General features: G+C 71.5%; 55 protein-coding genes and 2 pseudogenes (1 of these 57 only partly in view). 37 read left to right on the top strand and 20 right to left on the bottom strand.

Annotation, left to right across the window (positions count from 1 at the left end):
- A protein-coding gene (gene mca / locus ABZX30_RS00285) for a mycothiol conjugate amidase Mca (RefSeq protein WP_355926841.1) crosses the window boundary here: on the top strand, positions 1 to 12 show its end. Its footprint begins 870 nt before the window's first position; 12 of the gene's 882 nt are visible here — the last part of the coding sequence; its start codon lies beyond the left edge, outside the window; the stop codon is at positions 10 to 12.
- 1 nt (position 13) lies between these two features.
- Positions 14 to 247 (top strand): hypothetical protein, encoded by a 234-nt coding sequence (locus ABZX30_RS00280; RefSeq protein WP_355926839.1) that lies wholly within the window; start codon positions 14 to 16, stop codon positions 245 to 247.
- 7 nt (positions 248 to 254) lie between these two features.
- On the opposite strand, the gene ABZX30_RS00275 is transcribed toward ABZX30_RS00280, so the two are convergent.
- Positions 255 to 3,452, bottom strand: coding sequence for a tetratricopeptide repeat protein (locus tag ABZX30_RS00275; protein ID WP_355926836.1), 3,198 nt, complete (start codon positions 3,450 to 3,452; stop codon positions 255 to 257).
- Between the two features lie 32 nt (positions 3,453 to 3,484).
- On the bottom strand, positions 3,485 to 3,883 hold the full coding sequence (locus ABZX30_RS00270; RefSeq protein WP_355926834.1) for a hypothetical protein: 399 nt from the start codon (positions 3,881 to 3,883) through the stop codon (positions 3,485 to 3,487).
- A gap of 90 nt (positions 3,884 to 3,973) precedes the next feature.
- Here ABZX30_RS00270 and ABZX30_RS00265 point away from each other — a divergent pair, with 90 nt between their 5' ends.
- On the top strand, positions 3,974 to 4,576 hold the full coding sequence (locus ABZX30_RS00265) for a helix-turn-helix domain-containing protein (protein ID WP_355926832.1): 603 nt from the start codon (positions 3,974 to 3,976) through the stop codon (positions 4,574 to 4,576).
- Entirely contained in the window at positions 4,557 to 6,608 is a 2,052-nt protein-coding gene (locus ABZX30_RS00260; protein ID WP_355926830.1) for a thioredoxin domain-containing protein, read from the top strand. Before ABZX30_RS00265 ends, ABZX30_RS00260 begins: the two co-directional genes overlap by 20 nt.
- A 180-nt stretch (positions 6,609 to 6,788) precedes the next feature.
- Here the strand turns inward: ABZX30_RS00260 and ABZX30_RS00255 are convergent, their stop codons facing one another.
- From ABZX30_RS00255 to ABZX30_RS00240, 4 genes and pseudogenes are all read right to left on the bottom strand, one after another.
- Positions 6,789 to 7,529: a Mut7-C RNAse domain-containing protein gene (locus ABZX30_RS00255; protein WP_355926829.1), complete on the bottom strand. Its 741-nt coding sequence runs from the start codon at positions 7,527 to 7,529 to the stop codon at positions 6,789 to 6,791.
- Between the two features lie 33 nt (positions 7,530 to 7,562).
- Entirely contained in the window at positions 7,563 to 8,198 is a 636-nt protein-coding gene (locus ABZX30_RS00250; protein WP_355926826.1) for a TetR family transcriptional regulator, read from the bottom strand.
- A 269-nt stretch (positions 8,199 to 8,467) separates the two neighbouring features.
- Positions 8,468 to 8,740: pseudogene (locus tag ABZX30_RS00245) on the bottom strand (MFS transporter); the annotation flags it as partial.
- 295 nt (positions 8,741 to 9,035) lie between these two features.
- A complete protein-coding gene (locus tag ABZX30_RS00240; protein ID WP_355926823.1) occupies positions 9,036 to 9,749 on the bottom strand; it encodes a hemolysin III family protein in 714 nt (237 codons plus the stop codon).
- A 336-nt stretch (positions 9,750 to 10,085) separates the two neighbouring features.
- Here ABZX30_RS00240 and ABZX30_RS00235 point away from each other — a divergent pair, with 336 nt between their 5' ends.
- The 3 genes from ABZX30_RS00235 (at position 10,086) to ABZX30_RS00225 (ending at position 13,931) form a co-directional block, all read left to right on the top strand.
- Complete coding sequence (locus ABZX30_RS00235) at positions 10,086 to 11,909, top strand: phosphoenolpyruvate carboxykinase (GTP) (protein ID WP_355926821.1); 1,824 nt, start codon at positions 10,086 to 10,088, stop codon at positions 11,907 to 11,909.
- Positions 11,910 to 12,070: 161 nt separating this feature from the next.
- Entirely contained in the window at positions 12,071 to 13,003 is a 933-nt protein-coding gene (gene rfbA, locus ABZX30_RS00230) for a glucose-1-phosphate thymidylyltransferase RfbA (RefSeq protein ID WP_355926818.1), read from the top strand.
- A gap of 157 nt (positions 13,004 to 13,160) precedes the next feature.
- Positions 13,161 to 13,931 (top strand): hypothetical protein, encoded by a 771-nt coding sequence (locus ABZX30_RS00225; RefSeq protein ID WP_355926815.1) that lies wholly within the window; start codon positions 13,161 to 13,163, stop codon positions 13,929 to 13,931.
- Between the two features lie 83 nt (positions 13,932 to 14,014).
- Here ABZX30_RS00225 and ABZX30_RS00220 read toward each other — a convergent pair whose 3' ends face one another.
- From ABZX30_RS00220 to ABZX30_RS00210, 3 genes are all read right to left on the bottom strand, one after another.
- On the bottom strand, positions 14,015 to 15,289 hold the full coding sequence (locus ABZX30_RS00220; RefSeq protein WP_355926812.1) for a glycosyltransferase: 1,275 nt from the start codon (positions 15,287 to 15,289) through the stop codon (positions 14,015 to 14,017).
- A 311-nt stretch (positions 15,290 to 15,600) separates the two neighbouring features.
- A complete protein-coding gene (locus tag ABZX30_RS00215; protein ID WP_355926810.1) occupies positions 15,601 to 16,023 on the bottom strand; it encodes a hypothetical protein in 423 nt (140 codons plus the stop codon).
- 52 nt (positions 16,024 to 16,075) lie between these two features.
- Positions 16,076 to 17,287: a pyridoxal phosphate-dependent aminotransferase gene (locus ABZX30_RS00210; protein ID WP_355926807.1), complete on the bottom strand. Its 1,212-nt coding sequence runs from the start codon at positions 17,285 to 17,287 to the stop codon at positions 16,076 to 16,078.
- Positions 17,288 to 17,413: 126 nt separating this feature from the next.
- Here ABZX30_RS00210 and ABZX30_RS00205 point away from each other — a divergent pair, with 126 nt between their 5' ends.
- The gene (locus tag ABZX30_RS00205; protein ID WP_355926804.1) at positions 17,414 to 18,088 is read left to right on the top strand and encodes a hypothetical protein; all 675 of its coding nucleotides are present in this window, start codon (positions 17,414 to 17,416) and stop codon (positions 18,086 to 18,088) included.
- Positions 18,089 to 18,242: 154 nt separating this feature from the next.
- On the top strand, positions 18,243 to 19,100 hold the full coding sequence (locus ABZX30_RS00200; RefSeq protein ID WP_355926802.1) for a serine protease: 858 nt from the start codon (positions 18,243 to 18,245) through the stop codon (positions 19,098 to 19,100).
- Between the two features lie 50 nt (positions 19,101 to 19,150).
- On the opposite strand, the gene ABZX30_RS00195 is transcribed toward ABZX30_RS00200, so the two are convergent.
- A complete protein-coding gene (locus ABZX30_RS00195) occupies positions 19,151 to 20,761 on the bottom strand; it encodes a D-aminoacylase (protein WP_355926799.1) in 1,611 nt (536 codons plus the stop codon).
- A gap of 10 nt (positions 20,762 to 20,771) precedes the next feature.
- Positions 20,772 to 22,043: an amino acid deaminase gene (locus ABZX30_RS00190; protein WP_355926798.1), complete on the bottom strand. Its 1,272-nt coding sequence runs from the start codon at positions 22,041 to 22,043 to the stop codon at positions 20,772 to 20,774.
- Positions 22,044 to 22,189: 146 nt separating this feature from the next.
- Between ABZX30_RS00190 and ABZX30_RS00185 the strand changes: the two genes are divergently transcribed.
- The 17 genes from ABZX30_RS00185 (at position 22,190) to ABZX30_RS00105 (ending at position 36,290) form a co-directional block, all read left to right on the top strand.
- Positions 22,190 to 23,314, top strand: a complete 1,125-nt coding sequence (locus ABZX30_RS00185) for a sugar kinase (protein WP_355926795.1) — start codon at positions 22,190 to 22,192, stop codon at positions 23,312 to 23,314.
- A complete protein-coding gene (locus ABZX30_RS00180) occupies positions 23,311 to 24,072 on the top strand; it encodes an IclR family transcriptional regulator (RefSeq protein WP_355926793.1) in 762 nt (253 codons plus the stop codon). The genes ABZX30_RS00185 and ABZX30_RS00180 overlap by 4 nt, the downstream gene beginning before the upstream one ends.
- Positions 24,073 to 24,210: 138 nt before the next feature.
- On the top strand, positions 24,211 to 24,708 hold the full coding sequence (locus tag ABZX30_RS00175; protein ID WP_355926790.1) for a hypothetical protein: 498 nt from the start codon (positions 24,211 to 24,213) through the stop codon (positions 24,706 to 24,708).
- A 435-nt stretch (positions 24,709 to 25,143) separates the two neighbouring features.
- A complete protein-coding gene (locus ABZX30_RS00170) occupies positions 25,144 to 25,974 on the top strand; it encodes a hypothetical protein (protein WP_355927358.1) in 831 nt (276 codons plus the stop codon).
- A gap of 74 nt (positions 25,975 to 26,048) precedes the next feature.
- Positions 26,049 to 26,750 carry a Flp pilus assembly protein CpaB gene (gene cpaB / locus ABZX30_RS00165; protein ID WP_355926787.1) on the top strand — a complete coding sequence of 234 codons (702 nt, stop codon included), beginning with the start codon at positions 26,049 to 26,051 and terminating at the stop codon, positions 26,748 to 26,750.
- 12 nt (positions 26,751 to 26,762) lie between these two features.
- Positions 26,763 to 28,013, top strand: coding sequence for a P-loop NTPase (locus ABZX30_RS00160; protein WP_355926785.1), 1,251 nt, complete (start codon positions 26,763 to 26,765; stop codon positions 28,011 to 28,013).
- Positions 28,010 to 28,390: a TadE family protein gene (locus ABZX30_RS00155; RefSeq protein ID WP_355926782.1), complete on the top strand. Its 381-nt coding sequence runs from the start codon at positions 28,010 to 28,012 to the stop codon at positions 28,388 to 28,390. The genes ABZX30_RS00160 and ABZX30_RS00155 overlap by 4 nt, the downstream gene beginning before the upstream one ends.
- Before the next feature lies 1 nt (position 28,391).
- Positions 28,392 to 28,754 (top strand): TadE/TadG family type IV pilus assembly protein, encoded by a 363-nt coding sequence (locus ABZX30_RS00150; RefSeq protein WP_355926780.1) that lies wholly within the window; start codon positions 28,392 to 28,394, stop codon positions 28,752 to 28,754.
- A gap of 18 nt (positions 28,755 to 28,772) precedes the next feature.
- Positions 28,773 to 30,110, top strand: coding sequence for a CpaF family protein (locus ABZX30_RS00145; RefSeq protein WP_355926777.1), 1,338 nt, complete (start codon positions 28,773 to 28,775; stop codon positions 30,108 to 30,110).
- A gap of 8 nt (positions 30,111 to 30,118) precedes the next feature.
- A complete protein-coding gene (locus tag ABZX30_RS00140) occupies positions 30,119 to 31,063 on the top strand; it encodes a type II secretion system F family protein (RefSeq protein WP_355926774.1) in 945 nt (314 codons plus the stop codon).
- Positions 31,064 to 31,079: 16 nt separating this feature from the next.
- The gene (locus ABZX30_RS00135; RefSeq protein WP_355926772.1) at positions 31,080 to 31,967 is read left to right on the top strand and encodes a DUF5936 domain-containing protein; all 888 of its coding nucleotides are present in this window, start codon (positions 31,080 to 31,082) and stop codon (positions 31,965 to 31,967) included.
- 47 nt (positions 31,968 to 32,014) lie between these two features.
- A complete protein-coding gene (locus ABZX30_RS00130; RefSeq protein WP_355927356.1) occupies positions 32,015 to 33,385 on the top strand; it encodes a histidine kinase in 1,371 nt (456 codons plus the stop codon).
- Positions 33,386 to 33,398: 13 nt separating this feature from the next.
- A complete protein-coding gene (locus tag ABZX30_RS00125; protein ID WP_355926770.1) occupies positions 33,399 to 34,130 on the top strand; it encodes a response regulator transcription factor in 732 nt (243 codons plus the stop codon).
- Positions 34,131 to 34,222: 92 nt separating this feature from the next.
- Complete coding sequence (locus tag ABZX30_RS00120; RefSeq protein WP_355927354.1) at positions 34,223 to 34,453, top strand: hypothetical protein; 231 nt, start codon at positions 34,223 to 34,225, stop codon at positions 34,451 to 34,453.
- Positions 34,450 to 35,046, top strand: coding sequence for a pilus assembly protein TadG-related protein (locus ABZX30_RS00115; RefSeq protein ID WP_355927352.1), 597 nt, complete (start codon positions 34,450 to 34,452; stop codon positions 35,044 to 35,046). The genes ABZX30_RS00120 and ABZX30_RS00115 overlap by 4 nt, the downstream gene beginning before the upstream one ends.
- Before the next feature lie 34 nt (positions 35,047 to 35,080).
- On the top strand, positions 35,081 to 35,662 hold the full coding sequence (locus tag ABZX30_RS00110) for a hypothetical protein (protein WP_355926768.1): 582 nt from the start codon (positions 35,081 to 35,083) through the stop codon (positions 35,660 to 35,662).
- A 7-nt stretch (positions 35,663 to 35,669) separates the two neighbouring features.
- Complete coding sequence (locus ABZX30_RS00105; RefSeq protein ID WP_355926765.1) at positions 35,670 to 36,290, top strand: OmpA family protein; 621 nt, start codon at positions 35,670 to 35,672, stop codon at positions 36,288 to 36,290.
- 13 nt (positions 36,291 to 36,303) lie between these two features.
- Here the strand turns inward: ABZX30_RS00105 and ABZX30_RS00100 are convergent, their stop codons facing one another.
- Entirely contained in the window at positions 36,304 to 36,495 is a 192-nt protein-coding gene (locus ABZX30_RS00100) for a hypothetical protein (RefSeq protein WP_355926762.1), read from the bottom strand.
- Positions 36,496 to 36,505: 10 nt separating this feature from the next.
- On the opposite strand from ABZX30_RS00100, the pseudogene ABZX30_RS00095 reads away from it, so the two are divergent.
- Positions 36,506 to 36,709: pseudogene (locus ABZX30_RS00095) on the top strand (OmpA family protein); the annotation flags it as partial.
- Positions 36,710 to 36,722: 13 nt separating this feature from the next.
- On the opposite strand, the gene ABZX30_RS00090 reads toward ABZX30_RS00095, so the two are convergent.
- Both ABZX30_RS00090 and ABZX30_RS00085 read right to left on the bottom strand, forming a co-directional pair.
- Positions 36,723 to 36,914 (bottom strand): hypothetical protein, encoded by a 192-nt coding sequence (locus ABZX30_RS00090; protein ID WP_355926762.1) that lies wholly within the window; start codon positions 36,912 to 36,914, stop codon positions 36,723 to 36,725.
- Between the two features lie 11 nt (positions 36,915 to 36,925).
- On the bottom strand, positions 36,926 to 37,777 hold the full coding sequence (locus ABZX30_RS00085; RefSeq protein ID WP_355926759.1) for a helix-turn-helix transcriptional regulator: 852 nt from the start codon (positions 37,775 to 37,777) through the stop codon (positions 36,926 to 36,928).
- A gap of 268 nt (positions 37,778 to 38,045) precedes the next feature.
- Here ABZX30_RS00085 and ABZX30_RS00080 point away from each other — a divergent pair, with 268 nt between their 5' ends.
- Complete coding sequence (locus ABZX30_RS00080; RefSeq protein ID WP_355926756.1) at positions 38,046 to 38,540, top strand: ATP-binding protein; 495 nt, start codon at positions 38,046 to 38,048, stop codon at positions 38,538 to 38,540.
- 102 nt (positions 38,541 to 38,642) lie between these two features.
- On the opposite strand, the gene ABZX30_RS00075 is transcribed toward ABZX30_RS00080, so the two are convergent.
- Positions 38,643 to 39,038, bottom strand: coding sequence for a DUF192 domain-containing protein (locus tag ABZX30_RS00075; RefSeq protein ID WP_355926754.1), 396 nt, complete (start codon positions 39,036 to 39,038; stop codon positions 38,643 to 38,645).
- Positions 39,039 to 39,098: 60 nt separating this feature from the next.
- Here ABZX30_RS00075 and ABZX30_RS00070 point away from each other — a divergent pair, with 60 nt between their 5' ends.
- From ABZX30_RS00070 to ABZX30_RS00040, 7 genes are all read left to right on the top strand, one after another.
- Positions 39,099 to 39,971, top strand: a complete 873-nt coding sequence (locus ABZX30_RS00070; protein ID WP_355926751.1) for an LLM class flavin-dependent oxidoreductase — start codon at positions 39,099 to 39,101, stop codon at positions 39,969 to 39,971.
- A 57-nt stretch (positions 39,972 to 40,028) separates the two neighbouring features.
- Positions 40,029 to 40,538, top strand: a complete 510-nt coding sequence (locus ABZX30_RS00065) for a GNAT family protein (protein ID WP_355926749.1) — start codon at positions 40,029 to 40,031, stop codon at positions 40,536 to 40,538.
- Positions 40,539 to 40,561: 23 nt separating this feature from the next.
- Positions 40,562 to 41,392: a class I SAM-dependent methyltransferase gene (locus tag ABZX30_RS00060; RefSeq protein WP_355926747.1), complete on the top strand. Its 831-nt coding sequence runs from the start codon at positions 40,562 to 40,564 to the stop codon at positions 41,390 to 41,392.
- A 641-nt stretch (positions 41,393 to 42,033) separates the two neighbouring features.
- Complete coding sequence (locus ABZX30_RS00055) at positions 42,034 to 42,807, top strand: isoprenyl transferase (RefSeq protein WP_355926744.1); 774 nt, start codon at positions 42,034 to 42,036, stop codon at positions 42,805 to 42,807.
- Positions 42,808 to 43,182: 375 nt separating this feature from the next.
- Entirely contained in the window at positions 43,183 to 44,508 is a 1,326-nt protein-coding gene (locus ABZX30_RS00050) for a PhoH family protein (RefSeq protein ID WP_355926742.1), read from the top strand.
- Between the two features lie 418 nt (positions 44,509 to 44,926).
- The gene (locus ABZX30_RS00045) at positions 44,927 to 45,631 is read left to right on the top strand and encodes a transglycosylase SLT domain-containing protein (protein WP_355926741.1); all 705 of its coding nucleotides are present in this window, start codon (positions 44,927 to 44,929) and stop codon (positions 45,629 to 45,631) included.
- A gap of 149 nt (positions 45,632 to 45,780) precedes the next feature.
- Positions 45,781 to 47,082: an AI-2E family transporter gene (locus ABZX30_RS00040; protein ID WP_355926738.1), complete on the top strand. Its 1,302-nt coding sequence runs from the start codon at positions 45,781 to 45,783 to the stop codon at positions 47,080 to 47,082.
- Positions 47,083 to 47,225: 143 nt separating this feature from the next.
- Here ABZX30_RS00040 and ABZX30_RS00035 read toward each other — a convergent pair whose 3' ends face one another.
- Positions 47,226 to 47,759 carry an alkyl hydroperoxide reductase gene (locus ABZX30_RS00035; protein ID WP_355926736.1) on the bottom strand — a complete coding sequence of 178 codons (534 nt, stop codon included), beginning with the start codon at positions 47,757 to 47,759 and terminating at the stop codon, positions 47,226 to 47,228.
- A gap of 6 nt (positions 47,760 to 47,765) precedes the next feature.
- On the bottom strand, positions 47,766 to 48,320 hold the full coding sequence (locus ABZX30_RS00030; protein ID WP_355926734.1) for a peroxiredoxin: 555 nt from the start codon (positions 48,318 to 48,320) through the stop codon (positions 47,766 to 47,768).
- A 139-nt stretch (positions 48,321 to 48,459) separates the two neighbouring features.
- Between ABZX30_RS00030 and ABZX30_RS00025 the strand changes: the two genes are divergently transcribed.
- Both ABZX30_RS00025 and ABZX30_RS00020 read left to right on the top strand, forming a co-directional pair.
- Positions 48,460 to 49,404, top strand: a complete 945-nt coding sequence (locus ABZX30_RS00025; RefSeq protein WP_355926732.1) for a LysR substrate-binding domain-containing protein — start codon at positions 48,460 to 48,462, stop codon at positions 49,402 to 49,404.
- Positions 49,405 to 49,725: 321 nt separating this feature from the next.
- Positions 49,726 to 52,026 carry an IPT/TIG domain-containing protein gene (locus ABZX30_RS00020; protein ID WP_355926731.1) on the top strand — a complete coding sequence of 767 codons (2,301 nt, stop codon included), beginning with the start codon at positions 49,726 to 49,728 and terminating at the stop codon, positions 52,024 to 52,026.
- 136 nt (positions 52,027 to 52,162) lie between these two features.
- Here ABZX30_RS00020 and ABZX30_RS00015 read toward each other — a convergent pair whose 3' ends face one another.
- From ABZX30_RS00015 to ABZX30_RS00005, 3 genes are read right to left on the bottom strand one after another with little or no spacing between them, the layout of a single operon-like run.
- Positions 52,163 to 54,493, bottom strand: coding sequence for an FtsX-like permease family protein (locus ABZX30_RS00015; protein WP_355926728.1), 2,331 nt, complete (start codon positions 54,491 to 54,493; stop codon positions 52,163 to 52,165).
- Positions 54,490 to 55,179: an ABC transporter ATP-binding protein gene (locus ABZX30_RS00010; RefSeq protein ID WP_355926726.1), complete on the bottom strand. Its 690-nt coding sequence runs from the start codon at positions 55,177 to 55,179 to the stop codon at positions 54,490 to 54,492. Before ABZX30_RS00010 ends, ABZX30_RS00015 begins: the two co-directional genes overlap by 4 nt.
- Positions 55,176 to 55,700: a PadR family transcriptional regulator gene (locus tag ABZX30_RS00005; RefSeq protein WP_355926724.1), complete on the bottom strand. Its 525-nt coding sequence runs from the start codon at positions 55,698 to 55,700 to the stop codon at positions 55,176 to 55,178. The genes ABZX30_RS00010 and ABZX30_RS00005 overlap by 4 nt, the downstream gene beginning before the upstream one ends.
- Positions 55,701 to 56,151: the final 451 nt, after the last annotated feature.

Below are 56,151 nucleotides of genomic sequence, written 5' to 3'. Positions count from 1 at the left end.
GACAATGCCTGACATGAGCGCGAGCCTGGCACTGACGCACCTCGTCCCCCTCGCCAAGGAGGTCGACGAGAACAAGGTCACCCCCGGCGTCCTCGGCTTCATCGTCTTCGCGGTGATGGCCGTGGCCGTCTGGGGCCTGATGAAGTCCATGAACAAGCACATGCAGAAGGTCGACTTCAAGGAGGCCCCGGACACGAAGGCGGAGGCCGGGGCCGCCCCGGCCGACGACAAGCCCCGGCAGGGCTGACCGGGGTTCACCGCCCGGCCGGCACCGGGACGCCCATCACCTCCCGGGCATGCCGGTCCGGCACCATCCCCAGCCGCCACGCCTGCCAGCCCGCTTCCAGGTCGACACCCCGTTCCAGGAGCAGTTGGCAGGCGCCGACGTAGTCGTCCAGCTTCTCGTCCCGGGCCGGGTGGCCGGCCCGGGCGAGCTGGGCCAGTTCCTCTTGGGCGACCGCCGTGCCGACCTCCACCCCGCCGGGGGACGCGTACGGCAGCAGGGTGCAGCGCAGGAAGCGGGCCCAGTCCTCGCCCCGGCGGTCGCCGTACCCGGTGAAGAGCTCGAGGGCCTCTTCGCACAGGCTGAGGGCCTGCTGGACTCGGGCGTTTCCCGCGTCGACGACCGCCAGCTCCAGGCAGGTCCAGGCCTCGCCGTGGCCGACGCCGATGCGCTGGAAGTCGGCGCGCGCGTCGACCAGGAGCTGGCGGGCGAAGCCGGAGTTGCGCAGCGAGCCCGTCTGGGCGGCGCGCTGGTCGCGGGTGACGCGGGCCGAGTGGTGGCGGGCGCAGGCCAGGCCGTAGACGTCCCGCATCCGCGAGAACATCGTGCGGGAGCGCTCCAGCTCACGGACCGCCTGGTCCAGGCCGCCGGTCTCCTCCAGCGCCAGGCCCAGGTGGAAGCCCGTCCAGGCCTCGCCGCGCGCGTCCTCGTTGTCCCGGTGCCGGACGGCGGCCTGGCGCAGGCCCTCCACCGCCGCGGACGCGTCGCCGTCGACCAGACGGGCCCGGGCCAGCTGCGTCAGGGCCCAGGCCTCGCCGCGGGCGTCGCGGGTGCGGCCGTAGCGGTCGAGGGCGGCGCGCAGCTCCGTCTCCGCCCGCGGTACGTCGCCGAGGCGCAGGGCGAGCTGGCCGAGCTGGAAGTGGGCCCAGGCCTCGCCGTGCACCGAGCCGCCCTCGCGGTGCAGGACGAGGGAGCGGGTCAGCAGGTCCAGGGCTTCCGGCAGCCGGGCGCGGTCGCGCTGCACGGCGGCCAGCGCGTGCATCGTCCAGGCCCGGTCCGTGGCCAGCTCGGGCGCCGCCTGGAGGGCCAGGGCCTCCTGGAGCTTGGCCGCCGCCTCCGTGAGGTTGCCCTGGTGGTGGAGCGTGATGCCGAGCGAGCACAGGGCGCGGGCGGCGCCCGCGTCGTGGTGGGCCTCCAGATAGAGGTCGACCACGGACGTCAGGGTGGCGCGCGCCTTGTCCAGCTCACCGAGCTGGCGGGCGGCGATGCCGGTGCGCCACTGCACGGAACGCACCAGCAGGCCCTGGTCGACGGAGTGGGCGAGCTCGCTGATCTCGCCGAGCCGGTAGAGGTCGCCGCGCAGCAGGCAGTAGTCGCACAGGGCGCCGAGCAGGTTGAGCACCGCCGACTGGTTCACGCCCTCCGCGTGGCGCAGCGCGGCGGTGATGAAGCTCGACTCGTCGTCCAGCCAGCGCAGCGCCTCGTCGAGCGAGGTGAAGCCGTGCGGGCCGAAGCGGTCCGAGCGGGTCGACATGTTGCCGTCGACCAGGCGGAGCACGGAGTCGGCGAGTTCCGCGTAGTTCACGATCAGGCGTTCCTGCGCGGCCGTCCGCTCGGCCGGGTCCTCCTCGTCCAGCAGACGGGCGTGGGCGAAGGCGCGCACCAGGTCGTGCAGCCGGTAGCGGTGGCCGCGGACGTGGTCGATCAGGCCGGCCCGGGCGAGGGTGACGAGATGACGGGTGGCTTCGGCCTCGTCGGTGGCGAGCAGCGCGGCCGCGGCGGCGGCGCCGAGGGAGGCCCGGCCGGCCAGCGCCAGCCGCCTGAGCAGCCGCCGGGCCGGCTCCGGCTGGTCGGTGTAGCGCAGCCACAGCACACGCTCGACCGGCTCGACCGGGCCGTATGCCGCCAGGTCCGTGGCCAGTCGGCGGGCCGACCGGGGGCCCAGGCTGGAACCCGCGATGCGCAGTGCCAGCGGCAGGCCCCCGCACAGCTCCTGGATCCGCTCGCCGGCCTCGGCGTCATAGGGGTCCGAGGTGTCCTGCGCGGCCGCGGCCAGCAGCTCCTCCGCGCCCGCCGCCTCCAGGGGCTCGACCGGGAGCTGGTGCACCCAGGCCGGCAGGTCCGCCGGCAGGTCGAGGGGTTCGCGCGCGGTGACCAGGACCAGGCTGTCGGAGCGGTCGGGAACGAGGGCGCGGACCTGCTCGGCGTCCGAGGCGTCGTCCAGCACGATCGTCACCGGCAGACCTGTCAGATGCCGGTGGTAGAGCTCGCTCAGCCGCTTGACCTGCTGGTCGGGGGAGGACCGCTCGCGGAACAGCAGCTGTTCGCGGGGCGCGCCGAGCCGGTTGAGCAGGTGCAGCAGCGCGTCCCGGGTGGACAGCGGCGGCTCCTGGCTGTCGCCGCGCAGGTCGACGACGACCGCGCCGCGGAAGTGGTCCTTCAGGTCGTGCGTGGCGCGGACAGCGAGGGTCGTCCGGCCCGAGCCGGGCGCCCCGTGCAGGACGACCACCGTCGGCCGGGTCTCGGTCGTCGCCCGGGCCGCCCGCACCCACTGCCGGATCCGGGCCATCTCCCCCCGCCGCCCCGCGAACGGCCCGGCGGGGGCCGGAAGCTGGGCGAAGGAATGTTCGAGCACCGTGCGCCTGCGGGCCGCCGCGCTCTTGTCCGTACCGCGCAGCGGGGGCCCGTTCTTCCTCGGTCCCGTGGAAGCGCTGAGCACCCGCTGCTGGTCGAAGAACGGACGGACGCCCCGTACTTCCAGCGCGGTCAGCCACTGCAGGCGCAGCTGTTCCGGCCCGCCCGGCTGGCCGGCCGCACCGGCCCGGTGGTGGGCCGCGGGCAGGTGGGAGCCGGCGACCTTCATGACGGTGGCCGCCGCGCCCACGACCCCGACGGCGACACCCGCACCGAACGCGGTCCCCGTGCCGGTGCCGAGGGACAGGTCGGCCATGATGGCCGCGACCGCCGCGACCCCCGCCACCAGCAGGGGGGTTCCGGCGCCCTCGCGCGCGTACCGCTGGCCGAAGGTGAGCCGTCCCGCCTCCGCCTCGTCGAGGGCGCGCGTGTACGCCTCGTACTCCTCGGCGGCCGTTCTGGCCATCGAGTCCAGTGCGCCACGCGCCCGTGACAGCAGCACCTGCCCGTCGACCCGTCCGCCCGAGCGCCGCACCTCCTCCTCCACGGCCCGCACCACCAGCCGCTCGGCCTCCGCCCGATGGCCGTCCCGCATGTCCCGTCCCCCTCCGGCGGCAACTCCTTTGCCTACGAGTGTCCTTCGGGAGAGGCGGGAGCGCGAGAGGGCCGACGATCACGGAGCGCCAGAAGCAGGCAGGCGGTGGCCAGCGCGGCCTCCGCCACCGCACAGGCGGCCGCCTGGAACAGAGCGGCGCCCGAGGGCGCGGTGGTGAGGTCGAACCAGGCGTCGAGAACGGCGACGGCGGCGGTGGCGGAGGCGGTGAGACGGGCCCGGGCGTCACCGCGCAGGCCCAGGAACGCGGTGGCGGCGCAGCCCGTGGCCATGAAGACGTCGAGGCCTATCCAGGCGAGCGACCAGTGCCGGACCTCCGTGCTCGCGGGGAGGGTGAGGCCGAGCACCACCATCCACGGCACCAGCAAGGCCGCGGCCGCGCCAAGCAGGAGCAGGATCCGTTTCGTTCGCATGTCTCCACCCTAGACCACAGAGAAAATTCTGCAAAGAAAATTCTGCGGACATCGCCCGGGAGAGCGATGGCCCAGGGCTACCGTGTTCCCATGTCCGTCCCCGACCCCACCACCGGGCCCGAACTCACCGGCCTCGAACGCACCGCTCTGTACAAGTCCCTCGGCAACCCGCTGCGCCGCCGGATCCTCGACTACCTCGGCCGGCACACCGAGGCGAACTCCACCGTGCTCGCCCGCGAACTCGGCGAAAGCTCCGGCACCACCAGCTACCACCTGCGCAAACTCGCCGAGCAGCGGCTCATCGAGGAGATCCCGGAGAAGTCCGGCGGCCGCGAACGCTGGTGGCGGGCCCTGCCCTTCAGCCACACCACGCCCGACCCGGCCACGATGTCCCCGGAGGAGTACGCGGCCGCCGAACACCTCGCCCTGCTGAAGATCGAGGTCGACACCCGGCTCTTCCGCCGCGCCCACGAGGAGTACCGGGGGCCGCAGGGCTGGGCCCAGGTGCAGCGCACCGGCGCCTGGATGACCAAGGAGGACCTGCACGCGTTCGTGCGCGCCTATCAGGGACTGCTGGACCGCTACGGCCACACCCGCGAGGACGCCCCCGAAGGGGCGCGCCACGTGAACCTGCGCTTCTACGCCGCGCCGGAACCCGTGGGAGAGTGGAACCGTGAACCGACTGGCCCATGAGACCTCCCCGTACCTGCTCCAGCACGCCGACAACCCCGTTGACTGGTGGCCCTGGTCGGATGCGGCGTTCGAGGAGGCCCGCAAGCTCGACAGACCGGTGCTGCTCAGCGTCGGTTACAGCAGCTGCCACTGGTGCCACGTCATGGCGCACGAGTCCTTCGAGGACCAGGCCACCGCGGCCTACCTGAACGACCACTTCGTCAGCGTCAAGGTCGACCGCGAGGAGCGCCCCGACGTCGACGCCGTCTACATGGAGGCCGTCCAGGCGGCCACCGGCCAGGGCGGCTGGCCCATGACGGTCTTCCTCACCCCGGACGCCGAGCCGTTCTACTTCGGCACCTACTTCCCGCCCGCCCCCCGGCACGGGATGCCCTCCTTCCGGCAGGTGCTGGAAGGCGTCCGGCACGCCTGGAGCGAACGCAACGACGAGGTGACCGAGGTCGCCGGGAAGATCGTGCGGGACCTCTCGCAGCGGGAGATCGGCTACCGGACGGAGCAGGTCCCCGGCGAGGAGGACCTCGCCCAGGCCCTCCTCGGTCTCACCCGCGAGTACGACCCGCAGCGCGGCGGCTTCGGCGGCGCGCCCAAGTTCCCGCCGTCCATGGTCCTCGAGTTCCTGCTGCGCCACCACGCCCGCACCGGCGCCGAGGGCGCCCTGGAGATGGCGCGGGACACCTGCGAGCGCATGGCGCGCGGCGGGATCTACGACCAGCTCGGCGGGGGCTTCGCGCGGTACTCCGTCGACCGCGACTGGACCGTGCCGCACTTCGAGAAGATGCTGTACGACAACGCCTTGCTCTGCCGGGTCTACGCGCACCTGTGGCGGGCCACCGCCCGCGGAGCCGCCGAGGGAGGCAGCGACCTCGCCCGGCGGGTCGCCCTGGAGACCGCCGACTTCATGGTCCGCGAACTGCGCACGGCGGAGGGCGGGTTCGCCTCCGCGCTGGACGCCGACAGCGACGACGGCACCGGGCGGCACGTCGAGGGCGCCTACTACGTGTGGACGCCGCGGCAGCTGACGGACGCCCTCGGCCCCGAGGACGCCGAACTCGGCGCCCGGTACTTCGGCGTGACCGAGGAGGGCACCTTCGAGGACGGCAAGTCCGTGCTGCAACTCCCCCAGCAGAACGGCGTGTTCGACGCGGACAGGATCGCGTCCGTCCGTGAGCGCCTCCTGCGCGTGCGGAGCGGGCGCCCCGCCCCCGGCCGCGACGACAAGGTGGTCGCCGCCTGGAACGGCCTCGCCATCGCGGCCCTCGCCGAGACCGGCGCCTACTTCGACCGTCCCGACCTGGTCGAGGCCGCGGTCGACGCCGCCGATCTCCTCGTACGGCTGCACCTGGACGAGCACGGCCGCCTGACCCGCACCAGCCGCGACGGCCGGGCCGGCGCCAACGCCGGTGTGCTGGAGGACTACGCCGATGTCGCCGAGGGCTTCCTGGCGCTGGCGTCCGTGACCGGCGAGGGGGCGTGGCTGGAACTCGCCGGGCTGCTCCTCGACCAGGTGATCACCCGTTTCACCGACCCGGCCGGCGGCGCCCTGTACGACACCGCCGCCGACGCCGAGCGGCTGATCCGCCGGCCGCAGGACCCCACCGACAACGCCACCCCCTCCGGCTGGACCGCCGCCGCGGGAGCCCTGCTGGCCCATGCCGCCCACACGGGTTCCGAAGCCCACCGGGCCGCCGCCGAGAAGGCGTTGGGCGTGGTGAAGGCGCTCGGCCCGCGCGTCCCGCGGTTCATCGGGTGGGGTCTGGCCGCCGCGGAGGCCCTCCTCGACGGGCCGCGCGAGGTCGCCGTCGTCGGTCCCTCCCTCGACGATCCGGCCACGAGGACCCTGCACCGCACGGCGCTTCTCGGCACCGCCCCGGGTGCGGTGGTCGCCGTCGGCACCCCGGACGGTGACGAGTTCCCGCTGCTCGCCGACCGCCCCCTGGTGGCCGGTGAACCGGCCGGGTACGTCTGCCGCAACTTCACGTGCGACGCGCCGACCACCGACCCGGAGCGGCTGCGCGCCGCCCTGAACGGCTGAACAGCGCGCGGAACACGTGGTACGCGGTGGCGGAACCGGGCAGCCCGGGCGTGGCTCGTTCCGGCGCTGTCGGCCCCGGGCGCGACCCGCGCGTCCGGGTGTCGTCGTCGACACCCGCGGTGCGCCTCCAGGGCCCGGCCGCGCTCACACCACGGCGGCCCGCGGAAGGGATTCGACCGGTTAGCCCGGCTGGCCCCGGTCCGTGAACTCGGCGAGGGCGCGCTCCACGATGGCCTCCAGCTGGTCGTGGTGCGCGCCCTTCCAGTAGGCGCGACCGCACTGCGCGCACTGGGCGAAGGCGTCGTACGACCGCCGGGTGCCGTGCTCGAGCCGGTCGGCGACCTCCGCCTTCGTGGCGTCCCGCAGCTCGCCGTTGCACGTGGTGCAGCGGGTCCAGGGCCGCAGGGCGGGCTGGAAGCGGTCGAGGACGTCGCGGAGCTGCTCCTCGGGGCGGGTGCTGTAGACGTACGCGCCCGCCCACAGTTCGCGGCGGCGCAGCAGGCCCCGGTCACGGCTGAGCATGACCCGCCGCTCGGCCGCCGAGCGGGCGGCCAGCGCCGGGTCGCCGATGTCCGTCGACTCGTACGCCGTGTCCACGCCGAGCAGGCGCAGCCGGCGGGCCAGCGTGCCGAGATGGACGTCGAGGAGGAAACGCAGGGGCGCGCCGGGCACCCGCTGGGGGCGCTCGACCGCCCGTACGTCCACCCGCTCGCCGGCCGCGGGGACGTGCGAGGCGGGCACCTCACGCCCGTTCACCACGAGCGCGCCGACCTCGGTGAGCGGGACGCCGAGGGACTCCACGACGTGCCCGAGGGACGAGACGCCGTCGGTGGGGAGCGCGGTGGCGCCCAGGCGCCGGGCGTGCGGCACGAACAGCCGCAGCTCGGGGGCGACTTCGACGTGGATCTCGGGACCGTTCACCTGGTCAGGATCGCACGGCAGGGAGGCGAGGCCTCAGCGGTTTCCGGTGGGCAGACCGCGTTCCATGACGTCCAGGGCGCGGTCCATGAGGTCACGGAGGTCGCCCTGGTAGCCGTTCTCCGCCCAGTACATGGAGACCTCCATCAGCCCGCCGACGAGGGACATCGCCCGGACCCGGACCTCCAGGGAGTCGGATGCCAGGCCGGTGCGGTCCGCTATCGCCGCGCAGAGCAGCCGGCCGGTGGCCGACATGCTCTCCATCATCCGGGAGCGGATCGCCGGCACCTCGACCCCGAGGCGGGCCCGCAGCCGGGCCACCTCCGGGTCGTCCTGCATCCCGGCGGCGACGGCCTTGCGCATCACGTGCCGCAGGGATTCGGCCCACGGTTCGTCCGTGGGCCGGGCGCGCAGTTCCTCGAGGAGGACCTGGTCGTACTCGTCCGTGAGGACGATGTCCTCCTTGGTCGGGAAGTACCGGAAGACGGTCGACGGCGAGACCTCGGCCCGGTCGGCGATCTGCTCGATCGTGGTGGCGTCGTACCCCTGCTCCTCGATCAGGGCGTACGTCGCCGTGCGGATCGCCTCACGGGTCTTGATCTTCTTCCGCTCGCGCAGGCCCAGCTGCGGGCGGTCGGCCGGGGAGGAGGTGCGTGCCGTCATGGGGGTCATTGTCAGGCATCCGGTTCGGGCACGACCACGCCCGGGACGCCCCCCTCCGGCACGGGAGCCCGGCCGGCCGGGGCGGGGGCGGGGAGGTCGCCGGGCCGGGGCGGTGCGGGGAGCGTGCCGTTCGTGGCCGGTTCGGGGGCGTGGAGTTCTGGGCCGGTGGCCGGGGCGGAGGGCTTGGCGGCCGTGGTGGGGGTGGACGGCGTGCCGGTCCTGGCCGGGGCGGTGGCCTGGTCGGCCGGGGCGGCGGGGAGCGTGCCGTTCGTGGCCGGTGCGGTGGGCAGGAACGCTGCGGCCGGCAATGCTGCGGCCAGGGAGGCGATGCCGCACACCAGCAGGACCAGACCCATGCCGTGCACGTAGGCGTCGTTCGCGGAGGCCGCCAGGCGCGCCGCGGGTCCGGGGCCCGCCTTCTCGGCGACGATGTGCGCGGCGACCACCGAGTCCCCGGCGGTGCGCGCGGCCCCGGCGGGCAGCCCGCTGACGTCCAGCCGGTCGCGGAAGGCGCCCGCCAGCAGGCTGCCCAGCAGGGCGATACCGATCGACGTACGCGTCAGCCGTCCACTGCTGCTCGCCGGTGGTGGCGCCGAGCTGTTCCGCCATGGTCGGCAGGGCCACGTTCAGGATCGTCATGTCGAAGCCGAGCACCAGCATGCTCGCGACCAGGGCTCCGAGGGCCCACCAGCGGCGTGGGTCGCGCCGGGTCTCCTCGATGTTCGTGACAGTAGGCATGAAATGACAGCAACTATCAAATCCTTGTCACCGTCAATATCCAGCGAGTGTCATGGCATGAAAAATGGCCACGGCTCGAGAGCCGTGGCCACGGGGCGGAGGAGGGGCTCAGCTGTGCTGGTACGCCACCAGGGAGATGCCCACGTAGTGGACGACGAAGGCGGCCAGGGTGAGGGAGTGGAACACCTCGTGGAAGCCGAACCAGCGCGGTGACGGGTTGGGCCGCTTGATCCCGTAGATCACGCCGCCCGCACTGTAGAGCAGGCCGCCGACGACGACCAGGACCAGCACGGCGATGCCCCCGGTGCGCAGGAAGTCGGGCAGGAAGAAGACGGCCGCCCAGCCCATCGCGATGTAGCAGGGGGTGTAGAGCCAGCGCGGGGCGCCGACCCAGAAGACGCGGAAGACGATGCCCGCGGCCGCCGCCGCCCAGATGCCCCAGAGCAGCCACTGTCCCTTGGCGCCCGGCAGGAGCAGCATCGTCAGCGGGGTGTAGGTGCCCGCGATGATCAGGAAGATGTTGGCATGGTCGAGTCTGCGCAGGACGCCGTCCATGCGCGGGCTCCAGTCGCCCCGGTGGTACAGCGCGCTGACGCCGAACAGCAGGCAGGCGGTCAGTGCGTAGATCCCGCAGGCGATCCGGCCGCGGGTCGAGTCGGCGAGGGCGGTGAGGATCAGGCCGGCGACGAGCGCGGCCGGAAACATACCCAGATGAAGCCAGCCGCGGAGCTTGGGCTTGACCGGGTGCGGCAGGGAGAGCTCGACGGGACCGTGGCCGGCGGCCGGCCTGTCCGCAGGCGAGTCGGGGACGGACGCAGTCATGACCGTCATCGTACCTACGGAGCCGTAAGTCGCGGGCGAGTCCCGGTCGATGGCCGCCGGAGAGTGGCCATCCTCTCACGGGCCGCGCGGAGCCGCAGCGCAAAAAGTCTCCCAGGCGAACCCAACGTGCACGCAAAGGATCCCGGAGTTATCCCGGAAGGGTGCGGCTAACCGTGGCGTTCCTCACGTCGCTCACTTGTGAGGCGGTCTGGACAGATGCGCAGTACCATCGGATGATCAAATGAGTGCGGTCGGCACCGGATGAGCGGCTACGAAGCGTCCGGGCCGCAGCCCCCACGGGGCCAAAAGGAAAAAATCCCTCATTTAGGAGCAATCGTGGCGCGCGACATCGCGGCTCCCCCCGTCATCCCCACCCACCACCAGGAACTGATCTCGTGGGTGAACGAGATCGCCGAACTGACGCAGCCGGACAACGTGGTCTGGTGTGACGGATCCGAGGCCGAGTACGAGCGACTGTGCGAGGAGCTCGTCACCAAGGGGACCTTCAAGAAGCTCGACCCCGTCAAGCGCCCCCACTCCTACTACGCCGCCTCCGACCCGACCGACGTCGCCCGGGTCGAGGACCGGACCTTCATCTGCTCCGAGAAGGAGGAGGACGCGGGGCCGACCAACCACTGGAAGGCGCCCGCGGAGATGCGGGACGTCTTCCAGGGCGAGAACGGCCTGTTCCGCGGCTCGATGCGGGGCCGCACGATGTACGTCGTGCCCTTCTGCATGGGACCGCTCGGCTCACCCCTGTCCGCGCTCGGTGTGGAGATCACGGACTCGGCGTACGTCGCCGTGTCGATGCGCACGATGACCCGCATGGGACAGCCGGTCCTGGACGAACTCGGCGACGACGGCTTCTTCGTCAAGGCCGTGCACACCCTGGGCGCTCCGCTGGAGCCCGGCCAGGAGGACGTGCCCTGGCCCTGCAACTCGACCAAGTACATCTCGCACTTCCCCGAGAGCCGCGAGATCTGGTCCTACGGCTCCGGGTACGGCGGCAACGCCCTGCTCGGCAAGAAGTGCTACGCCCTGCGCATCGCCTCCGTCATGGCGCGCGACGAGGGCTGGCTGGCCGAGCACATGCTGATCCTCAAGCTCACGCCGCCGCAGGGGGAGTCGAAGTACGTGGCCGCGGCCTTCCCCTCCGCCTGCGGCAAGACCAACCTCGCCATGCTGGAGCCGACGATCTCCGGCTGGACGGTGGAGACGATCGGCGACGACATCGCCTGGATGCGGTTCGGCGAGGACGGCCGCCTCTACGCGATCAACCCCGAGGCCGGCTTCTTCGGCGTCGCGCCCGGCACCGGTGAGCACACCAACGCCAACGCGATGAAGACGCTGTGGGGCAACGCGGTCTTCACCAACGTCGCGCTCACCGACGACGGCGACGTCTGGTGGGAGGGCATGACGGAGGAACCGCCCGCCCACCTGACCGACTGGAAGGGCAACGACTGGACCCCGGAGTCGGCCACCCCCGCCGCCCACCCCAACGCCCGTTTCACCGTCCCGGCCGCGCAGTGCCCGATCATCGCGCCCGAGTGGGAGGACCCCAAGGGCGTGCCGATCTCGGCGATCCTCTTCGGCGGCCGCCGCGCCAGCGCCGTACCGCTGGTGACGGAGTCCTTCGACTGGAACCACGGCGTCTTCCTCGGCGCCAACGTGGCCTCCGAGAAGACGGCCGCGGCCGAGGGCAGGGTCGGCGAACTGCGCCGCGACCCCTTCGCGATGCTGCCCTTCTGCGGCTACAACATGGGCGACTACATGGCCCACTGGGTCGACGTGGCCAAGGACAAGGACCAGGCCGGGCTGCCGAAGATCTACTACGTCAACTGGTTCCGCAAGAACGACGAGGGCAGGTTCGTCTGGCCCGGCTTCGGCGAGAACAGCCGCGTCCTGAAGTGGATCGTGGAGCGCCTGGACGGCAAGGCGGAGGGCGTCGAGACCCCGATCGGCGTGCTGCCGACGCGTGCGGCCCTCGACACGAACGGGCTCGACCTCGCCGACTCGGACCTCGACTTCCTGCTCACGGTCGACAAGGAGGTCTGGCGCGAGGAGGCGTCCCTGATCCCCGACCACCTCAACACCTTCGGCGACCACACCCCGAAGGAACTGTGGGACCAGTACCACGCCCTGGTGTCCCGCCTGGGCTGACCCGACGCTCCGCCGGGGGCCGGACGCGCGACGGCTTCGTCGCGCGTCCGGCCCGTTCCGCGGTCTGTCCGAGTTGTTCCCGAAATACCGGGCGCCATGAATTCCGAATGCCATGGGTGGCGATAGGGCTGCATTCTCGCGGTGTCGCCTAAGGTGCTGCCATGCGCGGAATTCTCCTGGCCGGAGGCACCGGTTCGCGATTGTGGCCGCTGACCCGCTCGGTGTCCAAACAGCTGTTGCCGGTCTTCGACAAACCGATGGTCTATTACCCGCTCTCCACCCTGGTGATGGCCGGTGTCCGCGAGATCCTGATCGTCACCACCCCCGAAGACCAGTGCCAGTTCCGCCGCTTGCTCGGCGACGGAAGTCAACTGGGGCTGCGACTCGAATACGTGGCGCAGGAACGCCCGCAAGGAATTGCGCACGCCCTGGTGCTGGGGGCTGATTTCGTCGGTGACCGCTCCGTCGCCCTGATTCTGGGCGACAACATCTTCCACGGGAGCGGCCTCGGCACCCGGCTGGCTCGCGGCGGTGACGTGACCGGCGGCAGGGTGTTCGCGTACCAGGTGGCGCATCCCTCGGCGTACGGCGTGGTGGAGTTCGACGAGCAGGGCCGTGCGGTGTCCATCGAGGAGAAACCGGCGCGTCCCCGGTCCCGGTACGCGGTGCCCGGACTGTACTTCTACGACAACCGCGCGGTGGACATCGCGCGCGGCCTGCGCCCCAGCGCCCGGGGCGAGTTGGAGATCACCGATCTCAACCGCGCCTATCTGCGGGCCGGAGCCCTCCACGTCACCGTGCTCGACCGGGGCACCGCGTGGCTCGACACCGGAACGTTCACCTCCATGGTCCAGGCCGCCGAATTCGTCCGGGTGGTCGAGGAGCGACAGGGCTGCAAGATCGGCTGCGTCGAGGAGACGGTCTGGCGCGCCGGCCTGATCGACGACGACCGGCTCAGGGAACTGGCCCGCCCCCTGCTCAAGAGCGGATACGGCCGCTATCTGCTGGAGTTGCTGGAGGGCTCCCGGCCCGTCGTCATGCCCCAAAGGGGCCCGGAGCACCTGTGCGAGGCAGACGTTCTGCCGATCGAGTGATTCTCGGGCACGGACAGGAGTCGACTATTAGTAATTCTTTAATAGGAGCCAATAATGGCGTCGTCTCTTGTCAAGGGGATGAGGCGGGCGATTGATTCGAACGTAGGAACTGTGTGTCCGCTGCCTTGTCCCCTCCCAGTCTGTGAGGAGGGTTGTCTTGAGTCGCAGAACAAGTCGAACGGCGCGGCTGAAATCCGCCACCATGGTATCGGTCGGCGCCGCCGCGGTGGCGCTCAGCGTCGCCCCGAGCACCGTGGCGATCGCCGGTGCGATGCACGAACCCGCAATCGTTCTGAAGCAGGTGGGCACGCACGACGTGCCCAAGGCGGCCGTCGCCGACGCGATCCGCAGGGCGGGCGCACATGGCGAGGCGTCGGTGCGCAGCGACAGCCCCGGCCCCCAGGGCGCGCGTGGCCCGCAGGGCCATCAGGGTCCGCAGGGCCATCAGGGTCCCCAGGGTCCCCAGGGTCCCCAGGGTGCGCAGGGCGCTCAGGGTGCGCAGGGCGCTCAGGGTGCGCAAGGTGCTCAGGGCGCGCAGGGTGCGCAAGGTGCGCAAGGTGCGCAGGGCGCTCAGGGCGCGCAGGGCGCTCAGGGTGCTCAGGGCGCGCAGGGTGCGCAGGGCGCGCAGGGCGCTCAGGGTGCGCAGGGCGCGCAGGGTGCGCAGGGCGCGCAAGGTGCTCAGGGTGCGCAGGGCGCCCAGGGTTCCGTGAGCGCCACCTACGTCAGGACCAACACCGCCGCCGGCACGGCAACCGCCACGTGCGACACCGGTGACTTCGCCACCGGCGGTGGGTATCTCGTCGCCAGCAGTGGGGCCGCGTCCGAGAACTTCCCCGGGGGCGGTACACCGCCTACTCAGTGGACCGCCACGTCCACCGCCGGTCAGACGGTCACGGCCTTCGTGGTCTGCGCGAACGTGACACCCTGACCCCCGTGTGAGGGTGCCCCCGAGGCTTCGGCCCCCGGGGCACCCTCCGCGGTGGACGCGCGGCGACAATCCTGGACCAGCCTCTAGACCAGCAGCGGGCCGCCGCAGCGCGCGGCGCCGTCCTTCACCGCGATGAGGTTGGCGACCACGTACGAGATGTTCTTCTCGCTGTGCCACTGGGACGGGAAGCAGGTGGTCAGCCGCGAACTCTGGAACCTGGCCTCCAGATCGGGCACGTACGCGCGGTACTGGTCGTCGGTGTAGTACCAGAACGAGTTCTCGTTGTAGTACGCGACATGGCTCGGGTCCTGGTACGCGCCGCGGCCGTCGGTGCTCGGAGTCGTCGTCAGGAGCATGCCGCCGGGTGCCAGCAGCCGGTAGAGCTCGTTGATCAGCGGCACCTTCGCCGGCACGTGCTCCAGGAAGTTCACGGCGCGCACCAGCCCGACGGAGTCGTCGGGCAGGTCCAGCCGGTCCGGCAGGGCCGCCACGATGTCGACCCCCTCACCCGGCTGCTTGTCCACGCCCACGTAACCGGGCGGCTTGCGGCGGGCCGCGCCGAGGTCCAGCGCGATCAGTCCCCTGCGGTAGGTCCAGGCCAGGGCGTTGGCCTCGATGTACTTGTCGTACAGCGCGACCGTCTCGCGCTGGATGTGCGCGTTGATCTCCGGGTCGCGCTGCGTGTTCGCCGGGTGCATGCGCTGGAGGTAGAGGCAGCGGGGGATGTGGTGGAAGTCGCCCACGTGGAACAGGCGGCACATCAGGTCCTGGTCGTCCAGGACGCTCCGGGTGGCGTCATACCCCCCGGCCTTCTTGTAGGCGTCCTTGCGGAAGGCCCGGACGTGGTTCGGCGCGTACCAGATGTAGGCGACGTTGTGCGGGGTCGGGGCCATGGACCTGACCTGGAGCAGCTTGCGGCCGTCGACCCGCACCTCCTCGTAGTGCCAGCCGTGCGTCTCGTTGAAGCGGCTGTCGTCCCGCTTCCCGTCCTCGGTGATCTGCGCGGTGTTGCTGTAGACGAAGACGGCCTCGGGGTGCTCGTCGAACGCCTGGCCGAGCTCGGCCAGGCACGCCTTCGCCAGCAGGTCGTCGTGGTCGAGTTCGACGAGGATCTCACCGCGGGCCAGTTCACAGGCCCGGCGCTTCGCCGCTCCGACGCCGACGGCGTCGTCCGCGATCTCCAGCCGGACCCGGTCGTCGGGGTGCTCCGGTCGCCATCGGGCGCCGTTGTTGAGCAGGACGATCCACTCCCAGTCCGGACAGGTCTGCGCCCGCAGGGTCGCGAAGCACTCGTCGAGGAAACGGGGCCGGTGGCTGGGGGTGAAGACGGAGAACCTCGGGGTGGCCGTCGACGTCATCTGCTGCTCCCTGCTCGCTGGAATGCCCTCAGGAGGCCGGCGCCGACGAGACCGTGGACGTGCCGACGGGGCCGGAGCCGAACCACCGTCACTTCCGCAGACGTTACGAGCGTCTCGGGACGGCGGTGCGGTGCGGCAGGCGGTTGCCGTGCACGGACCACCCGAATGCCCGCGTCGGAGGGGGAGCGGTGGCGGGACGTCGTGGCGGCGGCGCCGTCGTGAAGGGGTGGCGCCGTCGTGAAGAGGTGGCGCCCGGTCCGCGCGTCGCTGCGGGTGCGCGCGGACCGGGGCCGATGAGGGACCCCGCGGGGTCAGTGGGCGGCGCTGACCGGCTCCTGGGCCGCCGCGTGGGCGTCCATGCGCTCGGCCGCGAGGATCGCCGCCGCCGTGTCGGCCCGGGAGGCGGCGACGACGAGGGCGCGGCCCGCGAGGGCGTGGGCCCGCTGATGGAGCGCCGACGGCTCGGTGGCCGCGGTGGTTGACGCGCGGAGCGGAGCGCGGCCGCCCCGCAGCCGCGACACCTGTGCGGCGAGCCGCCCGGCCGCCGTGTCCAGGTCGCTGGAAGGGGCCAGCGCGCGCAGCTCGTCCGTGACGGCGAGGAGCGCCGCGAGATGGCCGGCGAGCTGGATGTCCAGTTCCTCCTCGCGCGACCGGTGGGGGAAGTCCGAGGTGGTGCCGGCCATCGTGTTCTGGTCGGACCTGCGGGAAGGCCCGGTGCGGATCGGCTCGTACATGGGAGATGGCCTCCTGTGCTCTGACAGGAAACCATCCTAGCTTGGATTTCGTCTAAAGTTGGCCGTAGCCGTCGAGGAAGGTCCCGATCCGGGTCACCGCGTCCCGCAGATCGCCCACCGACGGCAGGGTCACCACCCGGAAGTGGTCCGGTTCGGGCCAGTTGAAGCCGGTCCCCTGGACCACCATGATCTTCTCCTGACGGAGCAGGTCCAGGACCATCCGCCGGTCGTCCTTGATCTTGAAGACCTGCGGATCCAGGCGCGGGAAGAGATACAGCGCCCCCTTCGGCCGTACGCACGTCACGCCCGGGATCTGGGTGAGCAGGTCGTAGGCGACGTCCACCTGCTCCTTCAGCCGCCCGCCCGGCAGCACCAGATCGTTGATCGTCTGCCGTCCGCTGAGCGCGGCCACCACCCCGTGCTGCCCCGGCATGTTCGCGCACAGGCGCATGTTGGCCAGGATGGTCAGGCCCTCGATGTAGGAGTCGGCGTGCGCGCGCGGACCGGAGATCGACATCCAGCCCACCCGGTAACCGGCGACCCGGTAGGCCTTCGACATGCCGTTGAAGGTGAGGGTCATCAGGTCCGGGGCGACGGCCGCGGTCGGCGTGTGCGTCGCGCCGTCGTAGAGGATCTTGTCGTAGATCTCGTCCGAGCAGACCAGCAGGTGGTGACGGCGGGCGATGTCGGTCAGCCCGCGCAGCACCGCCTCGTCGTACACCGCGCCCGTCGGGTTGTTCGGGTTGATGATGACGATCGCCTTGGTGCGGTCGGTGACCTTGCGCTCCACGTCGGCGAGGTCGGGCATCCAGTCGGACTGCTCGTCGCAGCGGTAGTGGACCGCCGTACCGCCCGAGAGGGAGACGGCCGCGGTCCACAGGGGGTAGTCCGGCGCCGGTACGAGGACCTCGTCCCCGTCGTCCAGCAGGCCCTGCATCGCCATCACGATCAGCTCGGAGACGCCGTTGCCGATGTAGACGTGCTCGACGTCCGTCTCGATGCCGATGGTCTGGTTGTGCATCACGACCGCGCGGCGGGCGGCCAGCAGGCCCTTGGCGTCGCCGTAGCCGTGGGCCGTGGAGACGTTGCGGAGGATGTCCTCGAGGATCTCGGGCGGGCACTCGAAGCCGAACGCGGCCGGGTTGCCGGTGTTCAGCTTCAGGATGCGGTGCCCCGCCGCCTCCAGCCGCATCGCCTCCTCGAGCACCGGGCCCCGGATCTCGTAACAGACGTTGGCGAGCTTCGTCGACTGGATCACCTGCATGCCAGGGAGCTTACGGCCCGGTAACGCCCCATGGGCCGTGTTTTCCGACACGTGAGACGAGTCGTTTTGCCCTGTTATCGCCGGTAGCTGTCACAGGAGCCCCAGCCGTCCCTAGAATCGCAGGCCATGTCGAGCCCCGCCCAGCCGCAACCGGACAGTGAGCCCCTGCCGCACCCGCACGTGTACCACCCGTCGGCCGCGGCGGCTCCGGCGTACGAGGAGTACGTCGACCCGGCCGCCGCCCACGGCTGGCAGAACGCGTACGACGAGACGCGCGAGCTGCCGGTGATCTTCGGCGGGGAGCCGTCCGGCGGGGGTCCGGCCGGGCGCCGCCACGCCGCCGCGCGGGGCTCCGGGAAGCGGGCGGGCGGGCGGCGCGTGCGGCGGGCGGCGGTCGCCGTCGGGGCGGTGGGCGTGGTGTCCCTCGCGGCCGTGATCGCCGGGCTGCCGGGCTCGGGCCCGTCGGACGCGCCGCGCGGGCGTACGGCGTCGACGGCGGGGGACGGCGCCACGCCGCCCGCGCGTCAGGCGTCCCCGGCCGACTCCTCCGGTGCCGCGACGGCCGGCCCGCCGGAAACCGGTGCACCGGCCGCCGCCGGCCCGGAAGGCACGGCGTCCGCCGTCGGCGACCCGGCCGGCGCGCCGCGGTCCGCGAGCCCCGCCACCACCTCCGCCGGCCCTCCCGGTGCCACGTCGGCCGCCTCGGTCACCGCGGCGCCGACCGTCTCCTCGATCAGCGGCGGGTCCGGCCCGGGCAACTCCCGGGGGCATGGCCGGGGGGCCACCAAGGGTCCCAAGTAGCCCCGTTTCGTGTGGGGTTGACCCTCGCGCGGCGCGCGGTGCATTGTCTGCGGCTTATTGCCGTCACCCCTCCTCGAACATAACAATGCACATGACAAGACGGCAGGCGGCCGGAAGATCTCCGGTCGCTCACGTCTGCAGAGGGGACCCCCACATGAAGAAGCCTCTCCTTGCCGCGCTCGCGACCCTGGTGATCACCGGGGCGGGCATGGCACCGGCGGCCGCCGCCACGGCCACCGAGAGCGCCGCCGCGACCAAGGCCGCGGCACCCTCGATCAAGGCCGTCGACTTCGCAGGCACCGTGTCGCTCAGCAACTGCTCCGGCTCGGTCGTCCGCTTCCCGAACTCCGCGGACAGCGACCCGGCGCTGGTCATGACCAACGGCCACTGCCTGGAGACGGGCTTCCCGGACCCCGGCGAGGTCATCGTCAACCAGTCCTCCAGCCGCACCTTCGGCCTGCTCAACTCCTCGGCCACCCGGGTCGGCACCCTGCGCGCGAGCAAGGTCGTCTACTCGACGATGACCGACACCGACGTCACGCTCTACCAGCTCACCACCACGTACGCGCAGATCAAGAGCACCTATGGGATCAGCGCGCTGACGCTCCAGGACACGCACCCGGTGGCCGGCACCGCCATCACGGTCGTCTCCGGCTACTGGAAGCGGACCTACGCCTGCAGCATCGACGGATTCGTCTACCGCCTCAAGGAGGGCGACTGGACCTGGAAGGACTCGGTCCGCTACACCTCCGCCTGCCAGACCATCGGCGGCACCTCGGGCTCGCCGGTCATCGACAACGCCACCGGCAAGGTCGTCGCCGTCAACAACACCGGCAACGAGGACGGCGAGCGCTGCACCGAGAACAACCCCTGCGAGGTCGACGCGAACGGCACCGTGACCGTCCGCCAGGGCATCAACTACGCCGAGGAGACCTACAACATCCCGGCCTGCTTCACCACCGGCAACAAGCTGGACCTCACCCTCAGCGGCTGCACCCTGCCCAAGCCATGACAGGGGCATGACGGGCGCAGGGTGACGGACGGGACCTGACGGGCCGGCGGTCACCGGGGAGTCCGGCGGACCGCGCGGCCCGCCAGCACATCCGTCCGGCGGCCGTCCTCGATCACGAACCGGCCGTCGACGAGGACGTACGGGATGCCGACGGGCAGCGCGCGCGGCTGCTCGAAGCTCGACCCCGCCGCGACCGTCACCGGGTCGAACAGCACCAGATCGGCCCGGTGTCCCTCGCGGACGAGCCCGCGGTCCGGCAGGCGCAGCCGGGCCGCGGGCCGTGCGGTGAGGTGATGGACACACTCCTCCAGCGACAGCACGCCCCACTCCCGCACATACCGGCCGAGGTAGTGCGGGAAGGTGCCGTACGCCCCGGGATGCGGCTTGGCGCCCCGGAGAATGCCGTCCGAGCCACCCGTGTGCGTACGGTGCCGCATGATCGCCCGCACGTTCTCCTCATGGCCGACGTGCTGCAGGACCGTCGAGCCCAGCCGGTCCTCGACCAGCAGCCGCCGGGCGGTGGTCCAGGGAGCCTCGCCGCGCAGCCGGGCCGACTCCAGCACCGTACGGCCCACGTGGTCGCCGAGGGCCGGTTCGGTCACGCCGGAGATCTCGACCGTGTCCCACTCGACGGGCACGCCGTGGCAGCCGTCCGAGCCGGTGACCTCCAGCTCGTGCCGGATCCGCTCGGCCGTCGCCCCGTCCGTGAGCCGCGCGAGGAGCGCCTCCGGGCCGCCCGCGCCCGCCCAGCCCGGCAGCAGCGCCGCGAGGGTCGTGCAGGCGGGCGTGTAGGGGGAGGTGTCGAGGCTGATGTCGGCCCCGGCGGCCAGCGCGTCGTCCAGGAGGGCCGTCAGATCGGCCGCGCGGCCCTCGTTCACGCCGAAGTTCAGGGTGGCGTGGGCCAGGTGGAGCGGGCAGCCCGTCCTCCGGCTCAGCTCCACCATCTCCGCGTAACGCTCCAGGGCGCCCGCCCCGTACGAGCGGTGGTGCGGGCAGTAGTAGCCGCCGTACGACCCCACCACGCGGCACAGCCCGGTCAGTTCGGCGTCGTCCGCGTACATGCCGGGCGGGTGGGTGAGCCCGGACGACATGCCGACCGCGCCCTGCTCCATGCCCTCGGCGACCAGCTCCCGCATCCGGTCCAGCTCCCCCGGTGCCGCCGGGCGGTCCTCCCAGCCGACGACGAGCGCGCGGACCGTGCCCTGCGGGATCAGATAGGCCGCGTTCACCGCGATGCCCCCGTCCAGCCGGTCCAGGTACTCGCCCACCGACCGCCAGTCGAAGTCGATGTCGTCGCCGTACCCGTGCCGGCCGGCGATCGCCCGGCGCACCCCGTCGAGCGTACGGTCGTCGACCGGCGCGTAGGACAGTCCGTCCTGCCCGATGACCTCCAGCGTCACGCCCTGCGCGGCCTTCGCGCTGTGGTCGGGGTCGCGCAGCAGGTCCAGGTCGCTGTGCGCGTGCATGTCGATGAAGCCGGGGGACAGGACCAGGCCCTCCGCGTCCAGCTCCCGCATCGCGCGCGGGCGCTGGCAGCCCGCCGCCGCCGCCTCCTTGACGACGGCCGTGATCCGGCCGTCGTCGATCACCACGTCCGCGCGGTACGACGGCTCACCGCTGCCGTCCACGACATCGGCGTCCCGGATGACGAGGTCTTCCACGCCCGGCCTCCTAGAAGAACGTGCGGATGTAGTCGACGACCGTGCCGTCCGCCCGGGCCACCGGGATCAGCGGCCACTTGTCGAAGGACGTGCACGGGTGGGACAGCCCCATGCCCAGCCAGTCCCCGACCTCCAGGTCCGCCTCGGCGGTGGTGCGCAGCCAGGCGTGCTGGTCGGACAGCGCCGTGACCGAGACACCCGTGGCGGGCCGTTCCACACCGTCCCGGCGGACCACCTGGGCGAAGGGCAGGTGGAGGTCGTAGGCCGCGTCCCGCTTGCCCGCGTTCACGAAGGCCTGCTCCGCCGACGGGCGGGACACGACCTGCGCCCACAGCCGGAACGCGGGCTCCAGGGCGCCCTCCTCGGGCACGCGGTGGAAGGGGGTGAGCTTTCGGTAGTGGCCGTCGTCGTGCGAGACGTACGCGCCCGAGCGCAGCAACTTCAGGACGGGCAGCGACAGTTCCGGGATCCCGGCGAAGACCTCGGCCACCGCGTCGAACCAGGCGCTGCCGCCCGCGCTCACCACGATCTCGTCGAGGCCGGCCGCCGCGAACCGCCCCGCCCGGTCGAAGCCGACGGCCAGCGCGACCAGCCGCCGCAGCCAGGCGTCCACCCGCTCCGTGTCCGCCCCCGGCACCTCGCCCTCGTAACCGGCCACCCCGGCCAGCCGCAGCGTGGGCGCGGCGGCCACCGCGTCCGCGACCGCCGCGCACTCCGCCTCGGTACGCGCCCCGGTCCGGGCGCCCTCCCCGGCGGCCAGTTCGACCACCACGTCCACCGGGCGGGCGGCCCCCTCCAGCACCGCGTCCATCAGCTCCACCCCGCGCACCGAGTCGACGTAACAGACGAACCGGAAGGACGGGTCGGCGTCCAGCTCGGCGGAGACCCACCGCAGGGCCACCGGGTCGACCAGCTCGTTGGCGAGGAACACCCGCTCGGTCCCGAACGCCCGCGCCACCCGCACCTGATGCGGCACCGCGAGCGTGATGCCCCACGCGCCGTGCTCGATCTGCCGCTGGAACAGCTGGGGCGCCATGGACGTCTTGCCGTGCGGCGCGAACGCGAGGCCGTGGCGGGCCGCGTACGCCTCCATGAGCCTCAGGTTGTGTTCCAGGCGCTCCGCGGACAGGGCGAGGACCGGGGTCGTGAAACCGCCGGAGAACAGGTTGCGGCGCTGGGCGGCCAGCTCGCCGACGGTCAGGCCGTCGGCGTCCGGGGGGAGGCCCTTGAAGCGGTGGTCGACGCGTTCCCCGGCCAGCCGGGCGAGCGCTTCGATGCGCATGAGGCCTCCTCAAGCAGTGCGTTGCACTCTCTGCAATGCGCGTTGCGCATGTCGTTCACCGCTGTCTAACATCTCGGCCACCCGGGGTCAACGGCGCCCGTCGCCCCCACCCGCAACCCCGCCCGCACCGAGGAGCCACGACGACCGTGACCACCACCGGATCCCGCACGGCCACCGGCGTCGTGGACGTCGTCACGCTCGGCGAGTCCATGGTCACCTTCCTGCCCACCCGGCCCGGCCGCCTCGCGGACGTGCCGTCCTTCGACCGCGCGATCGGCGGCGCCGAGTCCAACGTGGCCTGCGCGCTGGCGTCCGCCGGTCACTCCGTACGGTGGGTCAGCCGGGTCGGAGCGGACGGATTCGGCGACCACCTGCTCGAGACGATCGGCGGCTACGGCGTCGACGTCACCGCCGTGGTACGCGACCCGGCGCGGCCGACCGGCATCTACTTCCGCACCTCCGGAGACCGGGGCACCGACGCCCACGAGGTGGCGTACTACCGGTCGGGGTCGGCGGCCTCGGCGATGTCGGCCGACACGGTGGACCTCACCGGGGTACGCGCCGGACGCGTGCTGCACCTGTCCGGGATCACCCCGGCACTCTCCCCGGACTGCCTGGCGCTGACCCGCGAGCTGACCGCCCCCCGCCCCGGCCGCCCGCTCGTCTCCTTCGACGTCAACCACCGGCCCCACCTGTGGGCCGGCGCCGACCCCCGTGTGCTGCTGGAACTGGCCCGCACCGCGGACCTCGTCTTCGTCGGCGAGGACGAGGCGCGGGAGGCCTGGGGCGTCGAGGGAGGCCCGTCCGCCGTCCGTGCCGCGCTCCCGGAACCGGAGATCCTGGTGGTGAAGCAGGGCGCGCACGGGGCCACGGCCCTGCACGCGGACGGTGCCACCTTCGTCCCGGCCCTCACGGTCGACGTCGTGGCGACGACCGGCGCCGGGGACGCCTTCGCCGCCGGTTTCCTCTCCGCCACCCTGCGCGGCCTCCCGGTCCGCGACCGGCTCCGGCACGGCCACCTCATGGCCGCCGCCGCCCTCACCGTCCCCGGCGACCTCGCCACCCCGCCCGCCCGTCGCCCGGCCACCGCCCCTCATGGAGCGTCCCCCGGAGCTGAACGCCTGGGGGCACCCCCATCGCCGCACTCCTCCTGGTTGCACCACGCCGACCGGCTGGCCGCCCTCGACGAGGAGACGTGGGGGAGGCTCCGGCTCGGCCCCGGCTGGAGACACGACGTCCCCCGGGCCGACGAGGAGATCCGCACACCGTGAGCCAGACCGTCGACCGTGCGCTGAGCATCCTGCCGCTGCTCGCCGAGGGCCCCGCCGACCTCGGCCGGGTCGCCGACCGCCTCGGCGTCCACAAGTCCACGGCCCTGCGGCTCCTGCGCACCCTCCACGAACACGGCCTCGTCTACCGCCAGTCCGACCAGCGCTACCGCCTCGGCGCCCGCCTCTTCGCCCTCGCCCAGGAGGCGATGGAGAGCCTCGACATCCGCGAGATCGCCCACCCCCACCTGACCCGGCTCAACGAGGCCTGCGGCCACACCGTCCACCTCGCCGTGTACGAGGAGGGCGAGGTCCTCTACATCGACAAGGTGGACAGCCGCTACCCCGTGCGCATGTACTCGCGGATCGGCAAGCCCGTCGCCGTCACCGTCGCGGCCGTGGCCAAGCTGCTCCTCGCCGACCTCCCCGAACCCGAGCGCCGCGCCCTCGCCGACCGGCTCGACTACCCCCTCTACACGGCCCGTTCCACCCCCAACGCCACCGCCTTCCTGCGGGAGCTGGAGAAGGTCCGCGAACAGGGCTGGGCCACCGACCTAGGCGGCCACGAGGAGTCCATCAACTGCGTGGCCGCGCCGGTACGGGGGGCCGACGGCCGGGTGGTCGCCGCCATGTCGGTCTCCGCGCCCAACGTCGTCGTCAGCGCCGACGAACTCCTCACGCTCCTCCCGCTGGTACGCCGCACGGCGGACGCCGTCAGCGGCGAGTACTCCGGCAGGACCCCGATCAAGGAAGCCAGGTGACCGGTCGGCCGGCGCGCCGGCCGTGCCCGGCCGACGCCGCCCGACTCCCGCGGTGCGGGGGTCTGTTCGGGTAGTACGAGCCGGGGCAAAGAGCGGTCCGGCTGGTTCCGGCACAGGTATGTCGTCCATACTTCCGCCGTGGAGCAGCGCATAGGTTCGAGCAGCCAGCCCCTGGAGGGCGCCGGATTCGACCCGGCCTTCATCCCCGGGCTCACCTCGCCCGTGGCGGAGGAGCCCGAGGACGCCAGGCCCGAGGAGGGGAAGGCGGTCACGGAGACGCCGGCCGACGAGCCGGCCCCCGCCGCGCAGGCCGAGGACGGGGAGGAGGCAGCGGAAGCGGACGAGGAAGCGGCCCCCGAGGGCCCCGTTTTCGAGGCCGCCGACCGCCGCGCCAGGATCGTGGCCGACCACAGAGGCGTCCGCCTGAGCCTCGACGAGGAGGCCTGCGAGTTCCGGTGGGACGAGATCGGCGCGGTCGAGACGGAGTCCCCCCGCTTCGGCAAGCGGTACACGGTCACGGTGCACACCCCGGACCGCCGTTGGTACCCGATCGAGATCGAGGCGTCGGCCAGGAGCCGCTTCAAGGAGTGGGACGAGCAGCTGGACGCCGTGCTGGACGCCTACTTCGAGGAGTAGCCCGGCAGCGCACCTCGTCGCGGTACCGGGCGTCCCCGGTGGGGGCGGGGCGGGCCCGCCCCGCCCCGCCGTGCCGTGCCGTCACCGCTCGCCGGCCCTGCGGCGGCCCGTGGGCCCGCGGCCGGTGCCCCTGACCGGCGGTCGGGGGCGTGGTTCACCACCGCGGGCGGGGCGTACCCGCCGCCGGACCGGCGCATGCTTCGGCCGGATGTTCAACGTGCCCCGTTATGACCACAGTTGTGCGAGAGCAGTTCCCATCCAGCTGCCCAAACGCTGTTCTCCGGTAACAGAGCCGTGGTTACAGTGCTCAGGTAGTCACGCAATGAAGTCGTCCCGGCGCAGCGGAGTCACCGCCGGCCGGGCCGACGGGTGTGAAGAGCGGTGGAGAGCGGGGAGCTGCGCGTGCCAACTGCCATTGCCGTGACCAGCGTCGACATGGCGCTGCCGCCGCAGGACGAGCGGACCGTGCCCGCGGTCGTGCTGCGGGACCTCGACCAGCGGCCGCTCGAGCACGCCCTGGCCGAACTCCAGGCGCTCGTCGAGCAGCACGGGCACGTCATCGTCGTGTCGTCGCAGGCCGTGCCCGAAGGGGTGACCCGGCGGCTGCACACCCTGCGCTCCCTCATGGAGAGCGACCGCATCGCCCTCTTCCGGCCCGAGCTGCCGCCCCTCGGCGTCGCCGTCCTCGCCCGCCAGCTGCGCCAGCTCGCCTCCTGCGACCTCGGTCCGGGCGTACTCGCCTCCGCCGGCCGGCTGCTCACCCACTACATCCACGCCGGCGCGGTCCTCGGCTCGGTGGCCAGGCTGGACCGGGTACCCGTCGGCCTGAAGGCGCACGCGAAGTCCTGGGTGCCGGGCACCCAGTTCGCGGTGGTCGCCCACCCCGAGCCGCAGCTCGTGCGGGTCGGTCCCGACGCCGCCCTGGCCGGCCCGGAGTTCGGCACCTGGATGCTGGTCGCCAAGGGACCGTTGCAGTCCGACTGGGTCGGCGGAGCCCTCGCCACCTCCTGGGGTGTGCAGGGCCTGCGCGAGACCGGGCTGCCCGCCGAGTCCCCGGCCTGGTGGGGGACCGGGAAGGTGACCGAGTTCTGCAGCCATCTCGCCGACCTGTCGGTGCTCTACCAACTGGTCACCTCGGTCCGGCGCGGCACCTGCCACTGGTGCGGCATCGACGTCATCGGCGACCGCTGCGTCTTCTGCTCCGCCACCCCGCCCGTCCACGAACCGCCCGCCCCACGCGCACTGGAGCAGCGAACACCCGCCTGACGGCGTACGCCGGCACCGCTCCTCGCCCGCCCCGATCCCGCTCGACCGATTCCCCCAACGAGGTTGCACGGTTCATGAACTCCCGTCAGCGCCGCGGCGTGATACTCCTGATCCTGTCGGTCCTCTGCGCTCTCGGCGCGTTCGCCGGCGTGCTCTCCGTCGTCGACGACGTGAAGTCCAAGGTCGGCCCCGAGGTCACCGCGTACCGGGTGCGCTCCGAGGTGGCGCCCTACACCGCCCTGGAAGCCGGGCAGTTCGAGAAGATCAAGATGCCCGAGCGGTGGCTGTCCTCCAACGCCGTCACCAGCCTCCGCGAGATCCAGGGCAAGATCGCCGTGACCGCCCTGCACAGGGGCTCCCTGCTCCAGACCGACATGATCGTCCAGCAGCCCGCGCTCCAGCCGGGCCAGCAGGAGGTCGCGATCATGATCGACGCGGCCACCGGCGTGGCCGGCAAGATCACCCCCGGCTCCCGGGTCAACGTCTACGCCACCTTCGAGGGCAAGAAGCAGGGCGAACCCGACCAGTCGAAGATCATCGTGACCAACGCCCGCGTCCTCGACGTCGGCGAGCTCAAGTCCCTGGAGCCCGACAACAGGAACCAGCAGCCCACCGACGCCGTCCCGATCACCTTCGCGCTGTCCACCATCGACGCCCAGCGCATCACCTACGCCGAGTCGTTCGCCCAGCGGGTCCGGCTCGCCCTGGTGGCCCCCGGCAGCGAGACCACCGTCCCCGACAAGGACCGCACGTACGAACTCGCGACGGACAAGTGAGAGGCGCCCCGCATGCCCACCAGGATTCTCCCCGCGGGCGGTGACGCGGACGCGGTCCGGTCCCTCACCAGCCTGCTCGGCCAGCTCCCGGACGCCGAACCGGTGCCGCCGGTGACGGACTCCACCCAGCTCGTCGACACGCTGGCCCGGCTCGCGGCCGAGTCCGTCGACGAACTGCCCGAGGTCGTCGTCGTACACGAGGGCATCGGCCCGGTCCCGGCCCTGGAGCTGGTCCGCGAAGTCGCCCTGCGCTTCCCCGCCGTCGGCGTCGTCCTCGTCACCTCCGACGCGGGCCCCGGCCTGTTCGCCGCCGCCATGGACTCCGGCGCCCGCGGCCTGGTCACCCTCCCCCTCGGCTACGAGGAACTCGCGATGCGGGTCCAGGCCGCCGCCCAGTGGTCCACCGGCGTACGACGCCACCTCGGCCACGGCTCCGACGTGTTCAGCGGCGTCGGCGGCACCGTCGTCACCGTCAGCGGTGCCAAGGGCGGCACCGGGGCCACCTTCACCGCCGTCCAGCTCGCCCTCGCCGCGCAGGCCTCCGGCCGGGGCACGGCACTCGTCGACATGGACCTCCAGACCGGCGACATCGCCTCCTACCTGGACATCCAGTTCCGCCGCTCGGTCGTCGACCTGGCGGCGATCACCGACATCTCCCCGCGCGTCCTCGCCGACGCCGTCTTCCGCCACGACACCGGCCTCGCCCTGCTGCTCGCCCCGGGCGAGGGCGAACGCGGCGAGGAGGTCACCGACCGCGCCGCCCGCCAGATCGTCAGCGCCCTGCGCTCCCGCTACGAGGTCGTCGTCGTCGACTGCGGCGCCCAGCTCAGCGCGGCCGGCGCGGCCGTCGTGGAGATGGCCGACACGGCCCTGCTGGTCACCACCCCGGACGTGGTCGCCGTCCGCGCCGCCAAGCGCACGGTGCGGATGTGGGACCGGCTGCAGATCCGCAAGGCCGAGGAGACCACGATCGTCGTCAACCGCCACACCCGCGGCACGGAGATCCAGCCGCCCCTCATCCAGCGCATCACCGGCACCGCGCTGGCCCGCACGGCCGTCCCCGCGGCCTTCAAGGAGCTCCAGGCCGCCGTGGACGCCGGGCGGGTCCACGAACTCGACGGCAAGAGCACCGTGAAGCAGGCCCTGTGGACCCTCGCGGGAGAGCTGGGCCTGGTCAAGACGGCCGAGCCGGGCCGCCGCGGCCGGGCGCGGGGCGAGAGGGCGTCCGGGAGCCTCAGACGCCGGAAGGAGGCGGGCGGGTGAGACGGAGGGCGGGCGACCGGGGCCAGGTCAGCGTCGAGTTCCTCGGCATGACCCCGCTGATCGTGCTGACGCTGGTGCTGGTGTGGCAGTGCGTGCTGGCGGGGTACACCTACACGCTCGCTGGGAATGCTGCCGACGAGGCGGTGCGGGCGGGGACGGCCGCGGCACCGGGGGAGCGGCAGGGCGCCTGCGAACAGGCGGGCCTGAAGCACCTGTCGGCGGCGTGGAGGGGGAATGCCACGGTGAGCTGCGCGACCGGCGGCGGCTACGTCCAGGCCGACGTCTCCCTCAAGGTGCCCGTCCTCTTCCCGGGCAGCATCGACTTCCCGGTCACGGTGCACGGGCACGCGGGCGCGGTGGAGGAGGCGAAGGACTGAGATGCCGTACGACCGCACACGACGGCGCCGCGACCGGGGCCAGGTCGCCATCGAGTACCTCGGGTTCATCCCGATCCTCATTCTCGTGGCCATGGCCGGCATCCAGATCGGGGTGATCGCCTACACCGCCCAGCAGGCGGGCACGGCGGCCAGGGCGGGGGCCCGCGCGGCGTCGCTGAGGGAGAGCGCGTCGCAGGCCTGCGCCCAGGCCGTCAGCGGCCGGCTCGCGGGCGGCATCTCCTGCCCGGCGTCCTACGGCGACCAGGAGGTCACCGTGACCGCCACCGTCCACATCCCCTCCATCGTCCCCGGCTGGGACTTCGGCGACGCCCGCAAGACCGCCACCATGCCGCTCGACCACTGACCGAGGAGCCCTGCGCCCATGAGTCTCCGCGCACGCATCAACACCCCCGAGGAGCACGGCAGCCGGGGTGAGGACGGCCATCTGGTCGCCACCTACCGGGCCAAGCTCCTGGAGGAGATCGACCTCGCGGAGATGAGCTCGCTGGCCGCCGCCGAACGCCGCGCCCGGCTCGAACGGGTGCTCGGGCACATCATCAGCCGCGAGGGGCCGGTCCTGTCCACGGCGGAGCGCTCCCAGCTGATCCGCCGGGTCGTCGACGAGGCGCTCGGCCTCGGCATCCTGGAGCCGCTGCTCGAGGACGCGTCGATCACCGAGATCATGGTGAACGGCCCGGACGCGATCTTCGTCGAACGCGGCGGCCGGGTCGAGCAGCTGCCGCTCCGCTTCGTCTCGCAGGACCAGCTGATGCAGACGATCGAGCGGATCGTGTCGACGGTCAACCGGCGCGTCGACGAGTCGAACCCGATGGTCGACGCCCGCCTGCCCTCCGGGGAACGCGTCAACGTCATCATCCCGCCGCTGTCGCTGACCGGTCCCGCCCTCACCATCCGGCGCTTCCCGCGCTCCTTCACCCTCCAGGAGCTGATCGGCCTGGGCTCGCTGGACGAGCACATGCTGTTCCTGCTGGCGGGCCTGGTGCAGGCGAAGTTCAACATCATCGTCTCCGGCGCCACCGGCACGGGGAAGACCACCCTGCTCAACGCCCTGTCCGGGCTGATCCCGGCCCACGAGCGCATCATCACCATCGAGGACTCGGCCGAACTCCAGCTCCAGCAGTCGCACGTGGTCCGCCTGGAGTCCCGCCCGCCCAACGTCGAGGGCAAGGGCCAGGTCACCATCCGCGACCTGGTCCGCAACTCCCTGCGGATGCGCCCCGACCGGATCGTGGTCGGCGAGGTCCGCGGCGGCGAGTCCCTGGACATGCTCCAGGCCATGTCGACCGGCCACGACGGCTCCCTCGCCACCGTGCACGCCAACAGCGCCGAGGACGCCCTCACCCGCCTGCAGACCCTCGCCTCCATGTCCGACGTCGAGGTCCCGTTCGTGGCGCTGCACGACCAGATCAACAGCGCCGTCGACGTCATCGTCCAGCTCACCCGGTTCGCCGACGGCGCCCGCCGCATCACCGAGATCGCCGTGCTGGACAGCCACGGCGGCGAGCCCTACCGCCTGGCCACCGTCGCCCGCTTCGACGCCCAGCCCATGACCCACGACGGCCACGTGTACGGCGGCTTCCAGTACTTCCCGCTGCCCCGGCGCACCGCCGACCGCCTCTACATGGCGAGCCAGCCGATACCCCAGGCCTTCGGCATCGCCCACACGCCGACCCAGCTCACCACCCGAGAAGCCAGGTAGGTAGGCCCATGGATCTGCACACCCTCGTCACCCTCACCACGGGCGTCACCCTGCTGACCTGCGTCCTGGCCGTGCTGGGCCTGCACGCCTACGCCGGCGGCCGGGCCCAGCGGGCGGAGCTGGTGGAACGGCTGACCCGCACCGGCCAGACCCCGGTCACCGGCCGCCGGCGCCGCTTCCGGGGCCTGGACCGGCGGCTGCGCGGCACCGCGCCCGGCCGGAAACTCGAACTCCGCCTGGCGGCGACCGGCCTCGACGTCACCCCGGGCGAGTTCTTCGCGTACATGCTCGCCGCGGTGGCGGCCCTCTGGCTGATCGGCCAGGCGACCCTGGCACCCTTCTTCGGCCCGCTCGCCGGGCTGCTGGGCGTGTGGGCGGCGTGGCAGTTCCTCAACTGGCAGCGCCAGAAACGCATCGAGCGCTTCATCAGCCAGCTTCCCGAGCTCGCCCGCATCCTGGCCAACGCCACCCAGGCCGGCCTGGCCCTGCGCACCGCCATCGGCATGGCCGCGGAGGAACTGGAGGCCCCCGCGGGCGAGGAACTCGCCAAGGTCGCCGACCAGCTGGCGATCGGCCACTCCATGGACGACGCCCTCGGCGAACTCGCCGACCGTCTCCCCTCCCGCGAACTGGTCGTCCTCGTCACCACCCTGGTCCTGTCCAACAGGGCGGGCGGACAGGTGGTCAGCGCCCTGCGCAACCTCACCGAGACCCTCGAGGAACGCAAGGAGACCCGCCGCGAGATCCGCACCCAGCTCTCCCAGGTGACCATGACCTCGTACGCCGTACCCGTCCTCGGCATCGGCGCCCTGTTCCTGATGAACGGCGTCAAGGACGGCGCCCTGGACCGCATGACCGGCTCGCCGATCGGCCAGGCCTGCGTGCTCATCGCGTTCGGGCTCTACGCGATCGGCTTCGTGCTGATCCGCCGCACGAGCCGGATCGACGTCTGAGGGGATGACCGCGGACATGGCTCTCCTCCTCGCACTCGTCGTCGGCCTGAGCGTCATGGGCGCCTTCGCCGGCGTCCGCATGTACCGCGCGGACGCCAGACTCCCCGACGACCTCGCCCTCGCCCTGGAGGTGGGCGCGACCCGAACCGGCGCCGCCCACTCCCTCGTCGACCGCATGGGCATGCGCTACGCGCCCACGGTGCTGCGTCTGATGGGCCCCAAGCAGGTCGCCAGGTACCGCCGCAGGATCGACCTCGCGGGCAACCCCGGCGGCCTCACCATCGACCGCTACGCGGCCCGCCGCGCGGTGTACGGCGCGCTGGGCGGCACCGGCTTCCTGGTCTTCCTCCTCCGCGGCCAGTGGTTCGTGGCGCTGCTCCTGCTGGCCTTCGGCGCGTTCTGGACCGAGGTCGGCATCTGGTCGGCGATCCGCGTCCGCAAGGACGTCATCGAGCGGACCCTCCCCGACTTCCTGGACGTGCTCGCGGTCGTGGTCAGCGCCGGCCTCGGCTTCCGCCAGGCCCTGGACCGCGTGGCCTCCCGGTACGAGGGCCCCTGGGCGGACGAACTGCGCATCACCCTGCGCCAGATGGACCTCGGCATGAGCCGCCGCGAGGCCTTCGCGGAACTCCGCCGCCGCAACGACTCCGAGCAGGTCGCCATGTTCGTCACGGCGCTGCAGCAGGGCGAGGAGCTGGGCGCGCCCATCGTCGACACCCTGGTCGCCCTCGCCAAGGACATGCGCCGCACGGACGCCCAGAACGCCCGCCGCAAGGCCGCCCGCGCGGTACCCCGGGCCACCCTGATGATCACCACCTTCATGGTCCCGGCCACCATGCTCCTCCTCGCCGCGGGCCTGCTGCTGGGCTCCGGCGTGAACTTCGGCTCGATCACCGGGAAGTAGACGGGGGTGGGGTGATGGCGATGGCGACGACGAGACCGCGGGCGGCCCTGCGACGACGGCGGCGGAGGCCGCCGAACGAACCGTCGGCCGCCGGCGGCGCCGTACTCCCGCAGGGGCCACTAGCACCCGCACTCGCACCTGCACCCGCACCCGCACCCGCACCCGAAAAGCTACAGCTCCGCGCAGTACAGGCGGTGTGCCGGCAGGTGTTCGGCTTCCGCCTGGCCATGATCGCCCTCGCCGCCCCCGCGGCCCTGGTCAACGCCGCCCCCGGCATCGGCGTCCGCCTGGTGGGCGCTGCGGTGGTCGTCACCTTCATGGCGTCGTACGTCCTGTTCCGCGACTGGGAACGCTTCGGCCCCCTCCTCCTGCGCCATCCCACCCTGCTGGCGGTGGACACCCTCCTCGGCTCCCTGCTCCTGATCTCGGCCGGCCCGGACACCACACTCGCGTACGTGAGCGTCTGCACACCCCTGCTCGCCGGCCTGCTCTACAGCTGGCGGGGAGCGGCGTGCTTCGCCTCTCTCCAGTCCCTGATCCTGCTCCTGGTCCACACCACGCTGAAGGCGCGGCAACAGGTGGACCCGGCCGAGTCGTTGCTTCTCCCCGGACTCTGCGTCATCACAGGTGCCGTGGGCTCGACCCTGCGCAACCTGATGCTCCGCTTCGGCGCGGCCACCCAGGCCCTGACGGCGGTCCAGGCCCGCCTGGCCGTGACCGAGGCGGTGAACGCCGAACGGGCCCGCCTGGCCCGGGAGATGCACGACTCGGTGACCAAGACCCTGTACGGCGTGGCCCTCGCCGCGGACGGACTGGCGGCGTCGGCGTCGTCCGCCGACCGCGGGGACCCCGCCGTCCTCCGCGAAAAGGCGGAACTGGTGGCCCGCTCGGCCCGCAGGGCGGCGGCCGAGGCCCGCGAACTCCTCACCGACCTGCGCCGCGAGAGCGACCCCGCCCACGGCACCGACGTACTCGCGGAACTCACCACCCGCACCCGGGACTTCACCGCCCGCACGGGCATCCCGGCGACCTGCCACGCCCCAGCCCCCCACGAACTGCCGCCGATCCCCCCGGCGGTGGCCCGGCAGCTCCTCACGATCGCCTCGGAGGCGATGGAGAACGCCCACCGCCACGGCTCTCCCACCCACGTGAAGGTCACCGCGGCGGTGGACAGCGGCCTCCTCCGCCTGACCGTCCACGACGACGGCCGCGGCCTGCCGCCCGACACCACCCTGGACCACCTCCGCCGCACGGGCCACTTCGGAGTGATCGGCATGGCCGAACGGGCCGAGTCGGTGGGCGCCCGCTTCCGTATCGGCCGGGGCGACCATCCCGAGGGCACGGAGGTCCGCGTGGAACTACCGTTGGCGGCCCTGGCCCCCGCACCGCCCGACCACCCCCACTCCCAGGACGCATGAGAGGAGGCACCCGATGCCGCCGAACCCGAACGCACCGCTCCGCATCGTGGTCGCCGACGACAACCCGGTGGTCCGGGCGGGCCTGACCGCCCTGCTCTCCGGCCGCGAGGACACCACGGTGGTCGCCGAGGCCGCCAACGGCCGCGAGGCCTGCGACGCGGCCCGCCGGCACCGGCCCGACGTCGTCCTCCTCGACGTCCGCATGCCCGAGGTGGACGGCCTCGCGGCCCTGCCCCACCTGGTGCCGCTGGCCCCGGTCATCATGCTCACCTACAGCCACGAGCCGGAGACGGTCCGGGAAGCGGTACGACTGGGGGCGAGCGGCTACCTGGTCCACGGCGAGTTCACCGTGGCGCAACTGAGCACGGCGGTACGGGACATCAGGGCGGGCAGGGAGCACTTCACGCCGACGGCGGCGGGGGCGCTGGCCGCGACGCGGCTGCCCCGGTACCACGCGACTGCACACACCCCCGTCAAACTTCCCGCGATCCCAAGCCAAATGGGGGCCCAAAGACTTTCGCAAGTGCAATCATCTGTGGGACAGTCAACTAGGTCGCGGTTCCGACTGAGCACGAGGGAGGCGGAGATCATGGACCTCATCGCAACCGGCATGAACAACCAGCAGATCGCCGCCACCTGCTTCATCAGCGAGAAGACGGTCAAGAACCACATCAACCGCATCTTCGCCAAACTCCACAGCACCAGCCGCTCCCAGGCGGCCGCCAAGTGGCTGGGGGTGGCGTGAGATGTCCCGGGATTGGGCCCTGGGGCCCTTTGCCGAGCGGGGGGATCGGCCGTACGGTGCCGTGGTCGGCAGCGAACCCGGAGGGGAACACCATGAGCGACCTGATGCTGAAGACGGCCGTGGCGACCAAGGTTCGCGTCAACAGCTGGAAGAACACGACCGCCGAGGCACTGCGACGCCGGGCGGGCGACCGGGGGCAGACGGCGGTCGAGTATCTGGGGATCATCGCCGTGGTGGTGGCGATCGTGCTGGCGATTACGGGCACGGACATCGGCAAGACGATCCTCGACAAGATCAAGGCGAAGATCACCGAGATCACCTGACGCGTTCGCGCAAGTACGGCGATGCAGGGCAGGCCTTCCCCATCTACATCACGGTGGTGGCGGGCCTGCTCTTTCTCGCGTTCGCTTACCTTGCGGTGGGTCAAGCGGCAGTGAACCGGAATGGCGCCCAGACAGCCGCCGACGCGGCGGCACTCGCAGCCGCCCAGAACGCCCGGGACCAGCTTGCGGGCAAGTGGGTTGAGGACGTGCTCGATCCGACCAAGTGGCAGGGCGACTTCGATGGGAAGGTGCCGATCGAACCCTCGTGCTGGCGGGCCGAGCAGCTTGCCGCGCGAAACGACGCTCAAGCCAGTTGTTCTTCGCCCGACCCTTTGACCTATGTGGTCAATGCGCAGACCAACAAGACCGTCGGAGACTCCGTTGTCCCTGGCACCGCGAACATAAGGTCAAAGGCGTCAGCCAAAGCCGTGATCGAGCCGCTTTGCACCTTCGAGCTCCCCGCTGAGGACGCCGATGGTGGTGCACTGCCCCGCCTCACTTGCAAGGACAACACCAGCTGGGATCTCGACCCGGACGACCTGACGGATCTCCCGGGACCCGAAGATCTCTTCGATGTCCATCTGGCCGACTGACAACCGATTGTTGAGTGAAAAGGGAAGCAGAGCGATGAGCATTCGGTTCACTGCGAGGGCCCGTAGGGGGATGGTCGCAATGACCGTTGCGGCCGGTTTGGCCATCGGGGTGGCCGGCTGTGGCGGCGGTGGCAGCGACGACAAGAAGCCGGAGACCTCTGCCTCCCCTTCGAAGGACCATGGATCCAAGCCGAGGGCCCAGGAAGGCCAGTCGGAGGAGCCGTTGGCCGAACTGCGTGGACCTGATGGCCTGACCCTCAAAGTCACGTCGGCACAGCGCGATACTGGTGGGTTCGTCACCGTCAACGGGCAACTCAAGAACGACGGCAGCAAGGACGCGGTGCTTTCGTCGCAGCTCACCGGCAATGAGACCGAGATCATGAAGAACGGTCAGTCCTTCGGGGGGGCCACGCTCGTGGACTCCAAAGGCAGGAAGCGCTATTACGTGCTTCGGGACACGGACGGACGCCCACTCACCACAACCGGTGTCCAGACGGTCAAGGCCGGTGACACGGTCCCCATCTTCATGCAGTTCCCAGCGCCTCCAACAAGCACGAACGAGGTCACCTTCCAACTGCCGACGTTCTCCTCTGCCCCCATCCAGATCTCCGGGTGAGGCCCCCGTGACCACAACCCGCCACCTCCCCCTCGCGGTGACCGCCGCCGCCCTCCTCCTGCTCGCCTCGACGACCGCTCGGGCCGACGACACCGGCCCCAGCGTCCCCCCGGGCACGGAGCCCTCCGCCTCCGCCCCGGTAAAAGTCGACCCCACCGACCCGGATCTCAAGCTCCCCGAGGGTGCGACCCTCGCCGATCCCAAGGTGCTGGACATCAAGTCGGTCGTCGAGGACCAGACCGGAGACGAGCGCCGGGAGGACACCAACGCGGACGTGAAGTTCGCCCTCCAGGCGGAGGTGCTGTTCAGCAAGGACAGCGCCAAGCTGAGCGGTGAGTCGAAGGCCCGTATCGGCGCGATCGCGGAGGAGATCAAGAAGCAGAACGCGACGCAGGTCAGGGTCTTCGGCTTCACGGACGACCTGGGTTCGTCGGCCCACGGCGACGTCCTGTCCAGGCAGCGGGCCAATGCGGTGCAAGCGGTCCTCGACCAGGACCTGAACAGCGCGGACATCACCTTCGAGGTACGCGGCTACGGCGAGCAGTACCCGATCGCCGACAACTCGACGGAGGAGGGCCGCAGGAAGAACCGTCGCGTCGAGGTCAGTTTCCCGCGCTCGGGGAGCTGACCCCGGCGGTCACCTACAGCAGGTGGTCGGCCTTCCCGGCCTTGATCTCCAGGATGAGGGTACGGAGCGCTTCGCGGCTGTCGCTGACGTAGTGCTCCTCCTGCCCGGAGACGGCGATGTAGGCGTTGCCTTGGGAGTCGGTGCCTATGCGGAAGCAGTTGTTGCCTTCGGCGCAGTAGGGGTCTTCCCAGGTGATCTCGGCCATGGCGGCACTCCTCAGAATTATCGGGGACAGTCTGGACGAGGCCGCGGGAGGCTGCCGGTTGCAAGCGGTCCTCGACCAGGACCTGAACAGCGCGGACATCACCTTCGAGGTACGCGGCTACGGCGAGCAGTACCCGATCGCCGACAACTCGACGGAGGAGGGCCGCAGGAAGAACCGTCGCGTCGAGGTCAGTTTCCCGCGCTCGGGGAGCTGACCCCGGCGGTCACCTACAGCAGGTGGTCGGCCTTCCCGGCCTTGATCTCCAGGATGAGGGTACGGAGCGCTTCGCGGCTGTCGCTGACGTAGTGCTCCTCCTGCCCGGAGACGGCGATGTAGGCGTTGCCTTGGGAGTCGGTGCCTATGCGGAAGCAGTTGTTGCCTTCGGCGCAGTAGGGGTCTTCCCAGGTGATCTCGGCCATGGCGGCACTCCTCAGAGATCGCGGATGATGGCATGGATGAAGTCACGCGAGGCTTGCGAGTCGCATGACTTGGCGTTCCACCAGTCGATGTGAGCACGGTACTTCGTGAGTTGGGCGTCGGCATGGGTGAACTCTCCTCCATGGGCCGAATCCAGCTGGACCGTGTCCAGTCGGGGCACCACCCCGCTCGCGTACAGCACAGCGTGACCTGCTCCTGGGAAGGCGCCGGCCCCGACGGGCAGAACACGTACGTCGACGTTCACGCGATCGGACATTTCGCACACGTGCTGGAGTTGCTCACGGGTCGTTCGCAGTCCTCCGAACTGCATGCGCAGTGCCCACTCGTGCACGTAGGCGATGTACTCGACCGGCATCGGGCGCTCCAGCACCTGCTGCCTCTGCAGGCGCTGTGCCACGCGCAGTTCGATCTCCGACTCGGGCAACGATGGAATCGCGGAGTCGAAGATGGCGCGGGCGTACCCGCTCAGCTGTAGCAGTCCGGGTACGTGCACGGTCTGCAGGGTTTCCAGCCGGGTGGCGAACCACTCCAACTCCGCGACGTCCAGAAGCCCTTGGGGCAAGACACCCCGGTACTGATCCCACCAGTGCCGTTCGCGGGAGTCCGCCAGGGCGACCAGACCCTCGATGTATGCCTGATCCCCGCAGTCGTAGTTGCTGGCGAGTATCCGAATGCGTTCGGGTGAGGTGGCCCGGATCCCGGCCTCCATGTTCGACACCTTGGTGCGATCCAACCCGAGCAGGCCAGCGGCGTACTCGGTGGTCCTGCCCGCGGCGAGCCGCATTTTCCGCAGCTCGGCGCCCAGACGCCGCTGACGCTCAGTCGGTGTGGGCCGTGTCGGCATCGGCACCTTCCTTCCCGGTCGATCGGGCCAGTCTGCCTGCGCGTGGATTGCCCGACCAACACGATAGTGGCAATTGCCGCGAATAAGTGGCACACGTGCCACTGGGGTCCTCTACATTCAGTGACGGGTCGACTGCGACCCGGCGCCACCCGGAAGCGCATCGCGCGAGCCTGCCCGCAACCTCCTGCCCTGGGAGGGGCGGGCCGCGTCAGGGAGACAGGCCACCGATCGGGGCGTCAATCCAATTGACCACAAGGGAGTTCCCGCCATGCCCGCGAACGTGACGTCCTGCCTGCCCCCGCCCTCCGAAGCCCTCTCCCCGACGCCCTCCACCCCCGAATCCCTCGCCTACAGCCTCACTCTCCCCGCCGCCCCGCAGACGGCCGCGATCGCCAGGACGGCGGTACGGACGATCCTCCAGGTGCACGGCCTCGGCGACGTGACCGACCCCGCCGTACAGGTGGTGAGCGAACTGACCGCGTGCGCCTGCCGCTTCACCCCGTCCACCGAGATCTACGTTTCCCTGCGCTACCGCGACGCCGCCCTTCGCGTGATCCTCTACGACGGCCATCCCCGCCACACCCACCCCCGTCTCGCCGCCGCATGCGACACCCGCCGCCGGGCGGCACTGCGGGTGGTCGCCTGCGTGGTCAGGGCCTGCGGAGGCGACTGGGGCTTCGGCGAGGCCCGCGAACCGGGCGGCGGCACGCGTATGTGGGCGGTACTGCCCCGCACCACAGCGCGCGCCTATCTGAGGAGCTGATGCGCGGCGATTGGCAGATATGGACCACGCTGTGACCTCCGCACCTGCGGATTCACTCTCCGGGCCTGTCCCATATCTGCCAATAACGCGGCTACCGGCAGGTCAGCGGCCTCCTTCGGCCTCGGCCTCGGCCGCCACCCGCACCTCCACCCGCACCCCCACCCGCACACCCCACCCCGCCATCGCCCCCGCCTCCGCCTCCAGCACATGACGGGCGCGGAGCCGGGGCAGGCCCAGGCGGCCGGGGCGCATGGTGCGGACGGCGATGACGGTGAGCCGGCGGTCGAGGTAGGCGACGTCGATGGGCATCCGCATGCGGAAGGTGTGCACGCCGCCGGCCGGCGAGAGCAGCATCGCCCCGTCCAGGGAGTCCCGCCCGAGCAGTCCCTTCGTACGGGCGCGGTAGGAGGCCGCGATCTCCAAGGGGACGGCTGCACCGGCCGATCCGCCGTCCCCCGGAACCGTGAGCCTGCCCCGCCCGTTCCGCCACCGTCCCATGCCGCCGACCGTACCCAAAAGGAGTTGTGACTCATGCCGACGGCGGGTTACGAAGGTGGCATGACCGTACTCGGCGCCGTGTTCCGTCCCCAACTCCCTCCGGAACGACTTCGATCGGTGGCCCGCCTCGCGGACGCCTCCGGTCTGGAGGAACTCTGGCTGTGGGAGGACTGCTTCCTGGAGGGCGGGATCTCCACGGCCGCCGCCGCGCTGGCCTGGACCGAGCGGGTGCGGGTCGGCGTCGGACTGCTGCCCGTGCCGCTCCGGAACGTGGCCGTCACCGCGATGGAGGCAGCCGCGCTGCACCGGATGTTCCCCGGGCGGGCGATCCTCGGCGTCGGCCACGGCGTGCAGGACTGGATGGGCCAGGTCGGCGCCCGCGCCGGGTCGCCGCTGACCCTGCTGAGGGAGCATCTCGAGGCGCTACGGGGCCTGTTGAACGGGCAGCGGCTCACCGTCGACGGCCGGTACGTGAAGCTCCACGACGTCGCTCTCGACTGGCCGCCGGACGGTGCCGTCGAGGTCCTCGCCGGCGGCACCGGGCCCCGTACGCTGCGGCTGACCGGTGAGGCCGCCGACGGGACGATCCTCACGGCCGCCACGCCGCCGGACGGTGTGCGCGAGGCACGCCGGCTCATCGAGGAGGGACGGCGGACGGCGGGACGTACCGGGACGCACAAGGTGGTCGTGTACCTCCTCACGGCCACCGGGGCGGGCGCCGCGGACCGGCTCCGTGCCGAACTCGTCGCCGAGGGCATGGGATCCGTCCCGGGGCTCGGGGTCGCCGGAGACGCGGCCGCCGTGGCGGAGGCCGTGCAGCGGCTCGCGGACGCGGGAGCCGACACGGTGGTCCTCCAGCCGACGGGGGACGAGCCCGATCCCGAAGGGTTCGTACGGTTCACCGCCGAGGAGGTCAGGCCCCTCCTGCCGTAGCGCGGCAGCGCGGCAGCACGGCGACCGTTGTCAGTGGCGGCTGCCACACTCGCCACCGTGACGCAGCAGCAGGACGACCGCCGTGCCGACGTACGCCTCCGTGAAGTCGTCGACGACGATCTCCCACTCTTCCTCGTCTACGAGCACGAACCGGAAGCCGTCCGGCGGTCGAGGTTCGCTCCCCGGCCGCGGGAGAGGTTCCTGACGCACTGGAGGGAGCGGGTCCTGGGGGACCCCGGCAACCTGGTGCGGACCGTCACCGTGGACGGCGAGGTGGCCGGGAACGTCGTGTCCTGGTGGGAGGACGACCGCCGCTTCCTCGGGTACTGGCTCGGGCGGCCGTACTGGGGCAGGGGCGTCGGTAGCCGGGCCCTGACGCTCTTTCTCCTTCAGGAGCCGGCGCGGCCGTTGTACGCCGATCCCTTCTCGGGGAACACCGCCTCCGTCCGCCTCCTGGAGAAGCACGGGTTCGCACGCGAGGGCACGCTGCGGCACGGCGAGGACGAGCACGTACTGCTCGTGCTTCGCGAGGCGGCCGGCGGCGGGAAAATCAGCGGCGCCCGCTGACCCCAGGCTGCGACGATCAGCGCATGGCAGAGAACCGCACGTCGGAGAACCGCACGTCGGAGAACCGCACGTCGGAAAGGCGCACGTTCGAGGATCTGGTCGCCGAGGGTGCCGCCGTGCCCACCGAGGGCTGGGACTTCTCCTGGTTCGAGGGGCGGGCCACCGAGGCGCGGCCCTCGTGGGGGTACGCCCGCGCGGCCGGGCAGCGGTTGGCCGGTGCCACGGCAGCGCTCGACGTCCAGACCGGGGGTGGGGAAGTGCTCGACTTCGCCCTGGGTACGGCGGCTCCCGCCCGGCCGGCGCTGGTCGCCGCGACCGAGGGCTGGCCGCCGAACGTCGCCAGGGCGACCGCCCTGCTGCGGCCACGGGGCGTCGTGGTGGTCGCCGTGCCGGAGGACGCGCCGCTGCCCTTCGCCGACGGGGCCTTCGACCTGGTGCTCAGCCGGCACCCCGTGCGGCCCGTGTGGCGGGAGATCGCCCGCGTACTGCGACCGGGCGGGGCGTACTTCGCCCAGCACGTGGGCCCGCGCAGTGTCTTCGAACTGGTGGAGCACTTCCTCGGGCCGCGGCCGGACGAGGTGCGCGGCGGCCGGCATCCCGAACGGGAGCGGGCCGAGGCCGAGGCGGCGGGGCTGGAGGTCGTCGGGCTGCGGGCCGAGCGGCTGAGGGTGGAGTTCCACGACATCGCCGCCGTCGTCCACTTCCTGCGCAAGGTGATCTGGATGGTGCCCGGTTTCACCGTCGAGGCGTACGCGTCCCGGCTGCGCGACCTGCACGAGCGGATCGAGGCCGAGGGTTCCTTCGTCGCGCACAGTACCCGGCATCTCTTCGACGCCCGGAGACCGGCGGAGTAGCAAATCGGGTGATGCGGACGTAGAGAGATGAATTACTCGGGGTTCGTCCTCCATGTCCCCGGAGTTTCCGCATCGTTATCCCTGGAGGCTCGCATGAGCGCCGCGGCTCGCGTAAGTTCAGACCAAGGTAATTCGCGCAAGCAAAGCGGCGTGGGTGGTACCGCGCAGTGGAGGGGGCTGCGCGGTGCCGGAATCCGGCCGGTGTGCGCGTCAAGCGGCCGTTCGCGACCGGATCGCCCGTCGGAGGGATACGGGGGTCGGCCGACCGGGTGGACCTGCAAGGGGGGTGGATCCTCGTGATCCCTCCCCGTACGGGCCTTTTGCCTGGGAATCTGCCGTGTTCGGGTCGCGCGAACCCCTTGAATGAAGCATTCCGGTCTCACCGCCGCGTCGTCGGGCAACTCCGGAGAGTAGTTGTCCCGCGCTGATGCACGCATCCGCCCTCACGAAGGGTTATGGTGGAACCCCCCCCCTCGGGCCGGTCCGTCTCCCCCCCACGGACCGGCCCGTTTTTTCTCGGTCCGCGGATCCGGCCGGGTCCGTGCCCAACTGGCCGCCCGGGTCGTGGAATCCCGAGCCAGAGCGCCGCAGGGGTAGGCTTCGCCCGCGGGGACCGCCATACCGGAGGGGCTGACAATCACGTGAACCTGCGCGACAGGCTGCGCGGCCTGCTGGTCAGGCTGTACGCACGCCGGGTGGAAGGCCACCTGGACCACGCTCAGGTGCCCAAGCACATCGGCGTCATCATGGACGGCAACCGCCGGTGGGCGAAGGCCGCCGGCTCCAGCACCGTCCATGGACACCGGGCCGGTGCCGACAAGATCGAGGAGTTCCTCGGCTGGTGCACCGAGACGGACGTCGAGGTCGTCACGCTGTGGCTGCTGTCCACGGACAACCTCGACCGGCCCAAGGAGGAGCTCGTCCCGCTCCTCGGCATCATCGAGGACGTCGTGCGCACCCTGGCCGCCGACGGCCGCTGGCGGGTGCACCACGTGGGCACGCCCGACATCCTGCCCTCCCAGATGCAGACGGCGCTGAAGGAGGCCGAGGAGGCGACCGCGCACGTCGACGGGATACTGGTCAACGTCGCCATCGGCTACGGCGGCCGCCAGGAGATCGCCGACGCGGTCCGCTCGATGCTCCACGACGCCCGGGACAAGGGGGTCTCCCTGGAGGACCTCGCGGAGTCCGTCGACGTGGACATGATCGGCCGCCACCTGTACACCGGCGCCCAGCCCGACCCCGATCTGGTGATCCGTACCAGCGGTGAGCAGCGGCTGTCCGGATTCATGCTGTGGCAGACGGCCCACTCGGAGTACTACTTCTGCGAGGTCTTCTGGCCGGCCTTCCGCAAGGTCGACTTCCTGCGCGCCCTGCGCGACTACGCCGCACGTCACCGGCGTTTCGGCGGCTGAGCGGCGCGGACCCGACCCCCGGGACGTACCCCAGGGGGAAAGCGCTCGTATACCCCATTTCAGGCGGGTGTAACAAGGAGTTCACCGGCGCGCTGTCTCCTGCATCTGCATGGCGCCGCTTGTTCGAGGGCATAAGCCATGCAGGTCGACACCCGAACCACGGGCGTCGCATCTCAGCGGACGGCACGGGGCCGTCCGCCCGGGAGGCCCTTTGCACCAGCCCGACCGTGCGGTCCCTGCACGGAAGCAGCCGCGGAGGACCGGTTCTCGGCCCGCCGCGCGCGGGGCCGTCCACCGGCCCGACTGGTTCCCGCCCACCCGGCCCAGTCTCCTTCTCGTCGCTCCCCGACCTCATCCGAGGGGGTACGTCCTTCCGTGGTGACCAGCACAAAGCGCCACAAGCCCGACCGGCGCACCTATGTTCTCGACACCAGCGTCCTGCTGGCCGACCCGAACGCCCTGACCCGCTTCGAGGAGCACGAGGTCGTGCTCCCCATCGTCGTGGTGACGGAGCTGGAGGCGAAGCGGCACCATCCCGAACTCGGCTACTTCGCCCGGCAGGCCCTGCGCCTGCTCGACGACTACCGGGTGAAGTACGGTCGCCTCGACGCCCCCATCCCGATCGGGGAACTCGGCGGCACGATCCGTGTCGAGCTCAACCACTCGGACCCCAGCGTGCTGCCCAGCGGCTACCGCCTGGGGGACAACGACTCCCGCATCCTCGCGGTCGCCCGCAACCTGCAGGCCGAGGGGTTCGACGTCACCGTCGTGTCGAAGGACCTGCCCCTGAGGATCAAGGCGTCGTCCGTGGGACTCCTGGCCGAGGAGTACCGGGCGGAGCTCGCCATCACGGACTCCTCCGGCTGGACCGGGATGTCCGAACTGACGCTGTCCGCCGAACAGGTGGACATCCTCTTCGAGGAAGGCCATGTGTACGTGCCGGAGGCCGCCGGCCTCCCGGTGCACACCGGCCTGATGATCCAGTCGGAGCGCGGCAAGGCGCTCGGCCGGGTCACCGCCGAGGGGAACGTCCGGGTGGTGCGCGGCGACCGGGAGGCGTTCGGCATCAAGGGCCGCAGCGCCGAGCAGCGGATCGCGCTCGACCTGCTCCTCGACCCGGACGTCGGGATCGTCTCGATGGGCGGCCGGGCCGGCACGGGCAAGTCGGCGCTGGCGCTGTGCGCGGGCCTGGAGGCGGTCCTGGAGCGCCGCCAGCACCAGAAGGTGATGGTCTTCCGCCCGCTGTACGCGGTCGGCGGACAGGAGCTCGGCTATCTGCCCGGCTCCGAGGCGGAGAAGATGAGCCCCTGGGCCCAGGCGGTCTTCGACACCCTCTCCGCGGTCACCAGCCGCGAGGTCATCGAGGAGGTCACCGCGCGCGGGATGCTGGAGGTCCTGCCGCTCACCCACATCCGCGGCCGTTCACTTCACGACGCGTTCGTGATCGTGGACGAGGCCCAGTCGCTGGAACGGAACGTCCTGCTGACCGTTCTGTCCCGGATCGGCGCCAATTCACGGGTGGTTCTGACCCATGACGTGGCGCAGAGGGACAATCTGCGCGTGGGTCGCTACGACGGTGTGGTCGCCGTGGTGGAGAAGCTGAAGGGGCATCCGCTCTTCGCGCACGTCACGCTGACGCGGTCCGAGAGGTCCCAGATCGCCGCACTTGTGACCGAAATGCTCGAGGACGGGCACATCTGAGCCAAGTGTCCAACTGAGACGTTTCGACAGCCAGTTGGCGCCGTCCGGTAAAGGCCGAGAGCCTAGCCGGGCGGCGCCTTCGTGCGTGGCCTTTCGCGGAAATCCCCAGGGTCAAACCGGATGTGAGCTTTCACACGCAACTCGGAATTGCCACCCGGCGTCCGGTTACGGCAGAGTCTCCTTCCTGTCAGGCCCCGCATACGACACACGTGTACCCCCAGCGGTACGGCATTACGTGAGCACCACCCACCAACTCCATACCGACAGTCGTATGCCGCCCGAGCACCACACGGCTCTCCTCCGGGAGTCGCCCTCCGGGCCCGTGCCTCCCGTGACCCCGCAGTTGGGAGGCCAGCGTTCAGGGGCACGATTGCGTCCGCCAGGGTCACCGAAGCGGACGGTGCTGGAAGGAAACCGTGTGAGCCGGATTTCGGTCCGGGGATTCGCAGTGGCCTCGGCCACCGCGGTCACCGCCGTCGGAAGCGTCGTCGGAGTTGCCTCGGGCAGCGTCGCGCAGAACAACGACGCCGAGGCGACGGCTGCCGACACCACGCTCCTGGCGGACATCCCCGCGGGCCAGCAGGCCCAGGTGCAGACCGCGTCCCTGACGCAACAGGCCGACGCACAGGCCATCGCCGCCGACACGAGCGCCAAGAAGGACGCCGAGGAAGCGGCCCGCAAGGCCGCCGCCGACACGGCGATCCAGAAGAAGGCGGCCGCCGAGAAGGCGGCCGAGCTGGCCAAGGAACGTGCCAAGGCGAAGGAAGCGGCCAGCCGCGACGCCGTCCGCACCGAGTCCGCCACCGGCAGCTTCCCCGTGCAGAGCTCCTACACCGTCGCGCAGGTCCAGGCGATGGCGCGGCAGATCGTGGGAGCCGGGCAGTTCCAGTGCTTCAGCAACATCGTGCAGCACGAGTCCACCTGGAACTACCGCGCGGTCAACCCCTCCTCCGGCGCCTACGGCCTCGTCCAGGCCCTGCCCGGCTCGAAGATGTCCTCCGTGGGCGCCGACTGGCAGACCAACCCGGCCACGCAGATCAAGTGGGGCCTGAAGTACATGAACGAGCGCTACGGCAGCCCCTGTGACGCCTGGGCCTACTGGCAGGCCAACGGCAACTACTGATCCGGTCCACGCCGGCTCCGGTGCCTTCCGCACCGCTCTCAACCCCGCGCAGCCCCTCGCCGTCCTACGGTGAGGGGCTTTCGCCCTGTACGGTCGGACGCGACGACTCCGGGGGAGTGGTGGGGAGAAGCGGGGGAAGAGGACGGATCATGTCACGAGTGCCAGGGTGGCTCGGTCGGCTCGGAGCCGGACTGACCGAGATGGGTGAGCGGTTGGACGAGCGCAGGGCCGAAGTGGAGAAGGAGCGCGCCGGCTCCGAGACGTCCGCGTCCGAGGCCGAACCGCCCACCGTCGACTACCGGGCGCCGGTCGTCGTCCCGGTCCGCCCCGACCCCGCGCAGGCGGTGCCCTGGGGCGTGCGAGTCGCGGCCGAGGCCGGCTGGCGGCTGCTGATCCTCGCGGGCACGCTCTGGGTGCTCATGCGGGTCATCAGCGCCGTACAGCTGGTGGTGCTCGCCTTCGCCACCGCGCTGCTCATCACCGCGCTGCTGCAGCCCACGGTGGCCCGGCTGCGGCGCTGGGGGCTGCCGCGCGGTCCGGCCACCGCGCTCACCGCGGTCCTCGGCTTCGTCATCATGGGGCTGATCGGATGGTTCGTCACCTGGCAGGTGATGGAGAACATCGACAACCTCTCCGACCAGATCCAGGACGGCATCGACGAGCTGCGCAAGTGGCTGCTGCACAGCCCCTTCCACGTCACCGACAAGCAGATCAACCAGATCGCCAAGAACCTGCGGGAGGCGATCGGGGCGAACACCGACCAGATCACGTCGGCGGGCCTGGAGGGCGTCACGGTGGTCGTGGAGGCCCTCACGGGCATCCTGCTGACCGTCTTCTGCACCCTCTTCCTGCTCTACGACGGCCGGCGCATCTGGGAGTGGACCCTGAAGCTGGTGCCGGCCGCGGCGCGGCCCGGGGTGGCCGGGGCGGGCCCGCGTGCCTGGGGCACGCTCACCGCGTACGTCCGCGGCACGGTGATCGTCGCGCTGATCGACGCCATCTTCATCGGCCTCGGCATCTACTTCCTCAACGTCCCGATGGCCGTGCCGCTCGCCGTCTTCATCTTCCTCTTCGCCTTCATCCCGCTGGTCGGAGCGGTGGCCTCCGGCGCGCTGGCGGTCGTGGTCGCGCTGGTCACCCAGGGCGTGTTCACCGCGGTGATGACACTGGCGGTGGTACTGGCGGTCCAGCAGATCGAGGGCCACATCCTCCAACCGTTCATCCTGGGCCGCGCGGTGCGGGTCCATCCGCTCGCGGTCGTGCTGTCCGTCACCGCCGGCGGGATGATCGCCGGGATCGGCGGAGCGGTGGTCGCCGTGCCGCTGGTGGCGGTCACCAACACCGCGGTCGGCTACCTCCGGTCGTACTCCCAGGAACAGGCCCGCCGGCTCGCCGCCGCGCAGGCCCAGGCAGAGCCGGAGGAGCCCGCTCAGGAGGCGCCGGTTTCCTAGGCCGGCGGATCGGCTCGGTTTGGCGTCGCCCGGTCCGTCCGGCTTCGCCCGGTCCGTCCGGCGTCGCCTGGTCCGGCGGGCGGCCGGGGAGACGCCGAGGGCCCCGCCCACCGCGAGGTGAACGGGGCCCGGCCGGGAGCGGCTCACTCGGCGAGCAGCGCCTCGGCGTCCAGGGTCACGCCGACCGCCTGGACCACGGAGGCGATCTTGAACGCCTCCTGGACGACCTCACGGTCGAGGCCCGCCTTGCGGAGCACCTGCTCGTGCGAGTCGAGGCACATGCCGCAGCCGTTGATGGCGGAGACCGCGAACGACCACAGCTCGAAGTCGACCTTGTCGACACCGGGGTTGCCGATGACGTTCATCCGCAGGCCCGCGCGCAGGGTGCCGTACTCGTGGTCCGACAGCAGGTGCCGCGTGCGGTAGAAGACGTTGTTCATCGCCATCACGGCGGCGGCCGACTTCGCGGCCGTGTACGCCTCCGGCGTCAGGTTCGCCTTCGCCTCGGGCGCCAGCTCGCGCAGCACGACGGGGGAGCGGGAGGCGATCGCCGTCGCCAGCACCGTGCCCCACAGCTGTTGCGCCGGCAGCTCGGAGTTGCCGATGACCGAACCGAGGTTGAGCTTCAGGTCCTTGGCGTAGTCCGGGATCCGGGACTTCAGGGAGTCGAGCGACATGTCAGGTCACTCCCCGGCCAGCAGCTTGACCGGGTCGAGCGTCTCGTCGCCCTGGCTCCAGTTGCACGGGCAGAGCTCGTCCGTCTGCAGCGCGTCCAGCACCCGCAGCACCTCCTTGGGGTTACGGCCGACCGAGCCCGCCGTGACCATGGAGAACTGGATCTCGTTGTTCTGGTCCACGATGAACACCGCGCGCTTGGCGAAGCCGTCCTCGTCCTCGATGCCGAGGTCCCGCATCAGCTCGTGCTTGGAGTCGGCCATCATCGGGAACGGCAGGTCGCGCAGGTCGTCGTGGTCCTTGCGCCAGGCGTGGTGGACGAACTCGGAGTCGCCGGAGAAGCCGAGCACCTGGGCGTCGCGGTCGGCGAACTCCTCGTTCAGCTTGCCGAAGGCGGCGATCTCGGTCGGGCACACGAAGGTGAAGTCCTTGGGCCAGGCGAAGATCACCTTCCACTTGCCGTCATAGGTCTTGTGGTCGATCTTCTCGAACTCCCTGCCCTTCTCCAGCGATACGCAGGCGGTCAGTTCGAACTCGGGGAACTTGTCACCGACAGTGAGCACACGCTCTCCTTGCAGCGAAGAAACACCCGGATTGCGGGTGTTTCCCATGGGTTGGGCGATCTCGATGTTGGCACAGAGTGCATTGATCCGGGAAATAGCTACACTCGGTCGGGTTGATCGGAGGCGGCTATCAGTGACCATGAACAGCGGTAGACGGCGTCAGCCCAGCCTGTCCCAGCTGCGGGCGTTCGCCGCCGTGGCCGAGCACCTGCACTTCCGGGACGCGGCGGCCGCCATCGGCATGAGCCAGCCCGCGCTGTCGGGGGCGGTGTCCTCCCTCGAGGAGGCCCTCGGGGTCACGCTCCTCGAGCGTACGACCCGCAAGGTGCTGCTCTCGCCCGCCGGTGAGCGTCTGGCCGTACGGGCCAAGGCGGTGCTCGACGAGGTCGGGGCGCTGCTGGAGGAGGCCGAGGCGGTCCGGGCACCGTTCACCGGAGCGCTGCGGCTGGGGGTCATACCCACCGTCGCCCCCTACCTGCTGCCCACCGTCCTGAACCTGGTCCACGACCGCTACCCGCACCTCGACCTCCAGGTGCACGAGGAGCAGACCGCCGGCCTCATCGAGGGGCTGACCAGTGGGCGCCTCGACCTGCTGCTGCTCGCCGTACCCCTCGGCGTCCCGGGGGTCGTCGAACTCCCCCTCTTCGACGAGGACTTCGTGCTCGTCACGCCGTTCGACCACTGGCTCGGCGGCCGCGAGGGCATCCCGCGCGAGGCCCTGAAGGAGCTCAACCTGCTGCTCCTGGACGAGGGTCACTGCCTGCGCGACCAGGCGCTCGACATCTGCCGGGAGGCCGGACGGGAGGACGCCCCGGTCACCACCACGGCGGCGGGCCTGTCCACCCTGGTCCAGCTCGTCGCCGGCGGTCTCGGCTGCACCCTGCTCCCGCGTACCGCCCTCAAGGTCGAGGCGACCCGCAGCAACCAGCTCCTCACCGGCTCCTTCGCCGAGCCCGCCCCGAGCCGCCGCGTCGCCCTCGCCATGCGTGCCGGCGCGGCCCGCGGCGCCGAGTACCAGGAGCTGGCGGCCGCACTGCGCGAGGCGATGCGGCCGCTTCCCGTGCGGGTCCTGCCGGGGGACTAGGCGCGCGGTTCCGGGTGGTCGGTTCGCCGACCGCCGCGGCCGTCGGGTCCGTACCACGACGTCCGCCGGCGCGTGAAACGACGCAACAGATTCCTCAAATTATTATCATATTCACTACAGATGCTTTTTCTCTCTGTTTTTCACTCCTTTCAGGGTGTGTCTCTCTTTCGCTTCAATTGCTGCATCGAGTAGCGGACCCTCACCTCGCTACGTGCGGACGGCTCTTCCCCATCCGCGCTCCGCGGCCAGGAACTCGGAGCTGTCCGGCCTGCCTTGGGCGAGCTGACCTCCGCCTCGGGAACACCCGCAAGGAGGCACACCATGGCACCACCGAGGATCTCCGTCATCACTCCCTCCACGGCACCCCCGGGCACCACCGTCCAGATCACCGGTTCCGGACTCGCCGGTGCGACCGCCGTGAAGTTCGGCTCCACCGACGCCACCGGCTTCACCGTGCTCGACGGCTCGGTGATCCGCGCCGTCGTCCCGCCCGGTACCGGTACGGTCCTGGTCACCGTGGTGACGCCCAACGGCACCAGCAACGGCCTCGCGTTCACCTACGCGACGACGGCGCCGACCATCGCGAGCATCGCCCCGTCGTCCGGATCGAGTACGGGCGGCAACACCGTCCAGATCGCCGGTTCCGGTTTCGCCGGTGCGACCGCGGTGAAGTTCGGCTCCACCGACGCCACCGGCTTCACCGTGGTCGGCGACAACGTGATCCGCGCCGTCGCCCCGCCCGGCACCGGCACGGTCCTGGTCACCGTGGTGACACCCCACGGCACCAGCAACGCCGTCGCCTACACCTACGCCGGGTCGACCACCGGCGGAACCATCGCGAGCATCGTCCCGTCGTCCGGGCCGAGTACGGGCGGCAACACCGTCCAGATCGCCGGTTCCGGTTTCACCGATGCGACCGCCGTGAAGTTCGGCTCCACCGACGCCACCGGCTTCACCGTGGTCGGCGACAACGTGATCCGCGCCGTCGCCCCGCCCGGCACCGGTACGGTCCTCGTCACCGTGGTGACACCCGCCGGCACCAGCAACGGCGTCGCCTACACCTACACGACGGTACGAGCGACCGTCACGGCCGTCGTCCCGTCGACCGGCCCGAGTACGGGCGGCAACACCGTCCAGATCGCGGGCTCCGGTTTCACCGATGCGACCGCCGTGAAGTTCGGCTCCACCGACGCCACCGGCTTCACCGTGGTCGGCGACAACACGATCCGCGCCGTCGTCCCCGCCGGCACCGGCACGGTCCTGGTCACCGTGGTGACACCCGCCGGCACCAGCAACGGCGCCGCCTACACGTACGCCCCCGCGCCGACGACCACGGCCCTGACCGATCTCCCTGATCCGTCCGTGGTGGGTGAGCCGGTCACGTTCACGGCTACCGTCACGCCGGTTCCCCCCGCTACGGGGGTGCCCACCGGCACGGTGCTCTTCAGGTTCGGTGACGGCAACACGGCCGCCGTCGCCCTCTCCGGCGGGGTGGCGACCACGACGCACGTCTACACCACGGCCTCCGGCGCGCCGATCCCGATCAGCGCGACGTACGCGCCGGACACGAACACCTTCGCCGGTTCCACCTCACCGGCGGCCACCCACACCGTGAACATCAGCTGGTCGGCACTGGTCGATCAGACGGTCCCCGCCACCGGCACGTTCAGCCTTCGGGGCGTCGCGGTATCGAGCGACGGCACAGCCGTCTACACCACCTGGATCCAGTCGAGTCCGACGAACAGGAGGGTCAGGAAGTACTCGACGGCCGCTCCGGACACCCTGCTGGCCTCGTTCACCCTTCCGGCGAGCGCCATCGACCCGGTCAACTGCCCCGCCGGACGCGAGCAGGCCAAGTCGATCGCGACCGATGACCGGGGCTATGTCTACATCGGCTCAGGTGACCGTGACATCGCCTGCGGCGGCCCGGGAGACGTCGACCGGCCCTACGTCCTCGCCCTCGACAGCTCGCTGACGCCCGTCAGCGGGAGGGTGCAGACCTCCGACGCCGCGACCGAGGACAAACGCATCGGCGGCGCCGCCGTCCGCAAGAGCGGCAGCACGTACTACCTCTACATCTCCCGCGAGAGCGGGAGCGGCGAGGCGTACATCCAGCGGTTCGACGTGACCGATCCCACCAACCCGGTGCTCGACACCACCTTCAACGGCACGGGCACCTTCGACCTCGCCGCCCTTCCGGGATTCAGCACGGCCGGGTTCCTCCGCGGGCTGACGGTCACCCCCGACGGCACCATCTACCTCGCGAGCAACGACACGGGGAACTTCACCAACGGGACGGTCTACCGGATCGCCGGCAATCTTTCCTCGGCCACCTCCACCCCGGTGCTCGGAGCCATGGACGTCGCCCTGTTCGGCGGCAAGCTGTACGTGTCGCAGTACCTCGCGAACAACTCCCAGATCGCCGTGCTGGACGCCGCCACCCTGGCGCCGGTCGACACGCTCACGATCCCCGCGTTCCCGCACCCGAACACCGCGCTCGACACCGGCTACTCGGGGATCGACATCTCGAACACCGGCATGATCTACGTGGCGGATCAGATCTACGCCAGTGTCGCCGGCCAGGTCAGCGATCGGCTTCTCGTCTCCTCGCCGCTGCCGTAGCCCGGGCCGGCGCCGGCCGCCGGCAAGCCGTAGCGGCGTGCCTTCCGTCGGAGTGACCACCGTCCCGCCAGGACGGCGGTCACTCAGGAAGCGGCGCGTTCACCACGCGGCGGGCTGACGGCCGGTCAGGACGGCTTCACTCCGTCCGCAGCCCCTCCGGCCGCATCAGCCGCAGCAGGGGCGGCAGGCTGAGCAGGGTCACCGTGAGGACCACCGCCGCGCCCGCACCGGTCATCGACAGGACGCTCGCCCAGTCGACGCGCACCGGTGTGGCCGTCATGCGAAGCAGCACCGCGCCCAGGGCCAGGCCCACCGTGGAGGCGAGCAGCAGGCCGAGGGCGACGGGGACGGCCGTCTGCCACAGGACGGAGAGGCTCAGCGTGCGGCGCCGGGTGCCGAAGGCGACCAGCGCGGAGAGCAGCCTCTTGCGCTCGCGCAACTGCTCCAGCTGCGACACCAGCAGGCTCGCCCCGATCAGCGCCAGCACGCAGACGGCACCCACGAGCAGACCGGTGCGGATGGAGGTGAACTGCGCCGACCGCTCGCCCGCCGACCACACCAGGGCCTGCGCCGTCGGGGAGATCTCCGCGGCCGTGTTGCGCACGTACTCCTCCACGTCCGGCACGGACTCGTCCAGCGACAGGTAGACGTACGCGTACAGAGTCCCGGCCGCTCTCGCCGGCACCGCGCCGGTGGTCATCAGGATGCCGCTGCGCCGCCCGTTCGTCGGGTCCGCGACGGACCGGGCCCGCTTCATGTTCCCGGGCACGGTCCAGGCGACCTCCTTGCCCCGGTCGCCGCTGTACGACGGGTCCAGGTACAGGGTCCGGCCGGGGCGCGCGAGCTTCGACGTGGCGGCGTCGTCCTCGCCTCCCTCGAGGACGAAGACGTCACCGTCCCGGCAGGACGGCAGCGCGGCCACCTCGCGCAGGGCGGCGCAGTCGCCGACGGTGAGCTGGCTGTAGTGCTCCGCGTCCTTGCGCGTGTCCGCGAGATCGCCGCCGGCCAGGGCGGTGGCCTTGCGCACGCCCTTCGTGGCCGTGAACTTCCCGGCGGCCTCGGACAGCCGGACCCCGGCCGGCACGGACACCTGCATCTGCGCCCGCGACAGGTCGTTCGTCGACTGCTCGGTGTAGGCGCTGTCCACTCCGGAGAACAGCATCTGCAGCGCGATCGCCCCGGCCACCGCGACCGCGATGCCGTTGACCATGCGCGCCGCGGTTCCGCTGCTCAGCTGCAGCCTTCGTACGGCCAGTTGCCAGGCGACCCCGCCGGAGCCGAGCCGGTCGACGACCCTCTCCACCACCCACGGCAGCAGCGCGGTGACGCCGACCAGCAGCAGCACGACGCCGCCGGCGACCAGGTACTGGTTGAAGTCCCCGTGGTCCCTGCCCTTCCCGATCATCGGGTAGAGCATCCCGAGCCCGCCCAGCGGCAGCAGCAGCCGCCACCACAGGCGCCGGCGCGCCGGCCGTGCCGTACGGACCACGCCCAGCGGCTCGATCACCACCCCGCGCAGCGCGAACAGCGTGACCGCCACGGCCGCCGCCGGGACCGCGACCGCGACCAGCACGGCGAGCAGCGGGGAGGGGGTGAGGTAGCTGGGGAAGACGCTGAAGTCGAAGAGCTCGACGGAGCCGGCCGCCTCACGGCACATCAGGAAGAAGACCGTGCCGAGGACCAGGCCGAGCAACGCGCCCGCGAGGGCCTCGCCCGCCGCGATCCGGCGGGTCATCCGGCTGTCGGAGCCGACCAGGCGCAGCGCCGCCAGTCTGCGGTCGCGCCGCTCGCCGCCGAACCGCACGGCCGCGGCGATGAACACGGCGACCGGCATCAGCAGCACGACGAGGACGACGAGGACGAGCAGGAGCAGCACCGGGTCCATCCGCTCCTGCGACGGATTCGGTTCGCCGTAGCGGTCGATGCGGTCCACCTGGGCGTGGTCGATCCGCGCCGCGAGCCCCTTCACCCCCGCGTAGTAGGTGAGTTCCCGCGAGCCGACCAGACCGCTCTCCCCGATCGTCCCGGCGATCCGGTACGGCAGCCGCCCCCGCAGCAGCTTCCCGTCGTCGGAGGCCAGCAGCGACTTCAGCGCGGGGGAGACCACCATCTCGCCGGTGGCCGGGTACGTCTCCACGCCGGGCGGCAGCGGCGCGCGCGGCCCCTCGGGCTCCACCAGGCGCCCGCGGATCTCACTGCTCCGGAACTGGGAGTCGATGTCGGCGATGACGAGGGTGTCGTCCGCCTTGGGCAGCGTCTTCTGGTGGTACGTGTAGTCCCGCCGCGCGTCCTCGCGCTCGTGCCGCACCGCCAGGGCGTTCGGTATCGCCGTCGTCAGCAGCAGCAGCGCCACGCCGAGTCCGACGCCGATGCCGGTCAGCAGCATCCGTACCCAGCCCTCGCGTCCGCCCGCCAGGGCGAACCGGGCCCCCATGGCCAGATCCCCGAACGACTGCCGCAGCCTCATACGGCCCGCTCCATGTCCCGTGACCTGCCGTCCCGTACGACGATCTCGCGGTCGGAGTAGGCGGCCACCCGGGCCTCGTGGGTCACCAGCACGACGGCCGCGTTGGTCGACCGGGCGGCGTCCGTCAGCAGTTCCATCACGCGCTCGCCGTTGAGCGAGTCGAGCGCGCCGGTCGGCTCGTCGGCGAACAGCACCCGGGGAGCGGTGACGAGGGCGCGTGCCACGGCGACCCGCTGCCCCTGACCGCCGGAGACCTCGCCGGGCCGCTTGCCCCGGAGGTCGTCGACCTCCAGCCGTTCCATCCAGGTGAGCGCGGTCCGCTCGGCCTGCTTGCGGGGCGTGCCGTTCAGCCGCAGCGGCAGCGCCACGTTCTCCACGCAGGTCAGTTCGGGCACCAGCTGGCCGAACTGGAACACGAACCCGAACTCGCTGCGCCTGAGCGCACTGCGCTCGGCATCGCTCATCGTGGCCAGTTCCCGCCCGTCGTAGGTGATCGAGCCCGAGTCGGGCGGCACGATGCCGGCGAGGCAGTGCAGCAGCGTGGACTTGCCGGACCCCGAGGGGCCCATCACGGCGACGACCTCCCCGGCGTGGATGGAGAACTCGGCGCCGTCGAGCGCGAGGGTGGGGCCGTAGGCCTTGCGGAGGTCCTCTGCGGCGAGCAGGGAGCCGGGGGGAGGAGTCATCGGGCCACCGCCTCACGGAGCTTGTCGAGGCGCGCGGCGGTCAGCTCCAGCCAGCGCAGGTCGGCCTCGAGGTGGAACAGGGCGTGGTCGCAGATCAGCTGGTCCGCCAGATCGCCCCTGCGCTTGCGGTCGGTCAGGATCCGCATGCTGCGCAGGTGTTCGGAGCGCTGGGTGTCGAGGATGTCGGCCGCGTCGCGCTGGGTCAGCAGCGCGAGGACGACCTTGGTGTACAGCGTCGACTGGAGGTAGGGCTCCGGCTTCTCCGGCGTGGCCAGCCACTGCTCCACGTCGGTGACACCGGCGTCCGTGATCGCGTACCGCTTGCGCTCGGGCCCGCCGCCCGCCTCGATCCCGTCGACCTCGACGAGGCCGTGCTTCAGCAGTCGGGACATCGTCGAATAGACCTGGCCGTAGTGCAGCGGCCGGTCGTGACCGAACTTCTCGTCGAAGGCCCGCTTCAGGTCGTAGCCGTGTCGCGGACCGGACTCCAGGAGCCCCAGAAGGGTGTGACCGATGGACATGCCGAGCACTCTACACATGGTGTATACGCCGCATGTATACGCGGAGTGTGTAGACCGTGGCGGCTGGTACACCCCCGCAGGTGGGGCCCGATTGTCACGGTTCTGCTACACGCCGCGCTGCCGCGTCCGCTGGGGTGCCTCGGCGTGCCCGGCCCGCCGCACGGCCGCCCGTGGGGCGCGCTACGCGGCCGAGCCGTCGGGTTGCGGCCTGCGGGACGGCGGCCGGCCCGGCGCTGGCCGGTGGGCGTCCGGGGGGTGGGTCCGGTCGGTGACCGGCCACGACTGGGCCTGGGCCTCGGCGGCCGGGTCGTCGCCTGCGGGCCGGCGATGAAGGCCGGCGTCGGGTACGGCCGCGGGGGGGCCGCGGGGGCAGGCGCGGGCCCCCCCCCGGCCCGGGGCCGCGGGATTGGGCCCCGCCCCCCCCGCCCGGCTCGGCAGAGAGGGCTGGTTG

Source organism: Streptomyces sp. NPDC004542 (assembly GCF_040610035.1).
GTDB lineage: Bacteria > Actinomycetota > Actinomycetes > Streptomycetales > Streptomycetaceae > Streptomyces.
Note: the sequence above shows the minus strand (reverse complement) of the source record. Positions and strands in the feature narration are given on the sequence as shown.

Bases quoted from the DNA above. Each gene is read 5' to 3' on its own strand.
- ABZX30_RS00170 (WP_355927358.1), top strand. From the start codon at position 25,144: ATGGCGCTGCCGCCGCAGGACGAGCGGACCGTGCCCGCGGTCGTGCTG.
- ABZX30_RS00190 (WP_355926798.1), bottom strand. From the start codon at position 22,043: ATGCGCATCGAAGCGCTCGCCCGGCTGGCCGGGGAACGCGTCGACCAC.
- ABZX30_RS00005 (WP_355926724.1), bottom strand. From the start codon at position 55,700: ATGTCCATCGGTCACACCCTTCTGGGGCTCCTGGAGTCCGGTCCGCGA.
- ABZX30_RS00085 (WP_355926759.1), bottom strand. From the start codon at position 37,777: ATGCCGACACGGCCCACACCGACTGAGCGTCAGCGGCGTCTGGGCGCC.
- ABZX30_RS00020 (WP_355926731.1), top strand. From the start codon at position 49,726: ATGGCACCACCGAGGATCTCCGTCATCACTCCCTCCACGGCACCCCCG.
- rfbA (WP_355926818.1), top strand. From the start codon at position 12,071: ATGCGCGGAATTCTCCTGGCCGGAGGCACCGGTTCGCGATTGTGGCCG.
- ABZX30_RS00075 (WP_355926754.1), bottom strand. From the start codon at position 39,038: ATGGGACGGTGGCGGAACGGGCGGGGCAGGCTCACGGTTCCGGGGGAC.
- ABZX30_RS00015 (WP_355926728.1), bottom strand. From the start codon at position 54,493: ATGAGGCTGCGGCAGTCGTTCGGGGATCTGGCCATGGGGGCCCGGTTC.
- ABZX30_RS00150 (WP_355926780.1), top strand. From the start codon at position 28,392: ATGCCGTACGACCGCACACGACGGCGCCGCGACCGGGGCCAGGTCGCC.
- ABZX30_RS00210 (WP_355926807.1), bottom strand. From the start codon at position 17,287: ATGCAGGTGATCCAGTCGACGAAGCTCGCCAACGTCTGTTACGAGATC.
- ABZX30_RS00240 (WP_355926823.1), bottom strand. From the start codon at position 9,749: ATGACTGCGTCCGTCCCCGACTCGCCTGCGGACAGGCCGGCCGCCGGC.
- ABZX30_RS00215 (WP_355926810.1), bottom strand. From the start codon at position 16,023: ATGTACGAGCCGATCCGCACCGGGCCTTCCCGCAGGTCCGACCAGAAC.
- ABZX30_RS00090 (WP_355926762.1), bottom strand. From the start codon at position 36,914: ATGGCCGAGATCACCTGGGAAGACCCCTACTGCGCCGAAGGCAACAAC.
- ABZX30_RS00205 (WP_355926804.1), top strand. From the start codon at position 17,414: ATGTCGAGCCCCGCCCAGCCGCAACCGGACAGTGAGCCCCTGCCGCAC.
- ABZX30_RS00280 (WP_355926839.1), top strand. From the start codon at position 14: ATGAGCGCGAGCCTGGCACTGACGCACCTCGTCCCCCTCGCCAAGGAG.
- ABZX30_RS00100 (WP_355926762.1), bottom strand. From the start codon at position 36,495: ATGGCCGAGATCACCTGGGAAGACCCCTACTGCGCCGAAGGCAACAAC.
- ABZX30_RS00265 (WP_355926832.1), top strand. From the start codon at position 3,974: ATGTCCGTCCCCGACCCCACCACCGGGCCCGAACTCACCGGCCTCGAA.
- ABZX30_RS00040 (WP_355926738.1), top strand. From the start codon at position 45,781: ATGTCACGAGTGCCAGGGTGGCTCGGTCGGCTCGGAGCCGGACTGACC.
- ABZX30_RS00025 (WP_355926732.1), top strand. From the start codon at position 48,460: ATGAACAGCGGTAGACGGCGTCAGCCCAGCCTGTCCCAGCTGCGGGCG.
- ABZX30_RS00035 (WP_355926736.1), bottom strand. From the start codon at position 47,759: ATGTCGCTCGACTCCCTGAAGTCCCGGATCCCGGACTACGCCAAGGAC.
- ABZX30_RS00160 (WP_355926785.1), top strand. From the start codon at position 26,763: ATGCCCACCAGGATTCTCCCCGCGGGCGGTGACGCGGACGCGGTCCGG.
- ABZX30_RS00070 (WP_355926751.1), top strand. From the start codon at position 39,099: ATGACCGTACTCGGCGCCGTGTTCCGTCCCCAACTCCCTCCGGAACGA.
- ABZX30_RS00120 (WP_355927354.1), top strand. From the start codon at position 34,223: ATGAGCGACCTGATGCTGAAGACGGCCGTGGCGACCAAGGTTCGCGTC.
- cpaB (WP_355926787.1), top strand. From the start codon at position 26,049: ATGAACTCCCGTCAGCGCCGCGGCGTGATACTCCTGATCCTGTCGGTC.
- ABZX30_RS00220 (WP_355926812.1), bottom strand. From the start codon at position 15,289: ATGACGTCGACGGCCACCCCGAGGTTCTCCGTCTTCACCCCCAGCCAC.
- ABZX30_RS00250 (WP_355926826.1), bottom strand. From the start codon at position 8,198: ATGACCCCCATGACGGCACGCACCTCCTCCCCGGCCGACCGCCCGCAG.
- ABZX30_RS00270 (WP_355926834.1), bottom strand. From the start codon at position 3,883: ATGCGAACGAAACGGATCCTGCTCCTGCTTGGCGCGGCCGCGGCCTTG.
- ABZX30_RS00060 (WP_355926747.1), top strand. From the start codon at position 40,562: ATGGCAGAGAACCGCACGTCGGAGAACCGCACGTCGGAGAACCGCACG.
- ABZX30_RS00200 (WP_355926802.1), top strand. From the start codon at position 18,243: ATGAAGAAGCCTCTCCTTGCCGCGCTCGCGACCCTGGTGATCACCGGG.
- ABZX30_RS00010 (WP_355926726.1), bottom strand. From the start codon at position 55,179: ATGACTCCTCCCCCCGGCTCCCTGCTCGCCGCAGAGGACCTCCGCAAG.
- ABZX30_RS00110 (WP_355926768.1), top strand. From the start codon at position 35,081: ATGAGCATTCGGTTCACTGCGAGGGCCCGTAGGGGGATGGTCGCAATG.
- ABZX30_RS00125 (WP_355926770.1), top strand. From the start codon at position 33,399: ATGCCGCCGAACCCGAACGCACCGCTCCGCATCGTGGTCGCCGACGAC.
- ABZX30_RS00140 (WP_355926774.1), top strand. From the start codon at position 30,119: ATGGATCTGCACACCCTCGTCACCCTCACCACGGGCGTCACCCTGCTG.
- ABZX30_RS00145 (WP_355926777.1), top strand. From the start codon at position 28,773: ATGAGTCTCCGCGCACGCATCAACACCCCCGAGGAGCACGGCAGCCGG.
- ABZX30_RS00275 (WP_355926836.1), bottom strand. From the start codon at position 3,452: ATGCGGGACGGCCATCGGGCGGAGGCCGAGCGGCTGGTGGTGCGGGCC.
- ABZX30_RS00080 (WP_355926756.1), top strand. From the start codon at position 38,046: ATGCCCGCGAACGTGACGTCCTGCCTGCCCCCGCCCTCCGAAGCCCTC.
- ABZX30_RS00135 (WP_355926772.1), top strand. From the start codon at position 31,080: ATGGCTCTCCTCCTCGCACTCGTCGTCGGCCTGAGCGTCATGGGCGCC.